Below are 56,344 nucleotides of genomic sequence, written 5' to 3'. Positions count from 1 at the left end.
CGACCTCCTCGTACTCCCGGTCCAGTTCCTCGACGAGGTTCAGGCCGATCCGGTGCAGTTCCTCCGGTGTGTGGCCGGTCGTGGTGTACATGCGGACCAGGTCGGTGTAGATCAGGTCGCCGTCGGGCAGCCAGCACAGGCCGGGCCGGTCCTCGCCGCGACCGCGGTCGATTACTTCGGCGCGCAGGAAGTCGCGGTAGCGGGCGATGGCGGGGCGCACGGTCTCGTCCAGCAGGCTCGCGCACACGGCGGCGTGCGGGGTGTCGTGCAACGGCGTGCCGAGCGGGTCCTGCTCGTCGGCCAGGTAGCGGTCGATGCGGTGGACGGCGGCTTCCACCAGGTGTCTGAGCGGGCGGCGGGTCGACTCGCGCTGTCTTCGGGTGAGCGCGTCGAGGTAGCCGGGCAGCGACGACAGCCGGGTCAGGTACGCCTGCCGCGCCTCGTCGTCGGTCGGGCGGATCAGCGGCAACGCGCCGAGCAGGACGGCGAGCGGCGCGGTGAGGCCTTCGGCGTGGGTGTGCTCGACCAGGTTCGCGTCGAGGCGGTGCACCAGGCCCCACGCCTGCTGCACGACCACCGCACGCGTCACCGGGTCGTCGTCCTCGGCACGCGCCCGCCGCGCGATGTCCTCGGCCCGGGCACGGCGCACGCGCCCGCCCTCGGCGCTCGGGTCCGGCAGGCGGTCGTCCCAGCCCGGGATGCCGAGCAGCGTCGCCATGACGGGATCGTCTTCCAGGACCAGGGTCAGCATCTCGTCGGCGAGTTCGCGCGCGGTCGTCACGTCGCCATTCTGTGGTGCTACGCCGGTGAAATGCGCGTGATCGCGACGGAAAGGGCTTGGCGCGCCTCGGCGACCAGCCTCGCCACCACCTCGGCCGCCGGGGCCGCTCGGACCAGCGCGTAGGTCTGCCCGGCCCACAACGACATCAGCTCCGGGTCGCCGGTCGCGCGCACCGGTCGGGTCAGGTGGTGCACCTCCGGGTACGCGGCGGGCGCCTGCTCCTGGTTCGCCACCAGGAACCGGTTCACCAGGCCGCGCGCCGGGCGTCCGCTGAACGCCCTGGTCAACGCGGTGCGGCGGGTGCCCTCGGCGAGGGCCTGGCGGTGTGCGGCGGACGTGCCCGCTTCGGGGGTCGGCAGGAACGCGGTGCCCAGCTGCGCCGCGACCGCGCCCGCGGTGATCACGGCCGCCACGTCCGCGCCGTGCACCAGGCCGCCGGCCGCGATCAGCGGCAGGTCCACCTTGGCGCGGACCAGCCGCAACGCGGCCAGCACGCCGAACAGCTCGCCGCCACCGGGCGAGACGCCGTCGTCGGCGAACGTGCCGCGGTGCCCGCCCGCTTCACTGCCCTGCACGCACAGCACGTCGGCGCCGATCTGCGCCGCCTGGGCGGCTTCCTGCGGTGTGGTGACCGTGACGACGACCGTGGAGCCCGCGGCGTGCAGCCGGTGCACGTCCTCGGGGTTCGGCAAGCCGAACGTGAACGAGACCACCGGAACGCGCAACGCCATCACGAGTTCGAGCTTGGCGGCGTAGGCGTCGTCGTCCCACCGCGGTTCACCCGGCTCGGTCGGCGACTGGGCCTTGACGCGGTCGCGGTAGCCGGACAGGTCGGTGGTGGACCGGGGGCCGGGCACGAACAGGTTCACCCCGTACGGCCGGTCGGTCAGCGCGGTGGTCGCGGTGATCTGCTCGGCGAGCGCCTCGACGGAGAGGTAGCCGGCGGCCAGGAACCCGAGGCCGCCCGCCCGGCCGACCTCGGCCACGAGCGCCGGTGTGGACGCCCCACCGGCCATCGGCGCGGCGATGACGGGCACTTCGAGTCGGTCCAACATGGAACCGACCCTAACCCGCGCCACCGCTGTGGTCACGTATTGCCAGGTCTACGGCGTTCGGCCGCAAAACGCCGCGTTCCGCGCGTTCGACTCGGGGTTCCTGAACGCAGGACACGCGCGGCGTGGACGCAGGGCTCTCGCGAGAGTCCTGCGTCCACGCGCGGTGAGGTCAGGGCAGCGTGTCCAGGTGCGGCGCGACCGTGTTGGCGAACTGCCAATTGTTGGAGGCGTCCCAGTTGATCGACCACGTCATCGCGCCGCGGATGCCGGGCCAGGTCTGCGAAGGCTTGAACGAACCGCAGTTCGTGCCCTTGGCCAGGCAGTCGAGCGCCCTGTTCACGTTGGCGGGCGACTGGTAGCCGCCGCCCGCGCCGGACGGCGAGGCGGGCAGGCCGAGGCCGACCTGGTCGGGGCGCAGGCCGTTCTGCAGCTGGATGCACGCCAGGGCGACCAGGAAGTCCACCGTGCCCTGGGAGTAGACCTTCTGGTCGCAGCCGAGCATCGAACCGGAGTTGTAGTACTGCATGTTGACAACGGTGAGGATGTCCTTCACCGCCAGCGCCAGCTTGAAGTACTCCGCGCCGGTGGACTGCATGTCGATGGTCTGCGGCGCCATCGCGATGACCTTGCCGCCGCCCGCGTGGATGGCGCGCAACGCCTGCGCCATGTACGTGGCGTTGACGCCGTTCTCCAGGTCGATGTCCACGCCGTCGAACCCGTAGTTCGCGATCAGGGCCTTGACGCTGTTGGCGAAGTTGGTCGCCGCGGTGGAGTTGCCGACGCTGATCGTGCCCTTCTCGCCGCCGACGGAGATGATCACCTTCTGCCCGCGCGCCTTCAGCGTGCGGACGTCGGCCTTGAACTGCGCGTCGGTGTAGCCGCCGAGCTTGCTCGACAACGTCGGGTCCAGGTTGAACGCGACCGCGCCCGGCGTGGTGGTGGCGTCGGCGAACGCGACGGCCACGATGTCGTACGTGGTGGGCACGTCGGCGAGCTTGAGCAGGCGCGAGCCGTTGTCGAAGTTGTGCCAGTAGCCGGTGAGCGCGTGCTTGGGCAGCGACGGGTCCGGGTTGCCGGGCGTCGTGGTCGTCGTCGTGGTCGTGGTCGTCGTCGTGGTGGTAGTGGTCGTGGTGCTCGTCGGCGGGGTGCCCGGGCCGTCGAGGCTCACGTCGTCGGCGTAGAAGGTCGGCTGGCCGTACCAACCGTGCACGTAGATCGTGACGCTGCTGCTGGCGCCGGTGGTGAAGTCGATCGAGAGCCGGCTGAAGCCCGCCGAGCCCGGCGTCCACGTGCTCTTGTCGCCGCTGCCGGTGCCGGTCACGCCCAGGTACACGTAGCTGCCCTGGACCCACGCGGACAGCTTGTAGGCGGTGTTGGCCTGCACGGAGATCGTCTGCGAGCAGCGGGCGTTGTCCTGGCCCGCCGGCGTGCCCGCCATGGCGTGCGTGCCGCTGCGCTTGGTCGTGGTGGCCGCCGTCGCCGCGGCGCTGCACGTCCACCCGCCCGTGCCGCCCTCGAACCCGGGGTTGGCGACCAGGTTGGCGGCCGACGCGCTGCCCACCACGACCAGGGTCAGGCCGGCGATGGCCAGCACACCCGCCAGCACCGCGCCCAGTGCGCGTCTCGTCCTCGAAACCACGTCGACCTCCACGTCCTCGTCGGCGGCCAAAGCCCAGCACAGGTGAGGTGGGCCACTCGAAAAATGGACTAGACCACTGTGGCTTGTCAAGGTGTGAACAATGATCCGATGACGTTCACCGTTGATGACGCGATCCGGATCGCGCGGGCGGCCCACGAGGGACAGGTCGACAAGTCCGGGCAGCCCTACATCGGCCACCCGCTGCGGGTGATGGGCCGGGTGTCCGGCGAGCACGCGCGCATGGCGGCCGTGCTGCACGACGTCGTCGAGGACACCGCCGTCACCGCCGACGACCTGCTGGCCGCCGGGTGCCCGCCGGAGGTGGTGGCGACCGTGCTCGCGTTGAGCCACCGTGACGGTGAGTCACAGGAGGACTACCTGGCCCGGGTGCTGACCGACCCGGTCGCGGTGGAGGTGAAGCGGGCCGACATCGCCGACAACACGTCGCCGCCGCGACTGGCCCTGCTCGACACCCCCACCCAGGACCGGCTGCGGGCGAAGTACTCGAAGGCCCTCGACATCCTGGGCCGGTGACGTGGTCTTCACGGCGCCGTGACACTTGCGGCGGAGATCACGTCGAATCTGGTCGCGCAAGCCTCTGACGTGCGGCACCATAGTAGGTGAACCGATACAGAAGGACGACCGAAAGGCGATATGACCACCGTTCTGGAGACCGTTCGCACGTACTTCGCCACCCGGCGGCAGATCCGCAAGCGGGAAGCGGACCTGAACCGCGAGTTGGCCGCCTACGACACCCCGAGCGCCCGGATGGACATGGAAGCCATCCTCGCCCGGCACTCCGGCCACGAGGCGCGTGAGATCGAAGCGATCCTCCGCCGCCAGGCGCTCAGCACCACGCTGCGCAACCACGGCTGAGCCGCCGCACCCCTTCGAGGGCCTTCAGGACAGGGGCGTCCTGAGGGCCCTTCCGTCATTCCGCCCCGTCTTCCCACAGCCGGCCGAGCAGCTCGGCGGGCACGATCCGCACCGGGAACGGCAGGGTCGCGTCGAACGGCTTCTCCCCCTGCACCTCGGCCACCTGCTGATAACGGCCCTCGGGGTCGAGTTCGAACACCGCCAGCACGGGTTCCTGGGGATCGATCACCCAGTAGCTGACCACGCCCATGCGCTCGTAGGCGTTCTTCTTGATCGTGAGATCGCGAATACCCGTGCTCGGTGAGAGCACCTCCACCGCGAGCAACGGTGCCACGGGCAGCAGCTTGTCGGTGAAGTCGGCACGACGGCCGACAAGGACATCAGGCTGCACCTCGGTCCTCGCGGACACCTGAACGGCGAATGGAGCCGGTAGGGCGGTCATGTCGTCCGGGCACTCCGCGCGCAAGCGCCCGCAGAGCTCCGCGACGATTTCCTGATGCCGGTACCCCGGCGCCGGGCTCACGAGCAGCTGCCCGTCGACGAGCTCGTAACGGCGTCCGTCATCAGGCATGCCCTCCAGGTCCTCGACCGTGTAGGAGCTGCCTTCGTGTCCGACCATGACGGCCATGGTCCCCTCCTTCCGGTTGGTGCGCCAACCATGGCAGAGGAAATCCGGGAAAACGGCTTCCGCGCCGACGAGCCACCCGAAGATGTGGCTGTCGGCGCGGAATTGGCCGGTGGTACTACTTCTTGCCCTTGTCCTTGCCGGAGTCGTCGGTGGACAAGGCGGCGACGAAGGCTTCCTGGGGGACCTCGACGCGGCCCACCATCTTCATCCGCTTCTTGCCTTCCTTCTGCTTCTCCAGCAGCTTGCGCTTACGCGTGATATCACCGCCGTAGCACTTCGCGAGCACGTCCTTGCGAATGGCGCGGATCGTCTCGCGGGCAATCACGCGAGCGCCGACGGCGGCCTGGATCGGCACCTCGAACTGCTGGCGCGGGATCAGCTCGCGCAGCTTGCTCGCCATCTTCGTGCCGTAGCCGTACGCGTGGTCCTTGTGCACGATCGCGCTGAACGCGTCCACCGGCTCGCCCTGCAGCAGGATGTCGACCTTCACCAGCTCGGCGTCCTGCTCGCCCGACTCCTCGTAGTCCAACGACGCGTAACCGCGCGTGCGCGACTTCAGGGCGTCGAAGAAGTCGAAGATGATCTCACCCAGCGGCATGGTGTAGCGCAGCTCGACGCGGTCCTCGGACAGGTAGTCCATGCCGCCGAGCTGACCGCGCTTGGCCTGGCACAGCTCCATGATCGCGCCGATGTACTCGCTCGGCGCGATGATGGTGCACTTGGTGATCGGCTCGTAGACCTCGGCGCGCTTGCCGTCCGGCCAGTCGGACGGGTTGGTGACCACGTGCTCGGTGCCGTCGTCCATGACCACGCGGTAGACCACGTTGGGCGCGGTGGAGATCAGGTCCAGGCCGAACTCGCGTTCCAGCCGGTCGCGGGTGATCTCCAGGTGCAGCAGGCCGAGGAAGCCGCAGCGGAAGCCGAAGCCCAGGGCCGCCGACGTCTCCGGCTCGAACGTCAGCGCGGCGTCGTTGAGCTGGAGCTTCTCCAACGCCTCGCGCAGGATCGGGTAGTCCGAGCCGTCCACCGGGTACAGGCCGGAGTAGACCATCGGCCGCGGCTCGCGGTAGCCGGCCAGCGGCTGCGTGGCGCCGTGCTTCTCCGCCGTCACGGTGTCGCCGACCTTCGACTGGCGCACGTCCTTCACGCCGGTGATGAGGTAGCCCACCTCGCCGACGCCCAGGCCGGCGCTCGGCTTCGGCTCGGGCGAGATGATGCCCACTTCCAGCAGCTCGTGGGTCGCGTTGGTGGACATCATCCGGATCCGCTGGCGCGGGGTGATCTTGCCGTCGACCACGCGGATGTAGGTGACCACGCCGCGGTAGGTGTCGTACACCGAGTCGAAGATCATCGCGCGGGGCGGCGCGTCGGCGTCGCCGACCGGCGCGGGCACGCGCTTGACGACCTCGTTCAGCAGCGCGTCGACGCCCAGGCCCGTCTTGGCCGAGACGCGCAGCACCTCCTCGGGCTCGCAGCCGACGATGTGCGCGAGCTCCTTGGCGTACTTGTCCGGGTCCGCCGCGGGCAGGTCGATCTTGTTCAGCACCGGGATGATGGTGAGGTCGTTCTCCATCGCCAGGTACAGGTTGGCCAGCGTCTGCGCCTCGATGCCCTGCGCGGCGTCGACCAGCAGCACGGTGCCCTCGCACGCCTCCAGGGCGCGCGACACCTCGTAGGTGAAGTCGACGTGACCCGGGGTGTCGATCATGTGCAGCACGTGGTCCTGGCCGTCGACCTGCCACGGCAGCCGGACGTTCTGCGCCTTGATCGTGATGCCGCGCTCGCGTTCGATGTCCATGCGGTCGAGGTACTGCGCGCGCATCGCCCGCGCGTCGACGACGCCGGTGAGCTGCAACATGCGATCGGCCAGGGTCGACTTGCCGTGGTCGATGTGCGCGATGATGCAGAAGTTCCGGATCAGGTCCGGAGGCGTGAACGTCTGGTCGGCGAACGTGGTCACTCAGGTTCCTCGCACACGAAGGACGGGATCTGCCCATTTCAACTACGCACAGCATCTCATGTCACGCCGTCGTGGCGTTCCACGCGTGCGTGACGGAGGCCATAAGCTGCCCGCCGTGCGTGCGAACGGTGAAGACCCCCGCCCGTCGAGGGGCGCGGTGCGCGAGGTCCACACGGCCGCGGTGGCGGCGACCCTGGAGTACTCCCCCGACCTGGACGGCCTGGCCGACCCGGGCGAGGTGGTGTGGGCCTGGGTGCCCTTCGAGGAGGACCCGGCCCGCGGCAAGGACCGGCCGCTGCTGGTCGTCGGCCGCCACCGCCGGGCGCTGCTCGGCCTGATGCTGACCAGCAAGACCCCCGACCGGCACGAGGTGGACGACTGCCTCGACCTCGGCTCGGGCCGCTGGGACCGCGACGGCAGGCGCTCCTACCTGCGGTTGGACCGGGTGTTCGAGCTGGACGAGGACGACATCCGCCGGGAGGGCTCGGTGCTGGAGCCGGAGCGGTTCTCGCTGGTCGTGGACGCGCTGCGGCGGCTGGGCTGGCGGTGAGACCTGTCCCGGAACGGCTACCTCCCGGTAGCGGTTCCGGGGTGTCTCCGGGCCGCTCTCAGGGCGGTCCCCGATGCGGTCGGAGGGCGCCGCGGCGACCCTGGGGACATGGCGAACAACCTGATGAAGGCGTTGGACGCGGCGTTCGGGCACCCCCGCGGCAAGGTGGGTGAGCTGGGCGGCCGGGTCATGGCCGTGCTGAACGCGAAGGTCGAGGAGCACGTCACCGAGGTGGCCGCGCCGACGCCCGAGGAGGTCGTGCTGGTGCTCGGCCCTGGTCCGGGGGTGGGGCTCAAGCTGGCCGGCGAACGCGCGCTCAAGGCGATCGGCGTCGACCCCTCGCAGGTCATGCTGGACGAGGCGCGCGAGCGGTGCGCGGAGCTGATCGTGGCCGGTCGCGTGGAGCTGCGCGAGGGCGCGGCGACGCGGACGGGCCAGCCCGAGGACTCGGTCGACGTGGTGGTCTCGGTGAACAACCTCCAGCTGTGGGGCAACCGGCCGGCGGCGTTCCACGAGCTGTTCCGCGTGCTGCGGCCCGGCGGCAGGCTGGTCGTCTCGGTGCACCGGCGGGTGCTGGACACCTCCGAGTACGACCTGATCCAGGAGGCCGAGGCGGCCGGGTTCACCGGGGTGCGCACGTCGTTGCACCAGTACGGCGGCGTGGTCGGGCCCGCGGTGCAGCTACTGGCGACCGTCCCGGCGTAGCGGGTGGTCGGCGGGCACCTCGACCAGCACGATCCGCCTGCCGTCCGGGTCGGCGATCCACAGCTCGTCCAGGCCCCACGGCTCGCGCCGGGCGGGCCGCACGACGTGCTCGGCGAGTTCTCCGGCGACCCGTCCCAGGTCGCGCACCTGCAACCACAGCTGCGTGGCGTCCGTAGGGTCCTCGGCCGAGGTGCCCGAGACCTCCAGGAACCCCTGGCCGAGGAAGAACACGGTGCCGCCGGGGAACTCCCGGTACACGGCCAGGCCCAGCACGTCCCGGTAGAACGCGCGGGCGCGCTCCGGCTCGCGGGAGCGGACGAGGACGCGGCTGCTCAGGATCTCCACGCCGTCCAGGCGATCACAGGTCCAGGTCGAGCGCCATTCGCACGTGGTCGCCGTCGCGGCCGTCCTCGCGCCAGCCGTGCGCGGTGTAGAAGCGCTGCGCGCGGCGGTTCTCCGCGAACACGTCGAGGCGCGCGGTGGTGACGCCGAGGTCGCGCAGCGCGCGCGTCGCCGCCTCGTGCAGCGCGTGGCCGACGCCGTTGCCCCAGCACGCCGGGTCGACCTGGAGCTGCAACAGCTCGCCACCGGGCGTGACCAGCGCGAATCCGGCGAGCACGTGGTCCAGCTCGGCGCACAGCCACACCCGGTCGGGCTTGGCGAGGTCGTAGCCCCTGGCCCGCACCGCCCGCTCCCACTCGGCCAGCTCCGCCTCGGGCAGGTGGCCTTCGTAGTAGCTGCGCCGGGCCTTGACGTGGACCTCGACGAGCGGAGCCAGGTCCTCGGCGCGCGGTGGGCGCACGGTGATCGTCCCCATGCGTTCAGAGACGTGCCGCCGCCGGCGAGGTTGTCCGGACCTCGTGCCGCGGCACGTCCGCCGCGAGGAACGCCAGCAGCCGCTCGCCCTCGCGTTCGACCTCGTCCATCGCGGGCACGCGGTGGAACGGCCGCAGCTCCAGCGTGGCGACCTCCTTGGTGCGGTGCAGCCTCCAGTCGCCCGCCGTGACGCCGTCGACCAGGAAGAACTGCGGCACGGGACCGTGCGGGTCGTACTTCTGCGCGCGCACGTCGTCGGTGACGACCCGGCGCCGGTCGGCGTGCGAGAGCAGCACGTTGTCGAAGTCGTAGAGGAACCTCGGCGGCGCGGGCACGTCCTCGTCAGGCCGGGGCGCGTCGGGCAGGTCGAACAGCTCCTGGCCGTCCTCGTCGCGCAGCCGCAGCAGCGGCAGCCCCTCGACCACCTCGCGCAGCCTGGTGAGACCGGACCAGGTCTGCACGTCCTTCACCGTCGCGGGCCCGAACGCGCCCAGGTAGCGCAGCACCAGGTCGTCCACCGAGGGCCGGTCCACCGAGGCCTTGACCGCTGGGGAAGCGCCCAGCCACGTCTCCGCGCACGTGTGCGCGATCGCGCCGCTGCGACCCCACACCCCGCGCGGCGGCACCTGTACGAGCGGCACCAGGCACCGGATCGCGTAGGCGAGCGAGGCGGGCGCGCGGTCCGGCCACTGCTCGTGCAGCAGCGCGCCCAGCTCCTTGTTGGTGCGCGGCTTCTCGGCCAGCAACGCGCGACCGGCGGCCACCACGGCGTCCACGTCCAGCCCGCGCATGTCCCGGCCGTGGGTGAAGTTGCCGAACAGGTCCCGGTCGAGCGCGGGCTGCACCGCGGGGCGCAGCGCGAGGGCGTCCGCGGCGGTCACCAGGTGGATCGTCGACCGCATCACGGCGATGCGCACGAGTTCCCGGTCCACGAGCAGGTCCGCGGCCCGGTCGGGGGTGAAGCCGGCGATCCGCGACCACAGACCGGTGTACCAGGTGTGCGGCGTCTGGGCCTGCAACCCGACCAGGTGCGCGACGACCTCGGGCACGGTCGCCTCGGTGCGGGCCAGCAGGAACTGGCGGGCCAGGGTGGCTCGACCGAGGGCGCGACGGCTCAGTACCGGGGTCATGCGGCCACCGTAGGACCGATTGCGGTCAACTTCCGTCCTCATCGCGTACCCGGCTTGCCCGGCGTCCGAGAAAAGTGATATCACTTTGCTAAGCACGCGATATGCGAACGAGGGGTGGAACATGGACGCGATGACGGACTTGGCGGTGCAGATGCCGACTCCGGTGGTCCGGGAGCGGGAGGCGCGCGCGGTCTCGGGGTGGGGCGTCTTCGGCGGCGCGGTGGTCGCGATGCTGCTGGGCGCGGCGGTGCTCGTCCTCAGCTTGATCCCGGGCGACGACGGGCCGAGCGGCCCCGGGATCGTGGGGGGCGCGCTGTTGATGGCGGGCAGCGGCCTCGCGGGTGCCGGGCTGTTCACCGTCGCGCCCGGCGAGTCGCGCGTGCTGCAGTTCGCGGGCCGCTACACCGGCACCGTCCGCCAGGACGGCCTGCGCTGGGCGAACCCGTTCACCACGAAGGTGAAGGTGTCGACCCGGATCCGCAACCACGAGACCGCGACGCTGAAGGTCAACGACGCGGACGGCAACCCGATCGAGATCGCCGCCGTGGTGGTGTGGCAGGTCGAGGACACCGCGCGGGCGAAGTTCGAGGTGGACGACTTCGTGCGGTTCGTCGGCATCCAGACCGAGACCGCGGTGCGGCACATCGCGACCAGCTACCCGTACGACAACCACGAGGAGCTCGGGCTGTCGCTGCGGGAGAACGCGGACGAGATCACCGAGACGCTGTCGGTGGAGATCGCGGCACGCGTGCAGTCCGCGGGCGTGAAGGTGATCGAGTCCCGGCTCACGCACCTGGCCTACGCTCCGGAGATCGCGCAGGCGATGCTGCAGCGCCAGCAGGCGGGCGCGGTGGTGGCGGCGCGGTCGCGGATCGTGGAGGGGGCGGTCGGCATGGTCCAGCTCGCGCTGGCCAAGCTCGCCGAGGAGGACGTGGTGGAACTGGACGAGGAGCGCAAGGCGGCGATGGTGTCGAACCTGCTGGTCGTGCTCTGCGGCGACCGATCCACCCAGCCAGTGGTCAACGCCGGGTCGCTGTACACCTGACGTGGCCGAGCGCAAGAGCGTCCTGCTGCGCCTCGACCCGGCGGTGCACGACGCGCTGACGAGGTGGGCGAACGACGAGCTGCGCAGCACCAACGCGCAGATCGAGTTCCTGCTGCGCCGAGCGCTCGCCGAAGCCGGCCGCCTGCCCACCGGCGCGGCCGACCAACCCAGGCGCGGCAGGCCCCGCAAGAGCGACGGGGACGGCTCGACCGGATGACCGACGCCGTCGGTGCGGACCCAGCGCACCGACGGCGTTCGCGCGCCACCCGGTCGGGCAGTGATCAACTCGCGGAGCGTGACGGCTGGTGCGACTGTTGACCAGGTGAGCGAGATGGACGCCCCGTACCCGCCAGGAACACCCGCGTGGGTGGACATGATGACCACCGACCGTGAAGCCACCATGGAGTTCTACGGCGGGCTGTTCGGCTGGGACTTCGAGATCGGCGGCCCGGAGACCGGGCACTACACGATGGCCCTGGTGCGCGGCCTGCCCGTGGCGGGCTTCGGCGAGATGCCGTCGGACGTGATGTTCCCCGTGGTGTGGACGACCTACCTGGCCACCGACGACCTGGACGAGTCGGTGGAGAAGCTGAACGCCAACGGCGGCAAGGTGCTCGTGCCGGAGTTCGACACCGGCGGACCGGGGCGCGGCGCGATCGCGGTGGACCCGTACGGCGCGGCGTTCGGGCTCTGGGAGGCGGGCACGCACATCGGCGCGTACGTGGTGAACGAACCCGGCTCGGTGGTGTGGAACGAGCTGGCCACCCGCGACCCGTTCGGCGCGGCGGAGTTCTACCAGCAGGTGTTCGACGTGGGCTGGACCCGCTGCCGGACTTCCCGTACACGCAGCTGCGGGTCGAGGGCCGCGCGGTCGCGGGCGTGTTCGGGATGGCCAACGAGATCCCCGCCGAGATCCCGCCGCACTGGATGACCTACTTCGCGGTGGCCGACGCCGACGCGGCGGCACGCCGGGTGGACGAGCTGGGCGGCGTCACGGTCGGCGACGTGGTCGAGTCGCGGTTCGGCCGGTTCACCACGGTGGGCGACCCGATGGGCGCGACGTTCCGGGTCATCCAACCGCCGCCTTCCACCCCAGACTGACCACGAGCGCCACCACGACGGTGAGGAACACCCGGCGCACGAACGCCGAGCCGCGCCGCACCGCCAGGCGCGCGCCGAACACCGCCCCGGTCACGTTGCACAGCGCGAGCACCAGACCCAAGCCCCACAACACTTTTCCGGCCGGGATGAAGTACAGCAGCGCGCCCAGGTTCGTGGCCACGTTCACGACCTTGGCCGTGGCCGACGCGCGCAGGAACGCGAACCCGACCAGGCCCACGAGCAGGAACACCAGGAACGCGCCCGTGCCCGGACCCGCGAGGCCGTCGTAGAAGCCGATCAACGCCCCGCCCGCGGCCATCACGGCGATCTGCGCGAAGCGGGTGAACCTCGGCGCCTCGGCCACGCCCAGCTCCGGCTTGCGCCACGTGTAAAGGCCGACGCCGACCAGCGCGACGAGCACCACGCCGTTGAGCACGCCGGGCGCCAGCGCCCCGGCGAACGCCGCACCGGCCACCGCGCCCGCGAACGCGGCCGACGCCATCGGCAACGCCGAGGACCAGTCGATCGTGGTCTGCCGGGAGTAGGTCCGCACCGCCGCCGCCGTGCCGACCACGGAGGCGATCTTGTTGGTGGCCAGCGCGTAGAGCGGCTGGCCGCCGGGCGCGATCAGCAGCAGCGCGGGCAGCTGGACCAGCCCGCCGCCGCCAACCACCGCGTCGACCGCGCCCGCGACGAGGGCGGCCAGGCAGAGGAACAGCAGGGCGGCGAGCGAGATGTGCCCGAAGCCGGGCCAGTCGAGTGCGGCGGTCACACGGCACATGAAACAAGACGGGCGTACTGCATTTCACCCCTTACCGCGATGGGAGCGCTCCCAGAATGGGCCGTTCAGCCCTGTTGTGGGCCGATTCACACAGGGAGGGTGTTCGCGGGTGTTCCCCGATCGACCTGGAGGTTCTCGGTGTTGAGATCCCGCAAGCGGACCGCGGTCGCCGCGCTGGTCACGCTGGCCCTGTTGGTCACCGGCGCGCAAGCCAGCGGCGTGATGGAGCCCGCCGGGCAGGGCTACCAGGACGCCCGGGCGCCGGTCGACCGGCGCGTCGACGACCTCCTCAAGCGCATGACGCTCGAGGAGAAGGTCGGCCAGATGACCCAGATCCGGCTGGGCAAGCTGCGCGGCAACTGCGAGTGGAACCCCGGTCCGCTGCGCGAGGACTGCATGAAGGCGGTGCTGGAGGACGCGAAGGTCGGCTCGATCCTCTCCGGCGGCGGCGACGCGCCCAACCCGAACACGCCCCGCGCGTGGGCGGAGATGACCAACGCCATCCAGAAGTACTCGCTGGACCACAGCAGGCTGCGGATCCCGCTGATCTACGGCGCGGACGGCGTGCACGGCCACTCGAACGTGCTCAGCGCCACGATGTTCCCGCACCAGATCGGCCTCGGCGCGACGTGGAACCCGGAGCTGCAGGAGCAGCTCGGCAAGTCCACCGGTCGGGCGATGCGGGCCACCGGTGTGTTCTGGAACTTCGCGCCGGTGTCCGACATCGCGCGTGACACCCGCTGGGGGCGGTACTACGAGACCTACAGCGAGGACCCGGTGCTGGCCGGCGCGCTGGCCGCGGCGAACGTGCGCGGGCAGCAGGCCGACCCGACCGACGGCACGGCGAAGCTGACCGCGACCGCCAAGCACTTCGCGGGCTACTCGGAGCCGTTCAACGGCCACGACCGCGCGCCCGCCCAGCTGCCGATCCGGTACCTCCAGGACACCGTGCTGCCCGCGTTCCAGCCGCAGTTCGACGCGGGCGTCGGCACCGTGATGATCAACTCCGGTGCGGTGAACGGCGTGCCCGCGCACGCGTCGAAGTACCTGCTGACCACGCAGTTGCGCGACCGGATGGGGTTCCGGGGCGTGGCGATCACCGACTGGGAGGACATCCGGTTCCTGGTGGACCGCTACCACGTGGCGGCGGACTACGAGGAGGCCATCGCGATGGCCGTGAACGCGGGCGTCGACATGGCGATGGAGCCGTCGGACGCGGCCGGGTTCACCGCCGGGCTGCTGGCGGGCGTGCGGAGCGGCGCGATCCCCGGCAAGCGGATCGACCAGGCCGTGCGGCGGATCCTGAAGCTCAAGTTCGAGCTGGGGCTGTTCGAGAAGCCGTTCGTCGACGTGGAGAAGGCCGACGCGATCGTGAACGGCGCGGACCGGGCGCTGGCCCGCCAGGCGGCGGCGGAGAGCGCGGTGCTGCTGCGCAACGACGGCGTGCTGCCCCTGTCGACCGGCGTGGGCAAGCTCGTGGTGACCGGTGACACGGCGGACTCCGCGGCCAGGCAGCTCGGTGGCTGGTCGGTCGGCTGGCAGGGCGTGCCGAACGGGTCGCCGATGCCGCCGACGGTGACCGTGCTGCAGGGCATCAAGGCCGCCGTGCCGTCGGCGAACGTGGTCGGCGCGGCCACGCAGGCCGACGCGGTGGCGCAGGCGGGTGACGCCGACGCGGTGGTCGTCGTGCTCGGTGAGGACCCGGGCGCGGAGGGTGAGGCGGACACCGAGGAGCCCGCGCTGACCGCTGCGCAGCAGGGCCTGGTGGACGCGGTGCGGGCGACCGGCAAGCCGGTGGTCGTCGTGCTGCTGACCGGCCGGCCGCAGGTGCTCGGCACGGTGGCCGACGCCCCGGCGCTGGTCGCGGGCTGGCTGCCCGGCTCCGAGGGCGGCGGCGCGATCGCCGACGTGCTGTTCGGCGCGGTGAACCCCAGCGGCAGGCTGCCGGTGTCGTGGCCGAAGTCGGTCGGCGACCAGCCGTTCTCCTACGACCAGGTGCGCGGCGCGAACACCGCGCCCAGCTCCGGGTACGACCCGGCGTTCGCGTTCGGGCACGGCCTGTCGTACACGACGTTCACCACGTCCGCACCGACGCTGAAGTCGACGGAGGTGCGGCGGGACGGCCAGGTGAAGGTGTCGGTGACCGTGGCCAACACCGGTGGGCGTGACGGCACGCTCGTCGTGCCGGTGTACGTGCACCAGCCCGTGAGCAAGGTGCTCACGCCGCCGCAGCGCCTGGTCGGCTTCACGCGGGTGGCGTTGAAGGCCGGTGAGCAGCGGGCGGTCGAGGTGACGTTCGACGTGCAGCGGCTCGCGGTGACGGCGGGCGACATGGACGCGTCGGGCAAGCCCGAGGTCGCCAGGGGCGGCTACGAGGTCGTGGTCGGCGACGGGAGGGCTCGATTCACGGTGCGGTGAGCTGCCCTGATAACCTTCTCGGTCGTACCCGCGCGGCATTCCGCTGTGGAGGAAGACCGCCCCTTCGCGGGGGCGGAGCCGGTGACAAGCGCGGTGCGACTCCGAGACCGAGGAAAAGGTGGCTTTCGCGTGGCGAACATCAAGTCCCAGATGAAGCGGATCAAGACGAACGAGAAGGCGCGCCTGCGCAACAAGGCCGTCAAGTCGTCCCTCAAGACCGCCATCCGCAAGTTCCGTGAGGCCGCCGAGGCCGGTGACAAGGAGAAGGCCGTCGCGCTGGCGCAGGACGCGTCCCGCAAGCTCGACAAGGCCGTCTCCAAGGGCGTGATCCACGCCAACCAGGCCGCCAACAAGAAGTCGGCGCTGGCGCGGCGCGCCAACCAGATCTGATCTGGTCTTCACGCCAAAGCGCCGCCCACCCCCGCGCGGGGTGGGCGGCGCTTTCGTGTGCGGCCGACCACTGACCACCGCCCCAGCCACCACCGCCCCGACCAGCACCGGCCCTCGGCCAGCCAGCCACCAGGCCACCGGCCGCTCAGCCGCTGACTTCCCGGCCCTCAGCCAGTACCGCCCACCCCGCCGCGAACCACTTGGCCGCCAGCCGTCAGCCACCTGGCCGCCAGGGTCCAGCGCCGGCCACCAACCACCCAGCCGCCCGATCCCCCAGCCTCCGGATCCCCAGCCTCCGGATCCCCGACCGCCCGACCGTGCGATCCCCCAGGCCTCTGTCAGCGGCGGCCGTGGGCGGCGACGATCTTCAGCACGGCGCGTTCCAGGGCGTAGCCCGAGTCGGCGGCGGCGCCCTTGACGTCGGCGTTCAGGTCCGCGACCACCGTCATCGCGGCTGCCAGCCCTCGGTCTTCCCAGCCACGCGACTGGCCTTGGGCCTTCTTCACCTTCCACGGCGGCATGCCGAGCTCGCCCGCCAGCTTGAACGGGTCGCCCCGGCCCACCGCGGACACCCGCGCGATCGTGCGCACCGCGTCGGCCAGGGCATCGGCGACCAAGACGTGCGGCACGCCGAGCTGGATCGCCCACCGCAACGCCTCCAGCGCACCGGCCCGATCACCCATCACGGCCTTCTCCGCGACCGCGAACCCGGTCACCTCGGCCCGCCCGCGGTGGTAGCGGCGGACCGCCTCGGCGTCCACCTTGCCGCCCGTGTCGGCGACGAGCTGCGACGCCGCCGCCGCCAACTCGCGCAGGTCCGACCCCACCGCCTCGATCAGCGCCGCCACGGCCTCCGGGTCGGCCTTGCCGCCGCCCGCCGCGCGGATCTCGTTGCGCACGAACGCTTCCCGGTCCGCCGCCTTGGTGATCTTGGGGCACTCGGTCACCCGGGCGCCTGCCTTGCGCAGCGCCGCGGGCAGGTCCTTGGCCGCCTTGCTGCGCCCGCCGCCACTGTGGACGACCACCACCGTCACCCCGTCCGCCGGGGCCTTGGCGTAGCCGATGACCGCGTCGGCGATCTCCTTGCCGCACTCCTGCGCGGCCTCCAGCGCGACCACCCGTCCCTCGGCGAACAGCGACGGGCTCACCAGTTCCGCCAGCTCAGGCGGGGTGAGATCGGTCACGCGGACGCGGGTCAGGTCGGCCTGCGGATCGGCTTTCCGCGCCGCGGCCAGCGCACCGCGCACCGCGCGCTCGACCAGCAACTCCTCCTCGCCGAGGATCAGGTGCACGGCGTCGGGCATGTCAGCGGGCGCACTCACGGGCGCGATCCTCCCACGGGTGGCAGACGTCCGGATGGTGGACGTCGCTGGCTGAGGGTCGGGATCGTGACGTAAGTTGAAGCCCACAACTGAATACCGCTCATCCAGAGGGGCAGAGGGATCGGCCCGAAGAAGCCCCGGCAACCCGTCGCACAGCGTCCGCTGGCGACCACGGTGCCAATTCCGACCCGCGGTGCGCGGGAAAGATGAGGAGATACCTCGCGATGACTGCTGTCAGTGTGCCCTCGGCCACCACCTCCTTCGACCTCGGTCCCGCCCGCGCGCTGTCGTGTCGCGAATGCGGCCACGAGACGCCGCTCGCCGCCGAATACGCCTGTCTGGAGTGTTTCGGGCCGCTGGAAGTGGCCTACGACTTCGGTCGGATCCGTCGCGAGGACATCGAGGCGGGCCCCCGGTCGATCTGGCGCTACCGCGGCCTGCTCCCCGTGCCGACCACCGTCGAGTCGCACCCCAACACCAACCCCGGCGGCACCCGCCTGATCGAGGCCGACCGCCTCGCCAAGGCCCTCGGCGTGCGCAAGGTGTGGGTGAAGGACGACACCGGCAACCCGACCCACTCGTTCAAGGACCGCGTGGTCGGCGTCGCCCTCGCCGCCGCCCGCGAACTGGGCTTCAAGGTCCTGGCCTGCCCGTCCACCGGCAACCTGGCCAACGCCGTCGCCGCCGCCGCGGCCCGCGCGGGCTGGGAGTCCGTGGTCCTGGTGCCCTCCACGCTGGAGCGGGCGAAGATCCTCATGACCGCCGTCTACGGCGGCAACCTGATCACCGTCGACGGCAACTACGACGACGTGAACCGGCTGGCGCAGGAACTGGCCGCCGAGCACGAGGACTGGGCGTTCGTCAACGTCAACGTCCGCCCCTACTACGCCGAGGGCTCCAAGACGCTCGGGTACGAGGTCGCCGAACAGCTCGGCTGGCGGCTGCCCGACCAGATCGTGGTGCCCATCGCGTCCGGCTCGCAGTTGACGAAGGTCGACAAGTCCTTCCGCGAACTGGGCGACCTCGACCTGGTCGAGCAGACCCCGTACCGCGTGTTCGGCGCGCAGGCCACCGGCTGCTCCCCCGTCTCGGCCGCCTTCAAGGCGGGCCACGACGTGGTCAGCCCGGTCCGCCCGGACACCATCGCCAGGTCGCTGGCGATCGGCGCCCCCGCCGACGGCCCCTACGTGCTGGACGCCGTCCGCCGCACCAACGGCGCGATCGAGGACGTCACCGACGAGGAGGTCGTCGAGGGCATCCGCCTCCTGGCCCGGACCGAAGGCATCTTCGCCGAGACGGCCGGCGGCGTCACCGTCGCCACCGCGAAGAAGCTCATCGAGACCGGCCAGCTGGACCCGGACGGCGAGACCGTGCTCCTGATCACCGGCGACGGCCTCAAGACCCTGGACGCCCTCGGCGACCGCGTCGGCCCCCGCGCCAACGTCCCGCCGTCGGCCGAGGCCGTCCTGAAGGCCCTTCAGGACTGACCCGCATCGCCCGTTCCCGCCTGGGGTCGGACCGCGGTTTCCGGTCCCAGGCGGTACGGCGACGGTCGGTCCGGGCGGTCGGTCCGGGGCGCGGTAGCTACGGCGGCGGTCGGCTCAGTGCCGGGCGGCTTCTCCGCTTCACCGACGCCTTCCCGTCCGCGGTCGTGGTCACAAGGCGATCCTGGAGGAGCGCAGCCACCCGGTCCGGGGGAAGGCGGTCAGCTCCGGCAGGACGTGCGGGCCGACCGGTTCGGTGACCACGCGCCAGGCGGTGAGCATCTGCGGCCAGGGCCGTGTCGCCTTCTCCTGGTTGTAGCGCTCGGCGTGCCACTCCTCCTGCGGTATGGCGAGGTCGGCGTCGAACAGGCCGTCGGCGATCAGCCGGTAGGCGGTGTCCGCCGAGGGGACCTGCGCCAAGCGGATCACGCCGGTGGCCGTTGCCCTGGCGACGATTCCGCGTTCACCGCTGGGCAGCTCCTCGCACACGTAATACGTGAACGCGGGCCGGAGCTCGTCGCTCGGCCAGGGTTGGGCGGTGTAGCCGGGCTGCCACAGCGCCCACGCCAGCGCCCGGTTGCCGCCTTGCGGCGACCAGCCGGAGTGCAGTCGGATCCAGACGTCGTTCCTCATCGTTCTCCCCTTGTCCGTTGTCGGGTTGGCCGCCGCTCCTGCGGGCGACCTGCGGCCCGTCCGGGCCGGCCAGGACGGCGGTGTCGCCGTCCCGGTCCGTGCGCAGCACCAGCGCGCCTCGGCTCGTCAACGCGTCGACCACCACCCCGCTGGGGTGGCCGTAGCGGTTGCCCGCGCCGACGCTCACCAACGCGATCCGCGGCCGGACCGCCGCGAGGAACGCCGGTGACGAGTACCGCGACCCGTGGTGCGGCACCTTGAGCACGTCGGCCCGCAGGTCCACGTGCCCACCGAGCAGGTCCGCCTGCCCGGCCAGCTCGATGTCTCCGGTCAGCAACACCCGCCCGGCCGCGGTGGAGGCCCGCAGCACCAGCGACGCGTCGTTGACCGCCGTGTTCGTGTCCGTCCCGCGCACGGGGTCCGCGCGCGGGCCGAGCACGTCGAGCTCCAGACCCGGCCAGCTCAGCCGCTGCCCGGCGCCCAGCTCGACCAGGCGGACCCCGGCCGTCCGCGCCCGTTCCCTCACCTCCTCCCACGCCCACTCCGGTTCCCGCGACGGCCCCACCGCCACCGCGCCCACAACCCGCTCAGCCAGCACCGCGGCCAACCCGCCGACGTGGTCGGCGTGCAGGTGGCTGAGCACCACCAGCGGTATGCGCCGCACCCCGAGCCGACGCAGGCACGACAGCACCGGCACCGGGTCCGGCCCCGCGTCGACCAGCACCGCCCGATCGCGCTCGGCGGTGGCGAGGACCACCGCGTCGCCCTGACCGACGTCACAGGCCACGACCGACCAGCCGGGCACCGGCCACCCCGGCGCGACCACGTTCAGCGGCACGACCACCACCACCGCGCCGACGACGGCCGCCACGACCAACGTCCGCACCCGGCGCAGCCTGGCGATCGCGTAGCCGAGCACCAGCACCCCGGCCAGCAGCAGCCCGCCGACCCAGCCGCCGGGCCACCCGACCGCCGCGCCGGGCACGGCCGCCGCGTGCCGGCCGACCGTGATCAGCCAGCTCACCGCCGGACCGGCCACCTCGACGACCAGCCGTGCCGTCGGCTCGTGCACCTGCGCCAGCACGGCGGCCAGCACCCCGAGCACGGTGGCCGGGGCCACGACCGGCGCGGCCAGGAGGTTCGCCACCACCGCGACCAGGCTCACCTGGCCGGAGAGCCCGGCGACCAGCGGCGCGGTGGCCAGGTTCGCCGCCACCGGCACCGCCAACGCCTCGGCGAAACCCACCGGGACGCCGCGCTCCTTCATCGCGGCGGCCCACCTCGGCGCGAGCAGCACCAGCGCCGCCGTCGCCACCACCGACAGCCCGAACCCCGGCTCGGTGGCCAACTCCGGGTCGTAGAGCACCAGGACCACCACCGAGGCCGCGAGCGCCGGCAACGCCGACCGCTCCCGACCCAGCACCAGCGCGAGCAACGCCACCGCGCCCATCACGGCGGCCCGCAACACGCTCGGCTCCGGCCCGGCCAGCACCACGAACCCGACCAGCGCCGCCATCGCACCCGCCGCGCAACCACGCGGACCTACCCGCAGCAGCCTCAGCAGCAACAGGACCGCGCCGCAGAGGATCGCCAAGTTCGCACCGCTGACCGCGAGGACGTGGGCGAGACCCGCCGTGCGGAACTCCTCGATCACCCTGGGTGGGAGGCCGGAGGTGTCGCCGACGACGAGCGCGGGCAGCAACCCGGCCGGTTCGGGGTCGAGCGCGGTGCTCGCGTTCCGCAGTCCGGCCCGCAGGTCCTCGGCGACCCGCTGCCACACCGGCGCTTCGGTCACGTCCTGCGGCGGCCCGCGAACCCGCAGCACCGCGACCGTCAGCTCCCCTTCGCGAGGAAGCGCGAGGGTGCCGCGCGCGGTGACCCGTTGGCCGGGCAGGAGGTCCCGCCACCGCGCCGCCGGGGCCAGCACGGCGATCCGGCCGCCGCCGTCGAGCGATCCGCGCACCAGCACCAGGTCGACCCCGCTCGCACGCGAGCCGAAACCACTGGTGCGCAAGCCGTGCGGCCGGTTGTCCAGTTCGAAGTGGACAGTGGTGGGCGTGCCCCGCTCCGCCGCGACCCGCAAGGGATGGTGGGCCGCCCCGTGAACCTGGGCACCGATCCAGCACGCCGCCACCGGACCCGCGACAGCCACCGCCACCGCTGCCGGTCGCCACCGGCGCAAGGCCAAGCCGCCGATCACGGCAGCGACCAGACCGACCACGAGCGCGGCCCACCACGCCCACAACAGGCCGGCCAAGGCCGTCGCCCACACCGCCAGCGCGGCAGGGACCAGATACGCACGAGGACTCACGACCTCACCCCCGAAGTAGGGCACGGAGAAGGAAGGGAAACTACGGAGAAAGACGGCAGTCAGGCCGGCACCCGCGCCACCCGCCACGCCAAGCGCAGCCCGATGAGCGCCCTAGCCCAGGCCGTTTGTGCGGTTAGGACCAGGTGCCACACAGGACCTGCGCCCGTGCCCGGGAACCCACGGCTGAGTTCAGAGAGGGCTGGCAGCGGCAGGTCCACCGCGAGTCCGCCCGCCTCCGGAGTGGCCCGACGAAGGGCGGTGCCACACCACCTGTGCCGCGCGGCCGAGTGCCAGCGCGACCGAGCGCACGCGGTGGTCATGGCCACGAGAGCGTTCGGAATGGCGGCGGCCCGACGGACAACCTGCCCTCACCCGTCCGGAGCGCGTGTGGGCGGAGCTGCACGCGCCCTCGAACCGAAGGCCCAGGGTTGGCAGAGGCCGGGACCAGGTGCGGATGAGCCGCCCTACGGGCCAGAGCCGAGCCGCAAGGGACCGCGGTGGCCGAGCTGAAGGTGGAGGTCAGCAGTGGCCTGAGGGCGGTGGTCTGCCGAGGACGCCACGGCCCAGGGTATGTGGGCTCATAGGTCCGTGCCTTGGTTAAGGGCAGGCCGCCGAGAGTCGAGGTAAGTGCGGCACGTCCTGGTCGGAGAAAGGAGTCGGCGGGTGGGTTGTGGTGCGGTGGGGGTCGGGTGAGCGGGTCACGAGGTCACCCACCGGAACCTGGACAAGGTGGTGAGGCGGGAACCGGTGGTGCGAAGGGTGCGGCGGACGCGGTTCAGGAGTTGGTGGGTGCGGTGGTGGTTGGAGTGGTTGCGGTGCGGCGGATTGGGCGGTGGGTGGTGGTTCGTTGTGTGGGGATTCACGGCGTTGGGACGCATGGCGGTCTCCGAGTGGTGTCGAGGTGACGGCGGGGGTGCGGGGGTGCGGGGTGTCAGGCGGTCAAAGGCGGACGAGGTCGCGGAGTTTGGCCAGCTTCGCGTCGCCGATGCCCTCGATCTCGCCCAGTTGGTCCAGGGACGTGAACGGGCCGCGTTTCTGCCTTCGGTCGACGATGCGCTGTGCGGTCACCGGGCCCACGCCGGGCAGGGTGTCCAGCTGGTCCTTGGTCGCGGTGTTCAGGTTCAGCGGCTCGGTGGTCGTGCCGGCCTGTTGCGGGACGGCGATGCCCACGGCGATCTGCTCGCCGTCGGCGACCTTGCGGGCGAGGTTCAGCGGGGTCAGGTCGGCGCCCGGGTTGGCGCCGCCCGCCGCTTGCAGCGCGTCGGCCACCCTGGCGCCGTTCGGCACGGTCACCAGGCCGGGGGTGGGCACCAGGCCGACCACGTTGACGACCAGTTGCTCCTCGGTGCGGGTGACGACGGCGGCCTCCGCCACCGGGAGGTCCGGTGGGCTCTCCGGCACGGGGCGCTCCCACCACAGGGCCAGGGCGACCACCAGCGCCACGCCGGCCATCACGCCCGCGAGCAGGATCCTGCGGCGGTGCGGGACGGCTGGTTCGGGCAGCCATCGGTGCAAGAGGCGGCGCAGAGGGGTGGGCGGGCCGGCGCGGCCGTCGGACGAGACGAAGACCAAGGTCTCGGCGTCCGACGCGCGGTGTCTGCCCCGCTCCTGGGAGATGAGGGCTTTCAGGCGGGCGGTCGTGGTTTCCGGGTTCTTGTCGAACATGGGCTCGACGTTAGGCCGGGTGGAGCAGGGGGTGGGGAGGGAGTTCTCGATCTGTGGATAACTGGCTGAATGATGGATAAGGAGAGCTAGGACACCCCTCCGGGCAGCACCACCACACCCAGCACACCGGGGCCCGTGTGCGCGCCGATCACGGCTCCGACCTCGGAAATCAGGCAGCCGGTCGAACCGGGCACGCGTTCGTCCAGCAACGTCGCCAGCTCCGCCGCGCGTTCCGGCGCGGCGAGGTGGTGGACAGCCAGGCCGACCGGCCCGGAACCCGCCGCCGACGCGGCCAGGTCGACCAGCCGGCCGATCGCCCGCCCCATCGTGCGCACCTTCTCCAGCGGCACGATCCGACCGTCGTCCACGTGCAACAACGGCTTCACCGCCAGCGCGGTGCCCACCAACGCGGCCGCGGCGCCGATCCGCCCACCTCGCCGCAGGTGGTCGAGCGTTTCCACGCAGAAGAACATCCTGACCCGGGCCGCAGCGGCCACCGCGGCTGCCTCCGCGCACTCCGCATCACCACCCGCGGCGCACGCGGCCAGCGCGGCGAACCCCAACCCCATGCCCGTGGCCCGCGAGTCGACCACCCTGATCCGGCTCGGGTCGACCTCCTCTGCGGCCAACCGCGCGGCCTCCCACGTGCCCGAAAGGTCACGGGACAGGTGCACGGAGACGATCTCCTCCGCGCCCTCCGCCAACGCGGACCGGTACACCTCGGCCAGCTCGCCCGGCGTCGGCCGGGACGTGGTCACCCGGCGGTGCTCGCCCAACGCGGCGGCCAGCTCGGCCGGCCCGAAGTCCACCCCGTCCAGCCTGCTGCGACCGTCCACGGCCACGTGCAGCGGCACGACCCGGACGCCGTGCCGCTCGGCGAACCCCTCGGGCAGGTACGCCGTGGAGTCGGTGACGATCGTGGTGGACACGAGTGCCGAGACTACGGCTCCGCCGCACCCGAGTGGCCGACCGCCACGGACCTGATCAGTTCCGCCATGGCCCGCCCGACCAGCTCGTGCCCCTCCCAGCCCCAGTGCATGCCGTCCGGGTTGCCGAGCCGTGACCGAAGGTGCTCGCCCACCAGCGGCGGCACGTCCAGCAGCGGCACGCCCGCGCCACCCGCCCACTCACGCAGCGCGCGCTCCCCCGCCGCACGCCCGCTGTGCACACCGGCGTACGCAGCCGAACAGTGCACCGAGGGCGTCATCCCGACCACCCTGATACCGGGCTGCAGCGCACGCACCGCGCACACCGAGTCGTTCAGGTACCGCACGGTCAAGCGAGGCGGCAGCGCCACCGGGTACCCGCAGAACGCCCGCGACAGCACCGGCTGCAACGTCCGGTACCCCGCCCGCGCCCGCCGCCGCAGCCCGTCCGGCCGCAGGTAGCGCAGGCCCTGCCGCAGGTAGGTCGGCAACGGCGACGGCAGCGTGTCCATGTGCCCCACTGCCAGCACCAACACGTCCGTGCGGGGCAGGAGCGACCACACCCGCGGGTCACCCGTCAACGACCACCAGGCGTCACGCGCCGTCCAGCCGAACCCCGCCGCCAGCTCCGCGTGCCCGCCCAACGCCGACGCCGCGACGTTCGGCCACAACCGGGGGTGATCGGCGGGCAACGGCCCCTGCGGACCGTGGAACGAGAGCGAATCGCCGAGGACGAGCAGTCTCACCGGGTGATTCCGGCGTTGTACGACGACAGCCGCCACCTGCCGTCGCCGTGCGGCCGGCGGGTGAACACGGTCCAGTGGCAGTTGCCGATACCGCCCAGCAGCGCCCAGCGGTCGACCGGCAGCTCCAGCAACCTCCCGGTCAACGCGCTGATCAGGCCGCCGTGCGCGCACAGCATGACCGTGCCGGAGAACTCCGCGTCCACGTCGGCCACCACGGCGAGCGCGCGCTCGGCGACCTCCACGCGCGTCTCGCCGTCCGGCGGCGACAGGGTGCCGTCGGCACGCCACAGGTCCAGCGCGCCCGGCCACTCCACCTCGATCTCGGTCGAGGTCAGCCCCTGCCACTTGCCCAGGTGCGTCTCGCGCAACCGTTCGTCGACGCGCAGGTCGACGCCGGTCGCGTCGGTGAACACCGTGGCGGTGTCCCGGGCGCGGCGCAGGTCGGACGCGACCACCAGCTCGGGCTCGAACCCGGCGAGCACCGGCACCGCGAACCGCGCCTGGTTCCACCCGGTCTCGGTCAGCGACGAGTCCAGGTGGCCCTGCATGCGGCCGGTCGCGTTGTAGTCGGTCTCACCGTGCCGCCACAGCACGAGCCGGTTCAGGGTCATGCCTCGGCGACCTCGTCGGCCGGCGGCCCGGCGTCGAACTCGATGCGCGGGCAGTCCTTCCACAGCCGCTCCAGGCCGTAGAAGGTGCGCTCCTCCGCGTGCTGGACGTGCACGACCACGTCCACGAAGTCCAGCAGGACCCAACGACCTTCGCGCGCGCCCTCACGGCGGACCGGCTTGCGGCCGGCCTCGCGCAACTTCTCCTCGACGCCGTCCACGATCGCGCCGACCTGCCGCTCGTTCGCGGCGGAGGCGATCACGAAGCAGTCCGTGATCACCAGTTGGTCGGACACGTCGAGCACGATCACGTCGTGCGCTTTCTTGTCGGCCGCCGCGTTAGCGGCGACCAGCGCCAACCGTCGTGCCTCGTCGGTGGCTGCCACGTCACTCCTCATCACACCGGCGGACGCCGTTACGCCCGCACGAGTCAATGAGGGTACCGGCGTCCCGGCTCAGTCCGGCATCGAGTAAAGCCGACGCTTGCTTATGTATTGGACGACACCATCCGGCACGAGGTACCAGACGGGCAGCCCGGAGGCGGTCCGGGCCCGGACGGCGGTCGACGAGATGGCCATCGCGGGCACCTCCACCAGCGACACCGCGCCCGGCGGCAGGTGCGTGTCGACCAGCTCATACCCCGGTCGGGTGACGCCGATGAAGTGGGCGAGGTCGAACACGTCGTCCGCACGCCGCCACGACAGGATCTGCTCCAACGCGTCCGCGCCGGTGATGAAGAACAGGTCCGAGTCCGGGTGCCTGGCCTTGAGGTCGGTGAGGGTGTCGACGGTGTACGTCGGCCCGGGCCGGTCGATGTCCACCCGGCTGACCGAGAACCGCGGGTTGGACGCGGTGGCGATGACCGTCATCAGGTACCGGTCCTCGGCGGCGCTGACCTCGCGCTCGCTCTTCTGCCAGGGCTGGCCCGTCGGCACGAAGACGACTTCGTCGAGGTCGAAGCGGGCCTGGACCTCGCTGGCCGCGACCAGGTGGCCGTGGTGCACCGGGTCGAAGGTGCCACCCATGACGCCGATCCGCCGGTTCGACATGGGAGGTGAGCCTAGTTCGGGTGGTGCGCGGGCGGCCGGTCGCTCCCCGAAAGGCCGCCCGCGCACTCGTCCCCCGGTCGCGGCCCTGGGGGAGTGGGCCGCATCCGCGGATCGCGCGGCCCACCCCGAATCAGGGCCGCACGACAGAGGAACGCGCACGTCAGGCGGCTATGACGCGATTGGCGGAACTTTTTTCCTAGACCTGGGGCGCGAGCACCGTGCCGTCGGACGAACGCACCAGGATGGCCTCCATCGGGCACGACTCCGCCGCGTCCACGACCGCGTCGTCCGGCTCGACCTCGGGCTTCACCGGCGTGGCGGTGCCGCCGTCCAACCGGAAGTGGTCCGGCGCGATCGACGTGCACATGCCCGTCCCCATGCACGTGGCCCGGTCGACTTCGATCGTCCACTCGCTCATCGGTCTACCACCTCACCAGTAGTCGTTCGGGGCCTCGCACCAGTCTGCCCTTCTTGAACACCACGTCGTCGGCCAACTCCAGGTGCGGGAACCTATTGAGCAAGGTCGAAATGCAGACCTGCAACTCCATCCTTGCCAAGGGCGCGCCGATGCAGTGGTGCACGCCGTGACCGAACGCGAAGTGCGGGTTGTGCTCGCGGTGGAAGTCCAGCTCATGGGGGTTGCGGAACACCGCGGGGTCGCGGTTGGCCACGAGCCCGTCCACGAACACCGCCTCGCCGGCGCGGACCGTCACGCCCGACAGCTCCACGTCGGCGGTGGCGATCCGGGGGAAGCCGGGCGCGCCGGACAGCTTCGTGATCCGCAGCAGCTCCTCCACGGCGGCCGGCACCAGCGACGGGTCGGCGCGCAGCTCCGCCAGCCGCTCCGGGTGGGTGAGCAGCTGGTAGACGAAGTTGCCGATCTCGCTGCCGGTCGTCTCGTGACCTGCGATGAGCAGCGTGACGCCGAACGAGACCAGCTCCTCCTCGGTGAGCCGGTCGTCGTTGTCGTGCGCGTGCACCAGCACGGTGAGCATGTCGTCGGCCGGGTTCTCGCGCTTGTCCTCGACCAGCTCGCGGATGTAGGCGCGCAGCGACGCCGCCGCGGCCTCGATCTCGGGCACGGTGAACGCGGTGATCGCCACCGCCGCGTCCGACCACTCGCGGAACTTGGCCCGGTCCAGCGCCGGCACGCCCAGCATCTCGCTGATGAGCGTGATGGCCACCGGCATGGCCAGGGCGTCGACCAGGTCGGCGGGCGGTCCCTGCGCCTCCATGTCGTCCAGCAGGCCGTCCACGATCTGCTGAGCGCGCTCACGCAGCTGACCGGTGCGACGGGCGGTGAACGCCTTGGCCAGGATCCGGCGCAGCCTCGTGTGCTCCGGCGGGTCCATGCTCAGGATGGTGGTGATGCCCGGCACCTCGGGCATGGTCCGCGGCGGGTCGTAGTCGGCGTCCATCACCGGCGCGCGGCTGAACCTCGGGTCGGCCAGCACGACCTTGGCATCGGCGTAGCGGGTGACCAGCCAGGCTTCACGGCCGTACGGCAGGCGCACGCGGGCCACCGGCTCGTCCCGCTGCAGTTCCAGGTAGGTCTCGTTGACGACGAGGTCGTCGGGTTCGGGGAACGGGTAGGGCCGGGCCGCCATCGCAAACCCCCACTGCCAGTGATCACTTGCACCCGACAGTAGGTACCTCGCCCGGCACGCGGGACGTGCTCCGCAACGCCGCTACGGCTTTCACCGGCGGCGCTGCGGAGCACCGTCCGCTAGGGCTGGGGCGCGAGGACCGCGCCGTCCGCCGAACGCACCAGGATCGCCTCCATCGGGCACGACTCGGCGGCGTCCACGACCGCGTCGTCCGGCTCGACCTCGGACTTCACCGGCGTGGCCGTGCCGCCGTCCAGCCGGAAGTGGTCCGGCGCGATCGACGTGCACATACCCGTCCCCATGCACGCACTCCGGTCGACCTCGACCGTCCACTGGGTCACCGGTGTCACCAGGCCACGGGCAGGGCCTGCGGGCCGCGGATGAGCCGGCCCTTCTTGAACGTCACGTCACCGTCCAGCCGGAGCAGCGGGAACCGCTTGAGCAGGGTGCCGATGGCGACCTGCAGCTCCATCCGGGCCAGGGGCGCGCCGATGCAGTGGTGCGCGCCGTGGCCGAACATGATGTGCGGGTTGTGCTCGCGGTGGAAGTCCAGCTCGTGCGGGTTGGAGAACACCGACGGGTCGCGGTTGGCCGTGACGTTGTTGACGAACACCGCCTCGCCCGGCTTGATCGTCACGCCGGACAGCTCGACCTCGGCGGTCGCGATCCGGGGGAAGCCCGCGGAGCCGCCGAGCGCGGTGAACCGCAGCAGCTCCTCGATCGCGGCGGGCACCAGCGACGGGTCGGCCCTCAGCTCGCCGAGCCGCTCCGGCCGGCGCAGCAGCAGGAAGACGAAGTTGCCGATCTGGTTCGCGGTGGTCTCGTGCCCCGCCACCAGCAACGTCACCCCGAACGAGATCAGCTCCTCCTCGCTGAGCCGGTCCTCGTTGTCGCGTGCGGCGATCAGCACGGAGAGCATGTCGTCGGCGGGCTCGGCGCGCTTGCGCTCGATCAGCCCGGAGATGTAGCTCCGCAGCGCCTGGGTGGCCGCCATGATCTCTTCATGGGTGAACGCGGTGATCGCCACCGCACCCTCCGACCAGGCGCGGAACTGGCTCCGGTCCTCGAACGGCACGCCGAGCATCTCGCAGATGATCGTGATGGGCAGCGGCATGGCCAGCGACTCGACCAGGTTCGCGGGCGGACCCTGCGCCTCCATGTCGTCCAGCAGGCCGTCCACGATCTCCTGGGCGCGCTCGCGCAACTGCTCGGTGCGCCGCGCCGTGAACGCCTTCGCGACCAGCTTGCGCAGCCGGGTGTGGTCCGGCGGGTCCATGCTCAGGATGTTCGTGTCGGTCGGCATCGTCGGCAGGGTGCGGGGGACGTCGGCGCCCGGCTCCATCACCGCCGCTCGGCTGAACCTCGGGTCCGCCAGCACGGTCTTGACGTCCTCGTAGCGGGTCGCGAGCCAGCCCTCGCCGCCGTAGGGCAGCCGCACCCTGGCCACCGGCTCGTCCCGTTGCAGCTCGAAGTAGGTCGGATTGATCTCGAGGTGGTCGAGTTCGGCGAACGGATAGGCCCTGGTCTCCATCATCTACCCCCATGTAAGCACTCGCTTACATCCGACAGTAGGGAGGCCGTCACGGACCGTCAACCGGGTTCGGTGTGTTCCAGCAGGACGGACGCGGCTCGCGTCACCAGGGCCGTGACCGTGGCGGCGTCGGCGTCCGCGAGGGGCTGTTTGCCGAACACGCTGCGCAGCACGCCGATGCCCACCACCCACGCCAGGACGAGGTCCGCGCGCAGCTCCGCGTCCTCCGCGTCCGTAAGGGACGACAGAGCGCGCGCGTACTCCTCCCCCAACTGCCGCCGCACGACCTCCGCCGCCGAGTCGTGGTGCGAGGACCGCAGCACCGCGTACAACGGGTGGTCCTCGCGCCTCGGCTTCTCCTCCATCATCCGCAGCAGCACGTTGCGCAACAGGTGCTCGACGGGCGAGTCCTCCAGCAGCGCACGGCTCTGCGTGGCCAGCACGGTCGCGAACAAGGCGTCCTTGCTGCCGTAGTAGCGGAACAGCAGGGCCTGGTTCACGCCCGCGAGGCTCGCGATGTCACGCACCGTGGTGCGGTCGAACCCGCGCTCGCCGAACAGCTTCGTGGCGGCGTCCAGCAACGCCGCCTTGGTCGCGGCGGCGTCCCGGGGCCTGCTCACGACCTCGGCCGGACGTGCCCCTCGCCCCAGACCACCCACTTGGAGGAGGTCAGCTCGGCCAACCCCATCGGGCCGCGGGCGTGCAGCTTCTGGGTGGAGATGCCGATCTCCGCGCCCATGCCGAACTCGCCGCCGTCGGTGAACGCGGTGGACGCGTTGACCATGACCGCCGCCGCGTCGACCCTGGTGGTGAACCGGCGGGCCGCGGCGAGGTCGCTGGTCACGATCGCCTCGGTGTGGCCGGAACCGTGCGCGGCGATGTGCTCGATGGCCTCGTCGATCGAGCCGACCACGCGGGCGGCGATGTCCAGCGACAGGTACTCGGTGTCCCAGTCCTCGTCGGTGGCGGGCTGGACGCGGGGGTCGGCGGCGAACCGCTCGTCGCCGTGGATGGTGACGTTCTCGGCCTTGAGGGCGTCGGTGATGCGGGGCACGAACTCGTCCGCGATCGCGGCGTGCACCAGCAGCGACTCGGCCGCGTTGCACACGCTCGTGCGCCGGGTCTTGGAGTTGAGCACGATGCGCTGCGCCATGTCGAGGTCGGCGCTCGCGTCCACGTACACGTGCACGTTGCCGACGCCGGTCTCGATGGCCGGCACGGTGGCCTGCTGCACGACGGCGTTGATCAGGCCCGCGCCACCGCGCGGGATGACCAGGTCGACCAGGCCGCGCGCGGTGATCAGGTGGGTGACCGAGGCGCGGTCGTGGCACGGCAGCAGCTGCACGGCGTCCGCGGGCAGGCCCGCGGTCTCCAGCGCGTCGCGCAGGATCGCGACCAGCGCGGTGTTCGAGTGCTCGGCGGTGGACGAGCCGCGCAGCAGGGCCGCGTTGCCGGACTTCAGCGCCAGGCCGGCCGCGTCCACGGTGACGTTCGGGCGGGCTTCGTAGACCATGCCGACCACGCCCATCGGGACGCGGACCTGCTTGAGCTCGAGGCCGTTCGGCAGGATCGAGCCGCGCAGCACCTCGCCGATCGGGTCCGGGAGGCCGGCCACCGTCTCCAGGCCCTGGGCCACGCCGTCGATGCGGGCCTCGGTGAGCGTGAGGCGGTCGAGCAGGCCCTGGTTCAGCCCCGCGGCCCTGCCCGCTTCGAGGTCCTTGGCGTTGGCCTCCAGCACCTCGGTGGCGCGGGTGCGCAGCGCGGTGGCCATCTCGTGCAGTGCGGCGTCCTTGCTCTCACGGGTGGCGAGGACGAGCTCGTTGGCGGCGACACGGGCGCGCCGGGCCGCGGCGTGCACCTGTTCGCGCAGGTCATCAGTCACGCCGTCCAGCCTACGGTCACCCGGTCGTGGCTGTCTTCGAGGTTCCCGAGGATCGGACGGCCGTCCACGATCGAGTGAAGCTGCGGCCGGGACCGTCGCACAGGTGTCCGTCTTGTCGGGGCCGTCTGCCACTGTGTCGGCATGGACGACAGCGCGTTGCGGGAACTGGCCGAGGAGCGGCTGAGGGCTTTGGCGGGCCCTCAGGCCGTGCTGCGTGACGACCAGTGGACGGCCATCCACGCGCTGGTGTCCGAACGGCGGCGGGCGCTGGTGGTGCAGCGCACGGGGTGGGGCAAGTCCGCCGTGTACTTCATCGCCACGGCGTTGCTGCGGTCCCTGGGCGAGGGGCCGACGGTGATCGTGTCACCGTTGCTGGCGTTGATGCGCAACCAGGTCGACGCGGCCGCGCGGGCGGGCGTGCACGCGGCGACGATCAACTCGGCCAACACCGACGAGTGGCAGGACGTGCAGGACCGGGTGGCGTCCGGTGACGTGGACGTGCTGCTGGTGTCGCCGGAGCGGCTGAACAACCCGGACTTCCGGGACACGGTGCTGCCGTCGCTGACCGCGTCGGCGGGGCTGCTGGTGGTGGACGAGGCGCACTGCATCTCCGACTGGGGTCACGACTTCCGGCCGGACTACCGGCGGCTGCGGACGTTGCTGACCGAACTGCCGGCGGGCGTGCCCGTGCTCGCCACCACGGCCACGGCCAACGACCGGGTGGTGCGGGACGTGGCCGACCAGCTCGGGCTGGGCGCGGGCACGGACACGCTGGTGCTGCGCGGGCCGCTGGACCGGGAGAGCCTGCGGCTGTCCGCCGTCCGGCTGCCCACCGCCGAGGCGAGGCTGGGGTGGCTGGCCGAGCGGCTGGCGCAGCTGCCCGGCTCGGGGATCATCTACACGCTCACGGTGGCGGCGGCGGACGACGTGGCGGCGTTCCTGCGCGAACGCGGCTACGAGGTGACGTCGTACTCGGGCCGCACCGACCCGGCCGAGCGCCAGCGGGCCGAGGAGGACCTGCTGGCGAACCGCGTCAAGGCGCTGGTGGCGACGTCCGCGCTGGGCATGGGGTTCGACAAGCCGGACCTGGGGTTCGTGGTGCACCTCGGCGCGCCGCCCTCCCCCATCGCCTACTACCAGCAGATCGGCCGCGCGGGACGTGGGGTGGAGCGGGCCGAGGTGCTGCTGCTGCCCGGTCCGGAGGACAAGGACATCTGGGCGTACTTCGCGTCGCTGGCGTTCCCGCCGGAGCACGTGGTGCGGCAGGTGCTCGACGTGCTGCCGGCGGAGCGGGCGATGTCGACGGCGGCGCTGGAGCCGATGGTCGAGCTGTCGCGCACCCGGCTGGAAGTGGTGCTGAAGGTGCTCGACGTGGACGGCGCCGTGCGGCGGGTGCGCGGCGGGTGGGTGTCGACGGGGCAGCCGTGGTCCTACGACGCCGAGCGGTACGAGCGGATCGAGGCGGCGCGGCGGGTGGAGCGGCAGGCGGTGCTGGACTACCTGGCCACCGACGGCTGCCGCATGGAGTTCCTGTTGCGGCAGTTGGACGACCCGCACGCGGCGCCGTGCGGTCGGTGCGACAACTGCACGGGGCAGCGGCCGTCGGAGGAGGTGTCGGACGTGGCGGCGTCGGCGGCGCGGGAACGGCTGCTGCGGCCCGGCGTCGAGGTGGAGCCGCGCAAGATGTGGCCGACCGGGATGGCGGCGGCCGGGGTGTCGTTGTCCGGGAAGATCCCGGCGGGCGAGCTCGCGGCGACGGGGCGGGCGTTGGGGCGGTTGACCGACATCGGCTGGGGCAACCGGTTGCGGTCGTTGTTCGCCGAGGCCGACCAGGAGATCCCCGAGGACGTGTTCGCCGCGTGCGTGAAGGTGTTGTCCGCGTGGAAGTGGGCGGAACGGCCGGTGGGCGTCGTGACGGTCGGGTCGCGGAGCAGGCCCGCGCTCGTGGGCAGCTTCGGGCAGCGGATCTCGACGGTGGGGCGGCTGCCGCTGCTCGGGCAGGTGTGGCTGGGCGAGGCGGCGCGCCGGGCCAACAGCGCGCAGCGGCTGGCGGGGCTGGTGCGCGAGACCGACGTGCCGGAGCTGTCCGGTGTGGACGGTCCGGTGCTGCTGGTCGACGACCAGGTCGACACGGGGTGGACCATGACGGTCGCCGCCCGGCTGCTGCGGCGGGCGGGTGCGTCGGCGGTGCTGCCGTTCGCGTTGGCGGTGACGGCGTGACGGAGGAGGTGGGGACGACGGGGTGAGACTCACGACGGAACGGTTGGTGCTGCGGCCTTTCACGGCGGCCGACGCGCCCGCGTTCGCCGCGTACCGGTCCGATCCGGACGTGGCCAGGTACCAGGGTTGGGAGACGCCGTTCTCCTTGGCGCAGGCCGAGGAGTTCGTGCGGGAGGTCGCCGCGGCCGACCCGACCGCACCGGGCTGGTACCAGTTCGCGGTCGAGGCGGACGGGGTGCTCGTCGGCGATGTCGGCGTGGGTCTGCACGAGAACCGGATGCAGGCCGACATCGGGTACACGCTGGCGCCCGCGCACCAGGGGCGCGGGTACGCGTCGGAGGCCGTGCGACGGGTGTTGGCCTACTTGTTCGAGGTACGAGGGCTGCACCGGGTGGCCGCCGAGTGCGACGCCCGCAACGTGAGGTCGGCGCGGTTGCTGGCCAGGCTCGGTTTCCGCCAGGAGGGACACCGGGTGCAGAGCACGTGGGCGAAGGGAGAGTGGACGGACGACCTGCTGTTCGGCCTCTTGGCCACCGAATGGCGGGCGGCACGGTGACGCGGACCAGCGGTGTCGGGTCGGCGCAGGTCCTGGTGTCGGCGAAATCTTCGGGGTTCGACCCGCGATCCTCGGGGGCGGGCTCGTAACCCTCGGGGGTGGATCGGCAACCCATGGGGGTGTGCCGGCGATCCTCGGAGGTGGACTGGCGATCCTCGGGGGTGGTGGGCCTGACCCCCGATCAAAAGTTCGCGGTGTCGAGGGCTGGCGCATCGGGGGGTGGTTCGCGGCACATTGTGCCCATGCTGGAAATGCTCATCGTCGGAACGGCGCCGGTGACGATCCCGATCGTGGCCATCACCGCCTGGCTACTGATCGCCTTGCGCGGCACCACACCCGCGCAGCGCCCCAAGATCATTCGGGCGCTGGCCCACTTCGTCATGGCGTTGGTCTCGGCCTTCCGCACCGCGCGGGGCGGTGCAGTGGGACCGAGAGGCGGGCCGCGGCGAGGTGGGGACGGAATTCGGTGAAGGATCTACCGACTTCAGCGGCTTTGTGGTTGTGTCCAACCCATGGCTGCCCTGGAGACCGAGCCCCAGCACCGCCTGCCCGTCCGCAAGCTCGTCGCGGCGAGTATCGGGAACGCCATCGAATGGTACGACTGGACCATCTACGCGACCTTCTCGATCTACTTCGCCACCCAGGTCTTCCCCAAGGACAACCCGCAGCTCGCGCTGGTCAACACGCTCGCGGCGTACGCGCTCGCGTTCTTCTTCCGCCCCCTGGGCGGGTACCTGCTCGGGCGGTTCGCCGACCTGCGCGGACGGCGGACGGCGATGTTGCTGACCATCGTCCTGATGGCCGGCGGCTCGGTCGCCATCGGTCTGCTGCCGACCTACGCGCAAGTGGGGTGGCTGGCGCCGATCCTCCTGCTGCTGGCCCGCATCGCGCAGGGCCTGTCGCTGGGCGGTGAGGTCTCCAACGCCTCCGCGTACCTGGCGGAGATCGCGCCGCCGCACCGGCGGGGGCGGTACTCGGCGTTCTTCTACATCTCCACCGGCGCCGCGGTGCTGACCGCGTCACTGCTCGGGTACGGGTTGGCCCGCACGCTCGACAAGGCCGAGTTGGCGTCGTACGGCTGGCGCATCCCGTTCCTGGTCGGCGGCGTGCTCGGCCTGGTCGGCCTGTGGATGCGGCGCAGCCTGGAGGAGACCGAGCAGTTCGAGCACAACAAGGCCAAGGCCCAGCAGCTCAAGCGCCCGCTGCTGACGACCCTGCGCGAGCACCCCAAGGCGGTCGGGCGGCTCGTCGGCTTCACCATGCTGTCGACGCTGTGCTACTACACGTTCTTCAGCGCGCTGACGCCGTTCGCGGTGACCAAGCGGGGCGCGGACGACGGGGACGTGTTCCTCGCCCTGTCCATCGCGACGGTCCTGTTCATCGCCCTGCAGTACCCGATGGGCGCGCTGTCGGACCGGGTCGGCCGCAAACCGCAGCTGCTGGTCTGGTCGGCCGCGACGGCGGTGCTGGTGGTGCCGCTGTCCACGCTGATCGGGCCGGGTGTCGGCAACCTGCTGCTCGTCTTCTGCGTCGGCCTCGGCCTCTACACGGCCATGACGTCGATCGCGCCCGCCGTGATGAGCGAGTTGTTCCCGACCGAGCTGCGCGCCCTCGGCATCGGCTCCTGGTACAACCTGACCGTGGCGCTGTTCGGCGGCACCGCACCGCTGGTGATCCAGTGGTTGCCGGGCAGCACGTTCTTCGTCTACGTCGCGGCCGGGGCCGCCATCGCGTTCGTCGTGATCCTCACGATGCCCGAGACGAAGGGCAGCGAACTGCGCTAGTCCTCGGCGGTCAGACGGGCCAGCGGCTCGCCGGACAGGTCGCGCAGGGCGGCCAGCACCGTCGCGCGGCGGGCCGGGGTGAGCTCGGCCAGGAAGGCGTCCTCCATGCGTCGGACCGCGGCACGGGCGCCGCGCAACCGCTTGCGCCCCTCCGCGGTCGGCTCGATGATCCGCGCCCGCCGGTCGTCCGGATCGGGCCGCCGGGACACCAGCCCTTCGGCCTCCATCCCGTCGATGATCGCGACCATCTTCGTCTTGTCCACGTCGACCGCCCTGGCCAGCGCCAACTGGGTCGGCGCGGCGCCCTGGGACAGCTCGGTGAGCACGACGTAGGCCCACATGCCCAGCCCGTGCCGCTCCAGCAGCGGCAATTCCGCGGCGACGAGCGCCTTGGCCAGCCGGTGCAGCAGCGCGGCGAGGTCCTGCCGCTCCTCCTCGACCATGCCGGTGATGGTAGTCACCACAAATCGTCTCAGTTTCCAACTATCTTGAGTTGAGACGATCTGTCGGGCGGAACACCGTGGAGTCGACGTGCTCAGGAGCAAGTGGATCACCGGCCCGGAGGCGGCCTTCGCGGGACCGGTGCTCGTCAGCGTCACCGAGTTCACGCTCGCCGACCTCCGCCGCACGCCGGGCGCCTACCGGGCGGGCTTCACGCTCAGCCGCGAGTGGCCTCGCTTGAGGGGCGCGGTCGGCCTGTGGCTGTGGGCCGAACCGCTGCGCAAGCGCCTCGGCTCGGTGTCGGTGTGGCGCGATCGCGCGGGCATGCGCGGCTTCGTCGGCCTGCCCGCCCACGTCGCGATCATGCGGAAGTACCGGGATCTCGGCGTCACCCGCGGCACCACCTGGCACACCGACGACGTCGACCCGCACGTGATCTGGCGGGCGGCCGGCCGGTGGCTGGGTGACGGCGGCTAGGCCCGCAACGGCACCAGGTCGTCGGCGTGCACGACCTCGCGGCGCTGCTCGGCCGGGAGGTCGCTGGTCTTGCGGCCGATCAACGAGGGCAGCTCGGTGGCGTCGAACCCGACCACCCCGCGTGCCACCACGTGCCCGGACAGGTCGACCAGCTCGACCACGTCACCGGCCTCGAACGCACCTTCCACGCCGGTGATGCCCGCCGCCAGCAGCGAACGCCGGCGGCCGACGACCGCGGCCACCGCGCCGTCGTCCAGCACCAGCCTGCCGGTCGCGTCGGCCGCGTGCCCGAGCCAGAAGCGGCGGGCGGACAGCCTCGGGCCGGTCACCGCGAACGCCGTGCCGACGTCCGCCGTGCTCAACGCCCGGTACGCGTCCGCCGCACCCGCCAGCAGCACGGGGATGCCCGCCGACGCCGCCAGCCTGGCCGCCGCCAGCTTCGACGCCATGCCGCCGGTGCCCAGCCCCGACGCGCCGACCGAACCCGCCCGCACACCGTCCACGTCGGACGCGCCGGCCACCTCGGTGACGCGTCGCGCGCCCGGCTGCCGGGGATCGCCGTCGTAGAGCGCGTCGACGTCGGAGAGCAGGAACAACGCGTCCGCGCCGACCAGGTGCGCCACCAGGGCGGCCAACCGGTCGTTGTCGCCGAACCGGATCTCCTCGGTGGCCACCGTGTCGTTCTCGTTCACGACCGGCACCGCGCCCAAGGCCAGCAGCCGGGAGAACGTGCGCTGCGCGTTGCGGTAGTGCGACCGCCGCACGACGTCGTCCGCGGTGAGCAGCACCTGCCCGACGGTCAACGAGAACCGCCCGAACGAGTTCGCGTACGCGTGCGCCAACGCCAACTGGCCGACGCTCGCCGCCGCCTGCTGCGTGGCCAGGTCACGGGGCCGCCGCGTCACGCCCAACGGCGCGAGGCCGGCCGCGATCGCGCCCGACGACACCAGCACCACCTGGCTGCCCGCCGCGCACCGCGCCGCGACCGCGTCCACCACAGCGTCCAACCGCGCCCGGTCGAGCCCGCCCGCGGCGGTGGTCAACGACGACGACCCGACCTTCACCACGACCCGGGACGCCGCGGACACCGCCTGCCGGGCCTGCGACGCCGCCACCGATCCGATCACTCGTCGTCGTCCTCGTCGAACTCGTCGTACTCGCCGGGGATGCGACGGGCCTTCTTCGCCGCCAACCGCTCGGACGCGCCGACGCGGTTGCTGGCCTCCAGCCGCGCGTCCGTGCCGCGGCCGCTCATGGTCATGGCGATGCCCGACGGCGTCGTCGGCTCCCAGTCGAACACCAGGTCGCCGATGGTGACCTGGCAGCCCGGCTCGGCGCCCTTCTTGACCAGCGCGTCCTCGACGCCGAGGCGCGCGAGCCGGTCGGCGAGGTAGCCGACGGCCTCGTCGTTGTTGAAGTCGGTCTGCCGGATCCACCGCTCGGGCCGCTCGCCGCGCACGATGAAGCCGCCCTCGGTCAGCGGGTCCTCCACCACGGTGAAGCCCTGGTCGTCCACGGCCCTGGGCCGCAGCACGATCCGCGTCGACTCCTGCTTCGGCTTCGCCGACCGGTACTCCTCGACCACGCGCGCCAACGCGAACGTCAGCTCGCGCAGGCCCTCGCGGCTCGCCGTGGACACCTCGAACACGGGCAGGCCGCGTGCCTCGATGTCCGGGCGCACCAGCTCGGCCAGCTCGCGGGCCTCGGGGACGTCGATCTTGTTCAGCACCACGACGCGCGGCCGTTCGGCCAGGTCGTCGGCCAGGGAGGGGGTGTACTTCGCCAGCTCCTCCTCCAGCGCGTCGATGTCCGACAGCGGGTCGCGGTCCGCCTCGTAGGTCGCGCAGTCCACGACGTGCACCAGCACCGCGCAGCGCTCGATGTGCCGGAGGAAGTCCAGGCCGAGGCCCTTGCCCTCGGACGCGCCGGGGATCAGGCCGGGCACGTCCGCCATGGTGAAGATGGTCTCGCCGCCGGTGATCACGCCCAGGTTCGGCACCAGCGTGGTGAACGGGTAGTCGGCGATCTTCGGCTTGGCCGCGGACAGCACCGAGATCAGCGAGGACTTGCCCGCCGACGGGAAGCCGAGCAGGCCGACGTCCGCGACGGACTTCAGCTCGAGCACGAGGTCGTGCTGCTCCCCCGGCTCGCCCAGCAGGGCGAACCCGGGCGCCTTGCGGGCCTTGGACGCCAGCGAGGCGTTGCCGAGGCCGCCGCGGCCGCCCTGGGCCGCGATCAGCCGGGTGCCTTCGCCGACGAGGTCCGCGACCACCTCGCCGTCGGGCGTCATGACGACCGTGCCATCGGGCACGCGCAGTTCGAGGTCCGCGCCGTGCGCGCCGTCGCGGTTGCCGCCCTGGCCGCCCTTGCCGCTGCCGGCGGCGGCGTTGGGGCGGAAGTGGAAGTCGAGGAGCGTGTGGACCTGCGAGTCCACGACCAGCACGACGTCGCCGCCCTTGCCGCCGTTGCCGCCGTCGGGGCCACCGAGCGGCTTGAACTTCTCGCGGTGCACGGACGCGACCCCGTTGCCCCCGTCACCTGCGGCGACGTGGATGACGACCCGGTCGACGAAGCGGGACACGGGGGACTTCCTTTCCTAAAGAAGCAACGAGGGGCGGGAGCCGGAATGCACCGGTCCCGCCCCTCGTCGGAGGTCGTTCCGTCGTCGCCCGAGGCGCTTAAGCAGCAGCCTCGACCGGGACGATGTTCACGGTCTTGCGACCGCGCTTGGTGCCGAACTCGACCGCACCGGCCGACAGCGCGAACAGCGTGTCGTCCTTGCCGCGGCCGACGTTGACGCCGGGGTGGAACTTGGTGCCGCGCTGGCGGATCAGGATCTCACCGGCCTTGACGACCTGACCACCGAACCGCTTGACGCCGAGGTACTGGGCGTTGGAGTCACGGCCGTTGCGGGAGCTGGAGGCGCCCTTCTTGTGTGCCATGGCTAGTCAGATCCTCACTTACCGGTGATGCCGGTGACCTCGACGCGGGTCAGCTTCTGGCGGTGACCCTGGCGCTTGTGGTAGCCGGTCTTGTTCTTGAACTTGTGGATGCGGATCTTGGGGCCCTTGGTCTGCTCGACGACCTTGCCGGTCACCGAGAACTTCGCCAGGGCGTCCGCCGCGGAGGTGACGTCATCGCCGTCCACAACGAGGAGCGGCGCCGCGAAGGTGATCTCGGTGTCCGGCTCGCCTTCGAGCTTCTCGACCTCGATGACGTCGCCGACAGCCACCTTGTACTGCTTGCCGCCGGTCTTGACGATCGCGTACATCGGGACGGAAGTCTCCTGCTACTCGACGGGACGGGATCGCGCGCGCCTCGGCTGCACTGATAACGAGCGAGCTGGGCTTCACGCGACAGGGCCCACCGGACGGCGGGCCGCGTATCAGGTTACGTGGCGGTGGACGGCGTGGTCAAACCGGGGTGGGCGTACCGACCTGGAAACGCCGGAACCGCTGCTCAGACGGGCTGCGCAGCGGTTCCGGCGAGGCGTCGGGTCAGCTCTCCTTGACCCCGTCCAGCGGCGGCCCGGCGGGCCGGGAGGCGGCACGGCGGGCCGTGCGGCGACGCGTGGTCACCGCGGGCGCGTTCGGCTCGACGTGGCCGTTGACCGCCTGCTCGGCGACCGGGGCCGGAGTCGAGTCGCTCGGCCGGGTGACCGGCGGGACCTCCACCGGCGCCACCGCGACGGGCGGGGTGACGGGCTCGGGCACCATGGCGGGCTTGGTCACCCGCCGGCGGGTCCGCCCCGTCTTGACGGGCGCCTCGACCGGCGCCGACGGGGTCTCGACCGCGGCGACCGGCGCCGACGGCGTCTCGACGTCCAGCTCCGGCTCGGGCTCGGCAGCGGCCTCGGCGGGCTCGGCGACCGGCTCCTCGACGGGCACCTCGGCCACCGCCTCGACCGGGGGCTCCACCGGGGCGGGCTCGGCGGGCGGGGCCGCCTGGGCGGGCTCGGAGACCGGCTCCGCGACCGCCGTGTCCGCGCCCGCGGCAGGGCTCGTCGGCGTGGCGGCGAACTCGTCGCCGTGCTTGACGACCGCACCGGCCTCGCGGCGGGCCCGGCGGCGTTGGCGGCGGTCGCGCTTCGGGGTTTCCGGCGCGGCCTCCTCCTCCACCACGGCGGACACGGGCTCGACCGACGCCGGCTGCTCCGCGATCGCCTCGGGCTCCTCGGTCGGCTCCACGGTCTGCTCGGCCACGGGCTCCGGGGTCTCCGCGTGCTTGGCGCGGCGCGACTTGCGGCCACCGCCCTGCTGCTGCGACGGCTGCTGCTGCTGCTGTTGCTGCTGGCCACCGCCGCCGTTGCCGTGCGCGTGCATCGACTCGGTCGTCACGACCAGGCCGCGCCCGCGGCAGTGCTCGCAGGTCGTCGAGAACGCCTCCAGCAGGCCGGTGCCGACCCGCTTGCGCGTCATCTGCACCAGGCCCAGCGACGTCACCTCCGCCACCTGGTGGCGGGTGCGGTCACGGCCGAGGCACTCGGTCAGCCGGCGCAGCACCAGGTCGCGGTTCGACTCCAGCACCATGTCGATGAAGTCGATCACGATGATGCCGCCGATGTCGCGCAACCTGAGCTGGCGGACGATCTCCTCGGCCGCCTCCAGGTTGTTCCGGGTCACCGTCTCCTCGAGGTTTCCACCCGATCCGGTGAACTTGCCGGTGTTGACGTCGATGACCGTCATCGCCTCGGTGCGGTCGATGACCAGGTAGCCGCCCGAGGGCAGCCAGACCTTGCGGTCCAGCGCCTTGAGCAGCTGCTCGTCGATGCGGTACTCGGTGAACGCGTCGCTGGTGCCCACGTGCTTGCGCAGCCGTTCCTGGAGGTCGGGCGCGACGTGCCGCACGTAGCCGTCGATGGTCTCCCACGCGTCCGAGCCCTGGACGACGAGCGCGGCGAAGTCCTCGGTGAACAGGTCGCGCACGACCTTCACCAGCAGGTCCGGCTCTTCGTACAGCAGCTGCGGGGCCTGGGCCTTGGGCGTGTCGGCCTTGTCCTTGATGACCTGCCACTGCGCCTGCAGGCGGGTGACGTCGCGGGCCAGCTCCTCCTCGGCGATGCCCTCCGAGGCGGTGCGGATGATGACGCCCGCGTCCTCGGGGACGACGCGCTTGAGGATGTCCTTGAGGCGCTTGCGCTCGTTGTCGGGCAGCTTGCGGCTGATGCCGGTCGCGCCACCGCCGGGCACGTACACCAGGAAGCGGCCGGGCAGGCTGATCTGGGTGGTCAGCCGGGCGCCCTTGTGGCCGACCGGGTCCTTGGTGACCTGCACCAGCACGCTGTCGCCGGTCGAGAGGGCCTGCTCGATCTTGCGGGCCTTGCCCTCGAGGCCGGCCGCGTCCCAGTCGACCTCGCCCGCGTACAGCACCGCGTTGCGGCCGCGGCCGATGTCGATGAACGCCGCCTCCATCGAGGGCAGCACGTTCTGCACCCGGCCGAGGTAGACGTTGCCGACCAGCGAGCCGGTGCCCGACGAGGTCACGAAGTGCTCGACCAGGACGCCGTCCTCCAGCACGCCGATCTGCGTGCGGTCGCCGCGCTCGCGCACCACCATCGTGCGCTCCACGGCCTCGCGGCGAGCCAGGAACTCGGCCTCGGACAGCACGGGGGCACGGCGGCGACCGGCCTCGCGGCCGTCACGGCGGCGCTGGCGCTTGGCCTCGAGCCGGGTCGACCCGCGGACGCTGCGCACCTCGTTCTGCGCGGCCTCGGAGTCGGCCTTGTCGTCACGGGCGTCGCGGCTGGGCTCGCGGACGTGGACGACCGTGTTCGGCGGGTCGTCCTCGCTCGGCGCGGCCTCTTCGTCGGCGCCGGTCTTGCGGCGACGGCGACGCCGACGGCGGCGGCTGCCGGGGCCCTCGTCCTCGGCCGACGCCTCGTCGGCGGTCTCGGCCTCGGCTTCGACCGCCTCGGCCTGCTCCTCGCCGTTCTCGTCGTCGCCGTTCTCGTCGCCGACGCCCTTGCCGCGACCGCGGCCACGGCGGCCACGACGGCGGCGGCGGCGGCCTTCGCCCTCGTCGCCGGCGTCGTCGGCGGCTGCGTGCTCGTCGGTGTCTTCCTCGGTCTCGTCGAGGTCCTCGTCCCGACTGACCGGGGCTTCCTTGACCACCGGGGTCGGCGGCAGGAACACCGCGGACGGCGGCGCGAACAGCGGCACCAGCGGCGCGACCTCGCGGGCCACCCGCACCGGTTCCTCGGTCTGCTCGTCCACCTCCCCGGTGACGATGTCGTCCCAGTTCAGGAGGCTCTCGGCGACCTTGAGCGCGAGATCGCGGCTCACGCTGGACTGCGCGCCCTTCACCGTCTCACCGAGGTCGGCGAGGGCGGCCACCACGTCCTTGCTGCTCGCGCCGAGCAGCTTGGCCAGCGCGTGCACCCGCAGCTTGGCGGGCAGGTCCGCCAGATCCGGGTGTCCGGGTGTGGCGTTACCCCCGCCGGCGGCGCCGGCAGGCTTTTCCGTGTTCGACAATGCAGCTCCTCCGCCCCCGGGCGCGTCCCAACCGACGCGGCCGCGCAGGGGCCTCTCTTGTCCACTCACCGCCGCGGCTGGCGGCGGGAATCCTTGCCTCGCGCTGTGGCGCGCACCCGTGGGGCACGCGGCACAGCAGGTCCTATAACACTTTCGACGACGCCGTCAGCGCCGCTCCGACACCACCCGGTCAGACCTCCGCCGCCCTGTCCAGGGCAAGCGGGTCGACCAGGCCGCCTTCATCGTCCAGCCGCCCCTGCGCCATCCGGGTCGCCTTCGCGGGGACCGGCGGAACCAGGTCGGCGACGACTCGGAGCGCACTCAGCACGTCGTCGGGCCTCACGGTAGGGGTTGTCTGCCGTACGACCGTCATGAGTATCCCACACGGCTGTGACAAATCTCGTGCATCGTGTCCGGCGTCGCTCGAATGCGCCTCGACCTCGGCCGACACGATCGCCGGCCGCACGTCCACGATCTTCTTCCCGTCCTTGGTCAGCCGCTCGACCTCGACGGATGCCGAGCCCATCAGCGCGGTCACGGCTTCGGTCAGCTCTTCGGGCGACACGCCGGGCAGCTCGACCCGCCACGCGCTGGCCTCGATCCGCTCGGGCAGCGTGCCGCCGGCGGACTGGACGACCTCCAGCACGTCCAACCCGGGCGGCAGCACGGCGTCCAAGGCGGTCCGCAGCGCCTCCGGGTCGACCTGGTCGACGACGGACACCTCGACGTACTCGGCCTCGCTCGCCACGCCCGTGGGCGCCGCGCCGACCCATGACACCTTCGGGTGAGGGCTGAAGCCCTGGGAATAGGCCATGGGGACGCCTGCCCGACGCAGCGCGCGCTCGAACGTGCGCGCGATGTCACGGTGTGACGTGAACCGCAGCCGACCGCGTTTGGCGTAGCGCAGTCGGAGCTTCTGCACAGGTGCGGCCGACGGGTTGGGCTGCTGCTGGCGGCTCAGTGCTACTCCCCTTGGGTGCCGGGTGGCCCGCGACGGGGTGAGCACCCCGACGGTCCACGCTCCTACTCCACGAGGACGGTACCTTGGACCTGTTCGGCACCGTTGCGCTTGTCTGCTCCGCCCGGTCTGGCTACGGTCCGGCACCAGCACTCCGATCGACGGTTCGCCCTGACGTCGGCTCGACGGCTCCCCCGTCACCGGTCCAGCCTGGAGGTCCCCCGTGCCTCTGCACCGCCGCGCCCAAGCGGTCGCGGTCAGCGCGGCGCTGCTCGCGTCCGGCTGCTTCTCGGTGACCGCGGCCGCGGCCGAGCCCGAGACGCGGGCCGCCGCGGTCGACTGCGTCCAGCCCGGTCCGACGCTGCGCTACCTGGTCGTGTTCGCCCCCGGCACCAGCGCGCCGCTGGCCGACGCCCAGATCACCGCCGCGTGCGGCACGACCGCCCACTACTACCCGCAGATCGCGGTGGCCGTGGCCGTCTCGCCGGACCCCCGGTTCGGGCGGCACATCGGCCCCGACCGGGCGTACAGCGCGCAGGCCGACGGCCTGTCGAAGCGCAACGGCGCACCCGCCAGGCAGAAGAAGAAGGACGACGAGACGGCCGGAGCGCGCGCCGCGGGCGGCACGGCGGACCGCACGGCCGAGCAGTGGGACATGGACCTGATCCGGGCGGCCGAGGCGCACGCGGTGAGCACGGGCAGCCGGGACGTGGTGGTGGGCGTGCTCGACTCGGGCATCGACCCGACGCACCCCGACCTGGTCGGCGCGCTGGACCCGGCGCTGTCCGCCGGCTGCACGACCGGCGTGGCGGACCCGTCACCCGCCGCGTGGGCGCCGACGACGTCCGGGCACGGCACGCACGTCGCGGGCACGGTCGCGGCGGCCGACGACGGCCTCGGCACGACGGGGGTGGCGCCGGGCGTGCGGATCGCATCGGTGAAGGTCGTGGACGACGCCGGGTTCATCTACCCCGAGTACGCGGTGTGCGGGTTCATGTGGGCCGCCGAACGGGGCATGACCATCACCAACAACAGCTACTTCATCGACCCGTGGGTGTTCACCTGCCAGGACGAGCAGGGCCAGTCCGTGGTCTACGAGGCGGTGCGGCGGGCGGTGGACCACGCGTCCGGCCGCGGCGTGCTGACGGTGGCGGCGGCGGGCAACGCGGCGGCCGACCTGACCAAGCCGGGCCGGGACGTCCTGAGCCCGACCAACGCCGCGCCGGAGGACGTCAAGCCGCGGCCGGTGGACAACACGTGCCTGGTGCTGCCGGCGCAGCTGCGCAACGTGGTGGCGGTGTCGTCGGTGGGCGCGGACAAGGTGAAGGCCGGGTACAGCTCCTACGGGCTCGGCGCGGTGGACGTGACCGCGCCCGGCGGCGACCGCAGGCAGGCGCCGGACGACGGGCAGGGCGGGTGCGTGCTGTCGACCGTGCCGGCCGCCGGGTACGACTACTCGTGCGGCACGTCGATGGCCGCGCCGCACGTGTCCGGGGTGGCGGCGCTCCTCGCGTCCTCGCACCCCGGCGCCACCCCGCTGGACCTGTCGAAGATGCTCAACGCGCAGGCGGAGACGGTGCCGTGCCCGCCGGACTACGACCTCAACGGCACGGGCGTGCAGGACGCGTTCTGCACGGGCCACTCGGAGTACAACGGCTTCTACGGCCACGGCATGGTCGACGCGCTCGCCGCCGTGCGGGAGTAGGTCAGGCGGAGTACTGGTCCTGGTGGCGGCGCAACGCGCCGGCCAGGTCCGCGCGACCGGCGATGCCGAGCTTGCGGTAGGCGCCGGACAGGTGCAGCTCGACCGTCCGACGGGTGAGGAACAGGGCTTCGGCGATCTGCCGGTTGGTCAGGCCCTGCGCGGCCATGCCGGCGACGCGGGTCTCCTGCTTCGTCAGCCCGTGCGCGGTGCCGTGCGCGGTGGCCGGCTCGCACGCGCGCAGCTCCGCCGCGGCACGGCGGATCAGCGGCTTGGACTCGCACCGGGCGCTGAGCTCGACGGCCAGCCGCAGGTGCGGGATGGCGCGTTCGGCCTGGCCGCGGCGGCGCAGTCGGGCGCCCAGTTCGAGCAACGCCTCGGCGTGCAGCAGCCGGGCGACCGATCCTGTCAGGTAGTCCACCGCCTTGAGCAACGCCCGGGTGGCGGCTTCGTCGTCGGTGGTGAGCCCGACCGAGACCAGCGCGGCGCCCATGGCCCGGGGCGTGCCCCAGCGCTTGGCGCGGGCGAGGTCCTCGGCGGCCAGCCGGGCGGCGGCCTCACGTCGTCCCAGCGCCAGGTGCGCCCGCACGGCCGAGGACCGCCACGGCAGGACCGCCGGACTGTCTACTTTGGACGCGGTGAGCCTCCGGCCGCACTCGAGCAGGTCCGCGAGCGCCCCGGCCGGGTCGTCGGTGGCGAGCTTGAGCCTGCCCCGCGCGAACAGCGTCACGTTGTGCTGGAACAGCTCGGGCAGCTCGTCGGCGAAACCGTGGCGCGCCAGCAGGTCCCGGGCCTCGTCGAACCGGCCGAGGTCGACCAGCACCTCCGCCAGCCTGGCCGCGCACAGGATCGCCATGGGGCACACCGCGACCGCGCCCAGCTCGTCGAACAGCCGCAGCTGCCACTTGAGGAACGTCTTGGCGCGCACCAGGTCACCGCGGGCGAGGAAGTCCATGCCGTGCGCCATCGACACGACGGTGCCCTTGCGCAGGTGGTAGTCGTGCGGCTCGGCCTCGCTGCCGATCATGCGGCGGAACCGCTCGGACAGGTCGGGCGCGTCGGCCATGAAGCACGTGCTGACGGTGAACACGAACGGCTGGACGAACACGTCGACCCGGTCGCCTGCCAACGCCTCGGCCGCGTGCCGGACGGCGTCCTCGGCCGACTCGCCGCGCAACGCGTGCCCGAGCGACAGCAACGCGGAGTGGACCTGCCGCAGCCTCGGCGAGCGCGGCACCTCCGATTCCAGCTCGTCGGTGAACGTGCTGGCGCGCAACGCGAGGCCGACGTTGTTGCCCGCGCTGGCCAGGTAGGCGAGGACCCGCAGCTCCCACGACTCGTCGTGCTCCTGCGACGTGAGGCGGGACACCAGTTGCAGGCCGATGGACACCGCCAGCCGGGCTTCCGGTCCGCTGCACAGCCGCAGCAGCATGGTGACGGCCTGCCCGGCGGCGGAGCGGGCGTCGTCGGCGTGCGCCAGCGCGTCCCGGAGCCGGTCCATGCCCGCGGCCGGGTCGACCAGGAACGTGATGTGCACGAGTTCGAGCTGCACGGCGAGCCGTTCGTCGGAGGACAGGCGTTCCTCCAGCGCTCGCTCCAGGTAGTCCTGCGCGGCGTCCAGGCGGTCGTCGTAGGTCGCCTCCCGTGCCGCGCGGCGCAGGATCTCCACACCCCACGGGAGCGGCACAGCGCGCGCTCCGCGCAGGTGTTCGGCGATCCGCCGATCGGGCGCGCCCTCGTCCCTCAGCAGCACGGCGGCGCGCGCGTGGTCGGCGGCCCTGGTGGCGACCGGCAGATCGGCCAGCACGGCGTTGCGCAGGTACGCGTGGGCGAAGCCGAGGACGTGGTCGTCGCGGAACACGCACAGCCGCACCAGGCCGTCGATGAGCCGCAGCGCGCGCCGGGGTTCGACGTCCGCCATCGCGGCCAGCCGGCCCACGGTCGCGTCCTCCCCCAGCACGGCCGCCGCGCGCACCACCTCCGACGCGCCCTCGTAACGACCCAGCCGCACCCGCAGCGCCGCGCCGATCTTCGCCGAGCCGAGCGCGTGCACGTCGGCCGCCGTGGCGCCGGGCCGCAACTGCCCGGCCAACGCCCGCAGCAGCTTGGGGTTGCCCCTGGTCACCTCGCGGCAGGCCGCCGCGGGCGCGTCACCGACCAGCGCGGCGACCGCCGGCACGTCCAGGCCGGTCAGCTCGACGTGCTCGTGGTGCGCGGCCACCAGTTCGGGCAGCGTCACCTCGCCGACCGGCGACTGGCCCGTGGTGGCGGCCAGCAGGACCGCCAACGGCCGGTCGGCGACCCGGCGCAGCACGAACGCCAGGCAGCGCAGGGACCAGCTGTCGGACAGGTCGACGTCGTCCACGGCCAGCAGCAGCGGCCCGCGGCCGAGCGCGGCCAGGACCACGCGGTGGAACCAGTCCAGCGGCTCGGCCGGGCCGTCGTGCAGGCCCTGCGCCAGCCTGGTGATCACGCCGCCGCGCAGGTCGCTCTCCAGCCGTGCCCCGGTCGCGGTCGCCACCGTGAAGCCGAGGTCGCGCGCGTCGTCGGCGATGGCGCGCAGCAGGGCCGACTTGCCGATGCCGATCTCACCGGTGACCAGCAGGCTCGTGGTCCGGCCGGCGAGCACGTCCCGCAGCGCCGAGCGGGCGGCGCGCAGTTCGCGGTCCCGGCCGGGCACGGTCGGGTTCGATGCCGTCACCGGAGAGCTCCGATCTGCTGCGGCGCAGCCGGGGCGGTGGATCGCCGACCACCACGGTAGGACGCCTGTCCAGTCCCTTCGGTACCGAAGGATCGCGATGGCGGTCGCGGAATTTCCTTCGGTGCCCTCCGTAGAGACGCGACGCCGGACGTCGAGAAGAATCGAGTCCCAACTTCCCGCGAGCCGATTCGGCGGCCTCGCGAAGAATGCGCGCGCCGTGCTCGTCGAATTTCTTCCGGTCGACCGGTGACGACCTTTCTCAGTGCCACTCCCGCAACGCCCGGCGGAGGATCTTCATCGCGGTGTAGACCCGCGACTTCACGGTGCCCTCCGGTATGCCGAGCACCACCGCCGCCTCACGCACCGTGCGACCGCGCACGTAGGTCTCGTAGATCGCGGCGCGGTGCTCCTCGCCCAGCCTGCCGATCACGTCGTTGAGCACCATGACGGACAGCCGCTGCTCGGTCTGATCCGGCACCTCGACGGTGTCCGGGCTGGTCAGCTCCACCTCGCGGGGTCTGGCCCGCCTCGTGCGCCACCCGTCGATGACGATCCTCCCGGCCACGGTGAGCAGCCAGCCGCGCAGCATCCGCGGGTCGCGGACCAGCGTCTCGGCGTTCTGCCACGCACGGATCAACGTCTCCTGGACCACGTCCTCGGCCCACTGCCGATCACGGTTGGTCAGGCCGAGCACGTGGGCGTACAACCCACCTTTGAACTGCTCGTACAGCGTGGTGACGAGTTCTTCACCGGACCGCTCGCCACCCATTCCGACACTGCCCGCTGAATTCATGGGCAATCGACCTCCCGGAGTTCACGCGCGGCGGGGCGAATGAGACTTCCGCGAAGGTACTACAACTCGGGATCACCGCCGGAGTCACCGGAGATCTATCATGTGATGTAGATCACATGTCTTGATTGAACCTTCAGTGAACCGTCGCACCCGACGTTCGTAGTTCCTCTTCAGAGGGTGTACCACGCCATTAACAGGGGGTGTGCACGTGGTGCTCGCGGTCTCGGGACACGACGTCGGGGTGTGGGAGGTCGCCGCGCTGTCCGGTCGGCTGGCGTACGTGGCGATGTGCCTGGCCGCGTGCTGGGGCGTGCTCACCGCCACCGGCTGGGTCCGCCGGATCACCGGCCGGGCCGCGTTGCGCGCCACGCACCAGGTGCTGGCGACGTTCGCGGTGGTCCTGGCCGTGTCGCACGCGGTGTCGTTCCTGTTGCTGGACAACGGCTCCCTGGCGGCCTACCAGCTGCTCGTGCCGCTCGTCGGCGGCGGCGAGGTGCGGCACGCGCTCGGCGTGGTCGGGCTGGAGCTCATGCTGGCCGCGTCGGTGACGGCCGCGTTGCAGCGCACGGTGTTCTACCGCGACTGGCTGCGCGTGCACCGGCTCGCGTACGTGGGCGTGTGGCTCGGCGCGATGCACGCGTGGCTGGGAGCTTCGGCGAGCGGGCACGTCGCCGTGGTGTGGCTGGGTGGCATAACCGTGCTGATGCCCGCGGTCACGCTGACCGTGCTGCGGTTCCTGCCGCCGCGGGTGCTGGTGCGGATCGGTGTGGTCGAGGCCGATCCGCCGCCACCGCCACCGCCACCGGTCCGGGACGAGCCCGCCGGTGTCCGGGTCGCGGTCGACCACGGGCGGTGCCGGCACTACGCGTTGTGCCAGGCGCAGGCGCCGGGCGTGTTCCGGGTGCTGGACGACGGGCGGCTGCGCTACGCGCGCAACCCGGACGCCGACCAGGCGCCGCAGGTGCGTGCGGCGGCGCGCGTGTGCCCGATGCGCGCGATCCGGGTCGACGCAGCCGAAGCCCACCCGTGAACTGCCTGCCCGTGAGCCGTCGACCCCAGGCCGTCAGCTCCGGGCCGTCAGCTCCGGGTTGCGCACCGGGGAGCCCTTGCCCACCGGCGAGATCGGCAGGAGCGTCCGCCCCGTCGGCCCGACCTCGATGTCGGTGCCCATCGCCGGGCACACGCCGCAGTCGAAGCACGGCGTCCAGCGGCAGTCGTCCTGCTCGCGCTCGTCCAGCGCGTCCTGCCAGTCCGCCCAGAGCCATTCCTTGTCCAGGCCCGAGTCCAGGTGGTCCCAGGGCAGGACTTCCAGCTCCTCGCGCTCACGCGTGGTGAACCAGGCCAGGTCCACGCCCAACGGCGGCAGCTCGGCCTCGGCCGCCGCGACCCAGCGGTCGTAGGAGAAGTGCTCGGACCAGCCGTCAAACCGGCCGCCCTCGCGCCACACCCGTTCGATCACCAGGCCGATGCGCCGGTCGCCGCGCGAGAGCAGCCCTTCGATCAGCGACGGCTTGCCGTCGTGGTAGCGCATGCCGATGTTGCGGCCGAGCGAGCGGTCGGAGTTCACCGCCTCGCGCAGCAGGCGCAGCCTGTTGTCCACGGTCTCCGGGTCGCACTGCGCGGCCCACTGGAACGGCGTGTGCGGCTTGGGCACGAACCCGCCAATGGAGATCGTGCAGCGGACGTCCTTGCGGCCGGACACCTCACGGCCCGCGCGGATGACGTTCTTGGCCATCTCGGCGATCTGGACCACGTCGTCGTCGGTCTCGGTGGGCAGACCGCACATGAAGTACAGCTTCACCTGCCGCCAGCCCGCGCCGAACGCCGCGCTGACCGTGCGGATCAGGTCCTCCTCCGACACCATCTTGTTGATCACGCGGCGGAGGCGTTCGCTGCCGCCCTCGGGCGCGAACGTCAGGCCCGAGCGGCGGCCGTTGCGGGACAGCTCGTTGGCCAGGTCGATGTTGAACGCGTCCACCCGGGTCGACGGCAGCGACAGGCTGGTGTTCGTGCCCTCGTAGCGGTCGGCGAGGCCCTTGGTGATCTCGGCGATCTCCGAGTGGTCCGCGCTGGACAGCGACAGCAGGCCGACCTCCTCGAACCCGGTCGCCTCCAGGCCGCGCTGCACCATCGCGCCGATGCCCTCGATCGACCGCTCGCGCACCGGGCGGGTGATCATGCCCGCCTGGCAGAACCGGCAGCCGCGCGTGCAGCCGCGGAAGATCTCCACGCTCATCCGCTCGTGCACGCTCTCCGCGAGCGGCACCAGCGGCTGCTTCGGGTACGGCCACGCGTCGAGGTCCATCGTGGTCCGCTTGAACACCCGGTACGGCACGCGTTCGCGGTTGGGCACCACGCGCTGGATGCGGCCGTCGGGCAGGTACTCGACGTCGTAGAACCGGGGCACGTACACGCCGCCGGTCTCGGCGAGCCTGGTCAGGATCTCGTCCCGACCGCCGGGACGGCCCTCGGCCTTCCACGCGCGGACGATGTCGGTGATCTCCAGGACGGCTTCCTCGCCGTCGCCGAGCACCGCCGCGTCGACGAACGGCGAGATCGGCTCCGGGTTGAACGCCGCGTGCCCGCCCGCCACCACGATGGGGTGGTCCTCGGTGCGGTCGGCGGCGTGGATCGGGATGCCGGCCAGGTCGAGCGCGTTGAGCAGGTTCGTGTAGCCCAGCTCGGTCGCGAAGCTCACCCCGAGCAGGTCGAACGCGCCGACCGGCCGGTGCCCGTCGACGGTGAACTGCGGCACGCCGTGCTCGCGCATCAGCTTCTCGAGGTCGGGCCACACCGCGTAGGTCCGCTCGGCCAGCACGTCCGGCTGCTCGTTGAGGACCTCGTACAGGATCATGACGCCCTGGTTGGGCAGCCCCACCTCGTAGGCGTCCGGGTACATCAACGCCCACCGCACCGCGGCGGCGTCCCAGTCCTTCACGGTGGCGTTGAGTTCCCCGCCGACGTACTGCACCGGCTTGGACACCCTCGGCAGCAGGGGTTCCAGGGCGGGGAAGACCGACTCGACACTCACGCCGACCAGGGTAACGGCAGTGCCCGCACGCGTCAGAACAGCGGTCCGGTGATGGTGAGGCCCAGCTCGGACCCCGGGCCCGCGTACAGGCCGAAGAACATCAACGCGCCGCCCGCGAGGGCCACGTCCTTGTTGAACTGGATCATCTCGACCTGCTTGGTCTGCGGGTCGGTCTCCTTCCAGAAGTTGTGCATGAGGAACGCCGTCGGCAGCAGGAACAGCACCAGCAGCAGCGCGCCGAGATCCGCCCACACGCCCAGGAGCAGCATCAACCCGGCGACGACCATGAGCACGCCGCTGCCGAACGTGGCGGCTTTCGCCGACGGGACGCCCTTGGACGCGGCGTAGCCGGCCATGGCTTCGGTCTGCGTGAGGTGGCCCATCGCGGAGCCGAAGAACAGGAAGACGAACAGGATCCGGCCGATGAGTGCGATGACGTCCATGACGACCTCCGGTACTCGGGGTTCGTCCAGTGTTCAACCAGGTCAGGTCAGCAGCAACTTGCCGAGCCTGCGTGCGGCGACGACCACCCCCACGACCACCATCACCGCGAAGTACGCGACGTGCGTCAACGCGCCCCAGCCGACATAACCCGTGGTCAGGGCCCTCATCAGCTCGATCGCGTGGTAGAGCGGTGTCCACTGGACCACGGTCTGCAACCACCCCGGGTAGACCGACAGCGGGTAGAACGTGGTCGAGAACAGGAACAGCGGCATCACGGCCAGCTGCACGAGGTCGAAGTCCTGCCACGAGCGCAGGTAGGTCGCCGCCGCCATGCCGACCGCCGCGAACGCCAGCGCGACCAGCAGGCACGCGGGCAGCGCCAGCAGCGCCCACGGCGAGCCGATGAGCCCGAACCCGAGCATGACCACGATGAAGCCGGCCGAGTACAGGCCGCCGCGGATGAGGCACCAGGCCGCCTCGCCGAGGGCGATGTCGACCGGGCCGAGCGGGGTGGCCAGCACGGCGTCGTAGGTCTTGGCGTACTTGAACTTGAAGAACAGGTTGAACGTCGCCTCGAACACCGCGCCGTTCATCGCCGAGGCGGCCAGCAGGGCGGGCGCGACGAACACGGCGTACGGCATCGGCCCGCCGGGGCCGTCGACCGTGGTGACCAGCTGGCCCAGGCCGTAGCCGAGGGAGAACAGGAAGAACAGCGGCTCGAAGAAGCCGGAGATCACCGACATCCAGCCACGCCTGCTGACCAGGTACGAGCGTTCGACCAGGACGTGCGCGCGGCCCGCGTACAGGCCGGGCGGCACGACCCGCAGCAGCAGGCCCGCGCCGGTGCGCGGCGTGACCGGCCGGCTGGGCTCGACCAGGTCGGTCGTGGAGGTCTCGTTGGTCATACGGCCAGCCTCCGGTGGAAGTAGCGGCGGCCCAGGACGACGCCGAGCGCGAGCAGGGCCGACAGGTAGGCGACGTGGCCCAGGGCGGGCAGCAGGCGCAGGGTGCCGAACGTCGCGCCGCGGGCCAGCTCGATGCCGTGCCAGACCGGGGTGAGCCAGGCCAGCGGGTGCACCCAGCCGGGCAGTTGGGCCAGTGGGAAGAACGCGCCGGTGAACAGGGTCATCGGCAGCAGCAGGAAGCGGAAGATCGCGTTGAACGAGTCCGGTTTCTCCCTGGTGGCGGAGTAGGCGACCACGGGCGCGCTGAACGCCATGCCCGCCAGCGTGGCGAACGGCACGGCCAGCACCGCCGACGGGCTGGTGATCGCGCCCAGGGCCACGGCGATGCCCAGGAACACGGCGGTGCCCGCCGCCAGGCGCAGCGCGATCCACAGCAGCTGGCCGTTGAGCACCTGCGCGGGCGTGACCGGGGTGGACACCGTCGCCAGGTACGTGCGCTGCCACTTGAACGCCGAGAAGACCACCCAGGTGGACTCGAACATGGCGTTCTGCACGGCGGTGACGACCAGCAGGGCGGGCGCGAGGAACACCAGGTACGGGTAGCCGCCGGTGGCCGCGCCCTCCCGCACCTGCGAGCCGAAACCGATGCCCATGGCCAGCAGGAACAGCACGGGCTGCAAGAAGTTCGAGATCACCGTGGCCCGCCAGTTGCGGCGGTACCAGGTCCAGTGGTGCTCCACCGCGATCAGCGCGGCGCGCCACGAGCCGACGACGTGCGCGCTCATCTCAGTCCACCAACGTCCGGCCGGTCAGGCGCAGGAACACGTCCTCCAACGTGCTGCGGCGCACCAGGCTGGACACCGGCCGCACGCCCCGCGCGTGGACCGCGGCCAGCGCCGCGTCGCCGTCGGGGGTGTAGAGCAGGACCCGGTCGGGCAGCACCTCGACCCGTTCGGCCAGGTCACGCACCTCGTCGGCGCTCTGCTCGCCCGGCGGGAAGCGCAGCTCGAGCACCTCCTTGGTCGAGTAGCGGCGGATCAGCTCGGACGGCGAGCCCTCGGCCGCGATCCGACCGCCGTCCATCACCACCAGCCGGTCGCACAGCTGCTCGGCCTCGTCCATGTAGTGCGTGGTGATGATCAGCGTGACGCCGGACTGCTTGAGCCGGAACAGCCGGTCCCACAGCAGGTGGCGCGCCTGCGGGTCCAGGCCCGTGGTCGGCTCGTCGAGCAGCAGCAGGTCGGGGTCGTTGACCAGGGAGCGGGCGATGGTGAGCCGCCGCTTCATGCCGCCCGACAGCGGCTCCACCTCGGCGTCGGCGCGGTCGGTGAGCTGGGCGAAGTCCATCAGCTCGACGGCGCGCTCGCGCACCGCGGCCCGGGACAGGCCGAAGTAGCGGCCGTAGACCTGGAGGTTCTGCCGGACGGTGAGCTCGGTGTCGAGGTTGTCCTGCTGCGGCACGACGCCGATGCGGGCGCGGATCCTCGGGCCGTCGGTGTCCGGGTCCAGGCCCAGCACCCGCAGGTCGCCACCGGTGCGGGGTGACACGCACGACACCATCCGCATGGTCGAGGACTTGCCCGCGCCGTTGGGGCCGAGGAAGCCGAACGCCTCGCCCTTGCTCACCTCGACGTCGATGCCCCGGACGGCTTCGAAGGAGCCGAAGTGCTTGGTCAGGCCGTTGGCGTGGACGAGGGTGGGGGTCACGTTCGTCACGTTAGCGGCGGGGTCCGACATTCTCGGAACCGTTTTAGGGTGGCGCCGTGGACATCGAGCTGAGTTGGCCGGTGGCGGCCGACGAACGACTTCGGTCCGAGGTGCACGAGGTGCTGCACGCCGTGGTGGCCGCCGGTGGCGCCATCGGCTGGCGCGAACCGCCGGGGCGCGCGGAGACCGACGCGTGGCTGGACAGCGTGCTCGCGTCGCCTTCCGACGGTGCGCTCGTCGTGGCGCGGGTGGACGGCGTGCTGCGCGGCACGGCGACGTGGCGGCGGTCCGAGAGCGAGGTGTTCGAGCACATGGCCGAGGTGCGGCGGGTCACCGCGCACCCGGCGGCACGTGGGCTCGGGCTGGGCGCGCGGCTCCTGGGCGCGGTCGTCGAGCACGCGCGTGCGGCGGGGTTGGAGATGCTGACGCTCGGCGTGCGCGGGAACAACCACGGCGCGATCCAGCTGTACGAGAGCCTGGGCTTCCGCGAGTGGGGCCGCCTGCCGAACGTGATCG

57 protein-coding genes and 1 riboswitch (2 of these 58 only partly in view) are annotated in these 56,344 nt (G+C 72.0%); of the genes, 19 read left to right on the top strand and 38 right to left on the bottom strand.

Annotated features, from left to right (window positions below; genetic code table 11):
• The 3 genes from ABTZ99_RS12660 to ABTZ99_RS12650 form a co-directional block, all read right to left on the bottom strand.
• Window positions 1–781, bottom strand: partial view of a DUF885 domain-containing protein gene (locus ABTZ99_RS12660; protein ID WP_499610980.1) — the beginning only. Its footprint begins 875 nt before the window's first position; the window shows 781 of its 1,656 coding nt (coding positions 1–781); it begins with the start codon at window positions 779–781; its stop codon lies beyond the left edge, outside the window.
• 17 nt (window positions 782–798) lie between these two features.
• Window positions 799–1,836, bottom strand: a complete 1,038-nt coding sequence (locus tag ABTZ99_RS12655; protein WP_498778397.1) for an NAD(P)H-dependent flavin oxidoreductase — start codon at window positions 1,834–1,836, stop codon at window positions 799–801.
• A 169-nt stretch (window positions 1,837–2,005) separates the two neighbouring features.
• Window positions 2,006–3,475, bottom strand: coding sequence for a chitinase (locus ABTZ99_RS12650; protein WP_499610977.1), 1,470 nt, complete (start codon window positions 3,473–3,475; stop codon window positions 2,006–2,008).
• Window positions 3,476–3,583: 108 nt separating this feature from the next.
• Here ABTZ99_RS12650 and ABTZ99_RS12645 point away from each other — a divergent pair, with 108 nt between their 5' ends.
• Together ABTZ99_RS12645 and ABTZ99_RS12640 are read left to right on the top strand one after the other, a co-directional pair.
• Window positions 3,584–4,009: an HD domain-containing protein gene (locus ABTZ99_RS12645; protein ID WP_498778395.1), complete on the top strand. Its 426-nt coding sequence runs from the start codon at window positions 3,584–3,586 to the stop codon at window positions 4,007–4,009.
• Window positions 4,010–4,129: 120 nt separating this feature from the next.
• The gene (locus tag ABTZ99_RS12640; protein ID WP_498778394.1) at window positions 4,130–4,351 is read left to right on the top strand and encodes a hypothetical protein; all 222 of its coding nucleotides are present in this window, start codon (window positions 4,130–4,132) and stop codon (window positions 4,349–4,351) included.
• Window positions 4,352–4,406: 55 nt separating this feature from the next.
• Here the strand turns inward: ABTZ99_RS12640 and ABTZ99_RS12635 are convergent, their stop codons facing one another.
• On the bottom strand, window positions 4,407–4,979 hold the full coding sequence (locus ABTZ99_RS12635) for a Uma2 family endonuclease (RefSeq protein WP_499610974.1): 573 nt from the start codon (window positions 4,977–4,979) through the stop codon (window positions 4,407–4,409).
• Window positions 4,980–5,094: 115 nt separating this feature from the next.
• Window positions 5,095–6,939 (bottom strand): translation elongation factor 4, encoded by a 1,845-nt coding sequence (gene lepA / locus ABTZ99_RS12630; RefSeq protein ID WP_498778392.1) that lies wholly within the window; start codon window positions 6,937–6,939, stop codon window positions 5,095–5,097.
• A gap of 115 nt (window positions 6,940–7,054) precedes the next feature.
• On the opposite strand from lepA, the gene ABTZ99_RS12625 reads away from it, so the two are divergent.
• Both ABTZ99_RS12625 and ABTZ99_RS12620 read left to right on the top strand, forming a co-directional pair.
• Window positions 7,055–7,489: a type II toxin-antitoxin system PemK/MazF family toxin gene (locus ABTZ99_RS12625; RefSeq protein WP_498778391.1), complete on the top strand. Its 435-nt coding sequence runs from the start codon at window positions 7,055–7,057 to the stop codon at window positions 7,487–7,489.
• Between the two features lie 108 nt (window positions 7,490–7,597).
• Entirely contained in the window at window positions 7,598–8,194 is a 597-nt protein-coding gene (locus ABTZ99_RS12620; RefSeq protein WP_499610970.1) for a class I SAM-dependent methyltransferase, read from the top strand.
• Here ABTZ99_RS12620 and ABTZ99_RS12615 read toward each other — a convergent pair.
• From ABTZ99_RS12615 to ABTZ99_RS12605, 3 genes are read right to left on the bottom strand one after another with little or no spacing between them, the layout of a single operon-like run.
• Window positions 8,171–8,539 (bottom strand): VOC family protein, encoded by a 369-nt coding sequence (locus ABTZ99_RS12615; protein ID WP_498778389.1) that lies wholly within the window; start codon window positions 8,537–8,539, stop codon window positions 8,171–8,173. The two genes, ABTZ99_RS12620 and ABTZ99_RS12615, sit on opposite strands and share 24 nt — an antisense overlap.
• A gap of 13 nt (window positions 8,540–8,552) precedes the next feature.
• On the bottom strand, window positions 8,553–9,011 hold the full coding sequence (locus ABTZ99_RS12610) for a GNAT family N-acetyltransferase (RefSeq protein ID WP_499610967.1): 459 nt from the start codon (window positions 9,009–9,011) through the stop codon (window positions 8,553–8,555).
• Between the two features lie 4 nt (window positions 9,012–9,015).
• The gene (locus ABTZ99_RS12605; RefSeq protein ID WP_498778387.1) at window positions 9,016–10,140 is read right to left on the bottom strand and encodes a winged helix DNA-binding domain-containing protein; all 1,125 of its coding nucleotides are present in this window, start codon (window positions 10,138–10,140) and stop codon (window positions 9,016–9,018) included.
• Window positions 10,141–10,261: 121 nt separating this feature from the next.
• Here ABTZ99_RS12605 and ABTZ99_RS12600 point away from each other — a divergent pair, with 121 nt between their 5' ends.
• From ABTZ99_RS12600 to ABTZ99_RS12585, 4 genes are all read left to right on the top strand, one after another.
• Window positions 10,262–11,185 carry an SPFH domain-containing protein gene (locus ABTZ99_RS12600; RefSeq protein ID WP_498778386.1) on the top strand — a complete coding sequence of 308 codons (924 nt, stop codon included), beginning with the start codon at window positions 10,262–10,264 and terminating at the stop codon, window positions 11,183–11,185.
• Window position 11,186: 1 nt separating this feature from the next.
• The gene (locus tag ABTZ99_RS12595) at window positions 11,187–11,402 is read left to right on the top strand and encodes a type II toxin-antitoxin system antitoxin (protein WP_230572950.1); all 216 of its coding nucleotides are present in this window, start codon (window positions 11,187–11,189) and stop codon (window positions 11,400–11,402) included.
• Window positions 11,403–11,516: 114 nt separating this feature from the next.
• Complete coding sequence (locus ABTZ99_RS12590) at window positions 11,517–12,116, top strand: VOC family protein (RefSeq protein ID WP_499611063.1); 600 nt, start codon at window positions 11,517–11,519, stop codon at window positions 12,114–12,116.
• Window positions 12,074–12,286, top strand: a complete 213-nt coding sequence (locus ABTZ99_RS12585) for a hypothetical protein (protein ID WP_499610962.1) — start codon at window positions 12,074–12,076, stop codon at window positions 12,284–12,286. The genes ABTZ99_RS12590 and ABTZ99_RS12585 overlap by 43 nt, the downstream gene beginning before the upstream one ends.
• Here ABTZ99_RS12585 and ABTZ99_RS12580 read toward each other — a convergent pair.
• The gene (locus tag ABTZ99_RS12580) at window positions 12,255–13,067 is read right to left on the bottom strand and encodes a TSUP family transporter (protein WP_498778385.1); all 813 of its coding nucleotides are present in this window, start codon (window positions 13,065–13,067) and stop codon (window positions 12,255–12,257) included. The two genes, ABTZ99_RS12585 and ABTZ99_RS12580, sit on opposite strands and share 32 nt — an antisense overlap.
• Before the next feature lie 138 nt (window positions 13,068–13,205).
• On the opposite strand from ABTZ99_RS12580, the gene ABTZ99_RS12575 reads away from it, so the two are divergent.
• A complete protein-coding gene (locus ABTZ99_RS12575) occupies window positions 13,206–15,485 on the top strand; it encodes a glycoside hydrolase family 3 N-terminal domain-containing protein (protein WP_499610959.1) in 2,280 nt (759 codons plus the stop codon).
• A 129-nt stretch (window positions 15,486–15,614) separates the two neighbouring features.
• Window positions 15,615–15,875, top strand: coding sequence for a 30S ribosomal protein S20 (gene rpsT / locus ABTZ99_RS12570; RefSeq protein ID WP_230572953.1), 261 nt, complete (start codon window positions 15,615–15,617; stop codon window positions 15,873–15,875).
• A gap of 338 nt (window positions 15,876–16,213) precedes the next feature.
• On the opposite strand, the gene holA is transcribed toward rpsT, so the two are convergent.
• Window positions 16,214–17,197 (bottom strand): DNA polymerase III subunit delta, encoded by a 984-nt coding sequence (gene holA, locus ABTZ99_RS12565; protein ID WP_498778383.1) that lies wholly within the window; start codon window positions 17,195–17,197, stop codon window positions 16,214–16,216.
• A 97-nt stretch (window positions 17,198–17,294) separates the two neighbouring features.
• A riboswitch (SAM riboswitch) is annotated at window positions 17,295–17,410 on the top strand.
• An 11-nt stretch (window positions 17,411–17,421) separates the two neighbouring features.
• Here holA and thrC point away from each other — a divergent pair.
• Entirely contained in the window at window positions 17,422–18,684 is a 1,263-nt protein-coding gene (thrC, locus tag ABTZ99_RS12560; RefSeq protein ID WP_498778382.1) for a threonine synthase, read from the top strand.
• A gap of 168 nt (window positions 18,685–18,852) precedes the next feature.
• On the opposite strand, the gene ABTZ99_RS12555 is transcribed toward thrC, so the two are convergent.
• The 14 genes from ABTZ99_RS12555 to ABTZ99_RS12490 form a co-directional block, all read right to left on the bottom strand.
• Complete coding sequence (locus tag ABTZ99_RS12555; RefSeq protein ID WP_499610954.1) at window positions 18,853–19,110, bottom strand: hypothetical protein; 258 nt, start codon at window positions 19,108–19,110, stop codon at window positions 18,853–18,855.
• Window positions 19,111–19,144: 34 nt separating this feature from the next.
• Window positions 19,145–21,625: a DNA internalization-related competence protein ComEC/Rec2 gene (locus ABTZ99_RS12550; RefSeq protein WP_499610952.1), complete on the bottom strand. Its 2,481-nt coding sequence runs from the start codon at window positions 21,623–21,625 to the stop codon at window positions 19,145–19,147.
• 939 nt (window positions 21,626–22,564) lie between these two features.
• Window positions 22,565–23,290, bottom strand: coding sequence for a ComEA family DNA-binding protein (locus tag ABTZ99_RS12545; RefSeq protein ID WP_498778353.1), 726 nt, complete (start codon window positions 23,288–23,290; stop codon window positions 22,565–22,567).
• 86 nt (window positions 23,291–23,376) lie between these two features.
• Window positions 23,377–24,219 (bottom strand): DegV family protein, encoded by an 843-nt coding sequence (locus tag ABTZ99_RS12540; RefSeq protein WP_499610949.1) that lies wholly within the window; start codon window positions 24,217–24,219, stop codon window positions 23,377–23,379.
• Window positions 24,220–24,230: 11 nt separating this feature from the next.
• On the bottom strand, window positions 24,231–24,962 hold the full coding sequence (octT, locus tag ABTZ99_RS12535; RefSeq protein WP_498778351.1) for a diglucosylglycerate octanoyltransferase: 732 nt from the start codon (window positions 24,960–24,962) through the stop codon (window positions 24,231–24,233).
• Window positions 24,959–25,573, bottom strand: coding sequence for a histidine phosphatase family protein (locus ABTZ99_RS12530; protein ID WP_498778350.1), 615 nt, complete (start codon window positions 25,571–25,573; stop codon window positions 24,959–24,961). Before ABTZ99_RS12530 ends, octT begins: the two co-directional genes overlap by 4 nt.
• The gene (gene rsfS / locus ABTZ99_RS12525; protein ID WP_498778349.1) at window positions 25,570–25,956 is read right to left on the bottom strand and encodes a ribosome silencing factor; all 387 of its coding nucleotides are present in this window, start codon (window positions 25,954–25,956) and stop codon (window positions 25,570–25,572) included. Before rsfS ends, ABTZ99_RS12530 begins: the two co-directional genes overlap by 4 nt.
• A gap of 69 nt (window positions 25,957–26,025) precedes the next feature.
• Complete coding sequence (nadD, locus tag ABTZ99_RS12520; protein WP_498778348.1) at window positions 26,026–26,619, bottom strand: nicotinate-nucleotide adenylyltransferase; 594 nt, start codon at window positions 26,617–26,619, stop codon at window positions 26,026–26,028.
• Window positions 26,620–26,815: 196 nt separating this feature from the next.
• Entirely contained in the window at window positions 26,816–27,037 is a 222-nt protein-coding gene (locus ABTZ99_RS12515) for a ferredoxin (RefSeq protein WP_498778347.1), read from the bottom strand.
• Between the two features lie 4 nt (window positions 27,038–27,041).
• Window positions 27,042–28,226, bottom strand: coding sequence for a cytochrome P450 (locus ABTZ99_RS12510; RefSeq protein ID WP_498778346.1), 1,185 nt, complete (start codon window positions 28,224–28,226; stop codon window positions 27,042–27,044).
• 119 nt (window positions 28,227–28,345) lie between these two features.
• Window positions 28,346–28,567, bottom strand: a complete 222-nt coding sequence (locus tag ABTZ99_RS12505) for a ferredoxin (RefSeq protein ID WP_499610943.1) — start codon at window positions 28,565–28,567, stop codon at window positions 28,346–28,348.
• Window positions 28,568–28,572: 5 nt separating this feature from the next.
• Window positions 28,573–29,760, bottom strand: coding sequence for a cytochrome P450 (locus tag ABTZ99_RS12500; RefSeq protein ID WP_498778344.1), 1,188 nt, complete (start codon window positions 29,758–29,760; stop codon window positions 28,573–28,575).
• A gap of 56 nt (window positions 29,761–29,816) precedes the next feature.
• On the bottom strand, window positions 29,817–30,377 hold the full coding sequence (locus ABTZ99_RS12495) for a TetR/AcrR family transcriptional regulator (RefSeq protein ID WP_498778343.1): 561 nt from the start codon (window positions 30,375–30,377) through the stop codon (window positions 29,817–29,819).
• Window positions 30,374–31,639, bottom strand: coding sequence for a glutamate-5-semialdehyde dehydrogenase (locus ABTZ99_RS12490; protein ID WP_499610940.1), 1,266 nt, complete (start codon window positions 31,637–31,639; stop codon window positions 30,374–30,376). Before ABTZ99_RS12490 ends, ABTZ99_RS12495 begins: the two co-directional genes overlap by 4 nt.
• Before the next feature lie 141 nt (window positions 31,640–31,780).
• On the opposite strand from ABTZ99_RS12490, the gene ABTZ99_RS12485 reads away from it, so the two are divergent.
• The 4 genes from ABTZ99_RS12485 (at window position 31,781) to ABTZ99_RS12470 (ending at window position 36,199) form a co-directional block, all read left to right on the top strand.
• Window positions 31,781–33,859: a RecQ family ATP-dependent DNA helicase gene (locus tag ABTZ99_RS12485; RefSeq protein ID WP_499610937.1), complete on the top strand. Its 2,079-nt coding sequence runs from the start codon at window positions 31,781–31,783 to the stop codon at window positions 33,857–33,859.
• Between the two features lie 22 nt (window positions 33,860–33,881).
• Window positions 33,882–34,415 (top strand): GNAT family N-acetyltransferase, encoded by a 534-nt coding sequence (locus ABTZ99_RS12480; RefSeq protein ID WP_499610935.1) that lies wholly within the window; start codon window positions 33,882–33,884, stop codon window positions 34,413–34,415.
• Between the two features lie 242 nt (window positions 34,416–34,657).
• Complete coding sequence (locus ABTZ99_RS12475) at window positions 34,658–34,885, top strand: hypothetical protein (protein ID WP_499610933.1); 228 nt, start codon at window positions 34,658–34,660, stop codon at window positions 34,883–34,885.
• Between the two features lie 42 nt (window positions 34,886–34,927).
• Window positions 34,928–36,199 carry an MFS transporter gene (locus ABTZ99_RS12470; RefSeq protein ID WP_499610931.1) on the top strand — a complete coding sequence of 424 codons (1,272 nt, stop codon included), beginning with the start codon at window positions 34,928–34,930 and terminating at the stop codon, window positions 36,197–36,199.
• Here the strand turns inward: ABTZ99_RS12470 and ABTZ99_RS12465 are convergent.
• Window positions 36,196–36,660 carry a MarR family winged helix-turn-helix transcriptional regulator gene (locus ABTZ99_RS12465; protein WP_499610928.1) on the bottom strand — a complete coding sequence of 155 codons (465 nt, stop codon included), beginning with the start codon at window positions 36,658–36,660 and terminating at the stop codon, window positions 36,196–36,198. The genes ABTZ99_RS12470 and ABTZ99_RS12465 overlap by 4 nt on opposite strands.
• A 70-nt stretch (window positions 36,661–36,730) precedes the next feature.
• On the opposite strand from ABTZ99_RS12465, the gene ABTZ99_RS12460 reads away from it, so the two are divergent.
• The gene (locus ABTZ99_RS12460; RefSeq protein WP_499610925.1) at window positions 36,731–37,117 is read left to right on the top strand and encodes a hypothetical protein; all 387 of its coding nucleotides are present in this window, start codon (window positions 36,731–36,733) and stop codon (window positions 37,115–37,117) included.
• Here ABTZ99_RS12460 and proB read toward each other — a convergent pair.
• From proB to ABTZ99_RS12430, 6 genes are all read right to left on the bottom strand, one after another.
• Window positions 37,114–38,244 (bottom strand): glutamate 5-kinase, encoded by a 1,131-nt coding sequence (gene proB / locus ABTZ99_RS12455; protein ID WP_498778335.1) that lies wholly within the window; start codon window positions 38,242–38,244, stop codon window positions 37,114–37,116. The genes ABTZ99_RS12460 and proB overlap by 4 nt on opposite strands.
• Window positions 38,241–39,698: a GTPase ObgE gene (gene obgE / locus ABTZ99_RS12450; RefSeq protein WP_499610922.1), complete on the bottom strand. Its 1,458-nt coding sequence runs from the start codon at window positions 39,696–39,698 to the stop codon at window positions 38,241–38,243. The genes proB and obgE overlap by 4 nt, the downstream gene beginning before the upstream one ends.
• A 97-nt stretch (window positions 39,699–39,795) precedes the next feature.
• The gene (gene rpmA / locus ABTZ99_RS12445) at window positions 39,796–40,059 is read right to left on the bottom strand and encodes a 50S ribosomal protein L27 (protein WP_498778333.1); all 264 of its coding nucleotides are present in this window, start codon (window positions 40,057–40,059) and stop codon (window positions 39,796–39,798) included.
• A gap of 14 nt (window positions 40,060–40,073) precedes the next feature.
• Entirely contained in the window at window positions 40,074–40,388 is a 315-nt protein-coding gene (gene rplU / locus ABTZ99_RS12440) for a 50S ribosomal protein L21 (protein WP_053722830.1), read from the bottom strand.
• Between the two features lie 226 nt (window positions 40,389–40,614).
• Window positions 40,615–43,587 (bottom strand): translation initiation factor IF-2 N-terminal domain-containing protein, encoded by a 2,973-nt coding sequence (locus tag ABTZ99_RS12435; RefSeq protein ID WP_499610918.1) that lies wholly within the window; start codon window positions 43,585–43,587, stop codon window positions 40,615–40,617.
• A 190-nt stretch (window positions 43,588–43,777) separates the two neighbouring features.
• Window positions 43,778–44,509, bottom strand: coding sequence for a TIGR03936 family radical SAM-associated protein (locus ABTZ99_RS12430; protein ID WP_498778331.1), 732 nt, complete (start codon window positions 44,507–44,509; stop codon window positions 43,778–43,780).
• 259 nt (window positions 44,510–44,768) lie between these two features.
• Here ABTZ99_RS12430 and ABTZ99_RS12425 point away from each other — a divergent pair, with 259 nt between their 5' ends.
• Window positions 44,769–46,250 (top strand): S8 family peptidase, encoded by a 1,482-nt coding sequence (locus ABTZ99_RS12425; RefSeq protein ID WP_498778330.1) that lies wholly within the window; start codon window positions 44,769–44,771, stop codon window positions 46,248–46,250.
• A 1-nt stretch (window position 46,251) separates the two neighbouring features.
• On the opposite strand, the gene ABTZ99_RS12420 is transcribed toward ABTZ99_RS12425, so the two are convergent.
• A complete protein-coding gene (locus tag ABTZ99_RS12420) occupies window positions 46,252–48,948 on the bottom strand; it encodes a LuxR C-terminal-related transcriptional regulator (protein WP_499610915.1) in 2,697 nt (898 codons plus the stop codon).
• A 259-nt stretch (window positions 48,949–49,207) separates the two neighbouring features.
• A complete protein-coding gene (locus ABTZ99_RS12415) occupies window positions 49,208–49,717 on the bottom strand; it encodes a sigma-70 family RNA polymerase sigma factor (protein ID WP_498778328.1) in 510 nt (169 codons plus the stop codon).
• 232 nt (window positions 49,718–49,949) lie between these two features.
• On the opposite strand from ABTZ99_RS12415, the gene ABTZ99_RS12410 reads away from it, so the two are divergent.
• A complete protein-coding gene (locus ABTZ99_RS12410) occupies window positions 49,950–50,771 on the top strand; it encodes a ferredoxin (protein ID WP_499610912.1) in 822 nt (273 codons plus the stop codon).
• A 33-nt stretch (window positions 50,772–50,804) separates the two neighbouring features.
• Here the strand turns inward: ABTZ99_RS12410 and ABTZ99_RS12405 are convergent, their stop codons facing one another.
• Genes ABTZ99_RS12405 through ABTZ99_RS12385 form a run of 5 tightly spaced genes read right to left on the bottom strand, consistent with a single transcriptional unit; the run spans window position 50,805 to window position 55,858 of the window.
• Window positions 50,805–52,772 (bottom strand): TIGR03960 family B12-binding radical SAM protein, encoded by a 1,968-nt coding sequence (locus tag ABTZ99_RS12405; RefSeq protein ID WP_498778326.1) that lies wholly within the window; start codon window positions 52,770–52,772, stop codon window positions 50,805–50,807.
• A gap of 32 nt (window positions 52,773–52,804) precedes the next feature.
• Window positions 52,805–53,215 (bottom strand): DoxX family protein, encoded by a 411-nt coding sequence (locus ABTZ99_RS12400; RefSeq protein WP_498778325.1) that lies wholly within the window; start codon window positions 53,213–53,215, stop codon window positions 52,805–52,807.
• A gap of 42 nt (window positions 53,216–53,257) precedes the next feature.
• Complete coding sequence (locus tag ABTZ99_RS12395; RefSeq protein WP_498778324.1) at window positions 53,258–54,121, bottom strand: ABC transporter permease; 864 nt, start codon at window positions 54,119–54,121, stop codon at window positions 53,258–53,260.
• A complete protein-coding gene (locus tag ABTZ99_RS12390; RefSeq protein ID WP_498778323.1) occupies window positions 54,118–54,906 on the bottom strand; it encodes an ABC transporter permease in 789 nt (262 codons plus the stop codon). Before ABTZ99_RS12390 ends, ABTZ99_RS12395 begins: the two co-directional genes overlap by 4 nt.
• A gap of 1 nt (window position 54,907) precedes the next feature.
• Window positions 54,908–55,858 carry an ABC transporter ATP-binding protein gene (locus ABTZ99_RS12385; protein WP_498778322.1) on the bottom strand — a complete coding sequence of 317 codons (951 nt, stop codon included), beginning with the start codon at window positions 55,856–55,858 and terminating at the stop codon, window positions 54,908–54,910.
• 26 nt (window positions 55,859–55,884) lie between these two features.
• Between ABTZ99_RS12385 and ABTZ99_RS12380 the strand changes: the two genes are divergently transcribed.
• On the top strand, window positions 55,885–56,344 hold the 5' portion of the coding sequence (locus ABTZ99_RS12380) for a GNAT family N-acetyltransferase (protein ID WP_498778321.1). Its footprint extends 131 nt past the window's final position; the window shows 460 of its 591 coding nt (coding positions 1–460); its start codon is at window positions 55,885–55,887; its stop codon lies off the right edge, out of view.

The sequence above is a fragment of the Actinosynnema sp. NPDC002837 genome (genome assembly GCF_040295345.1).
GTDB lineage: Bacteria > Actinomycetota > Actinomycetes > Mycobacteriales > Pseudonocardiaceae > Actinosynnema.
The sequence above is the reverse complement of the archived record's forward strand: the minus strand, read 5'-3'. Positions and strand labels throughout refer to the sequence as shown.

Bases quoted from the DNA above. Each gene is read 5' to 3' on its own strand.
- ABTZ99_RS12655 (WP_498778397.1), bottom strand. From the start codon at position 1,836: ATGTTGGACCGACTCGAAGTGCCCGTCATCGCCGCGCCGATGGCCGGT.
- ABTZ99_RS12645 (WP_498778395.1), top strand. From the start codon at position 3,584: ATGACGTTCACCGTTGATGACGCGATCCGGATCGCGCGGGCGGCCCAC.
- ABTZ99_RS12640 (WP_498778394.1), top strand. From the start codon at position 4,130: ATGACCACCGTTCTGGAGACCGTTCGCACGTACTTCGCCACCCGGCGG.
- ABTZ99_RS12635 (WP_499610974.1), bottom strand. From the start codon at position 4,979: ATGGCCGTCATGGTCGGACACGAAGGCAGCTCCTACACGGTCGAGGAC.
- ABTZ99_RS12620 (WP_499610970.1), top strand. From the start codon at position 7,598: ATGGCGAACAACCTGATGAAGGCGTTGGACGCGGCGTTCGGGCACCCC.
- ABTZ99_RS12610 (WP_499610967.1), bottom strand. From the start codon at position 9,011: ATGGGGACGATCACCGTGCGCCCACCGCGCGCCGAGGACCTGGCTCCG.
- ABTZ99_RS12605 (WP_498778387.1), bottom strand. From the start codon at position 10,140: ATGACCCCGGTACTGAGCCGTCGCGCCCTCGGTCGAGCCACCCTGGCC.
- ABTZ99_RS12600 (WP_498778386.1), top strand. From the start codon at position 10,262: ATGGACGCGATGACGGACTTGGCGGTGCAGATGCCGACTCCGGTGGTC.
- ABTZ99_RS12590 (WP_499611063.1), top strand. From the start codon at position 11,517: ATGGACGCCCCGTACCCGCCAGGAACACCCGCGTGGGTGGACATGATG.
- ABTZ99_RS12585 (WP_499610962.1), top strand. From the start codon at position 12,074: ATGGCCAACGAGATCCCCGCCGAGATCCCGCCGCACTGGATGACCTAC.
- ABTZ99_RS12580 (WP_498778385.1), bottom strand. From the start codon at position 13,067: ATGTGCCGTGTGACCGCCGCACTCGACTGGCCCGGCTTCGGGCACATC.
- thrC (WP_498778382.1), top strand. From the start codon at position 17,422: ATGACTGCTGTCAGTGTGCCCTCGGCCACCACCTCCTTCGACCTCGGT.
- ABTZ99_RS12545 (WP_498778353.1), bottom strand. From the start codon at position 23,290: ATGTTCGACAAGAACCCGGAAACCACGACCGCCCGCCTGAAAGCCCTC.
- ABTZ99_RS12530 (WP_498778350.1), bottom strand. From the start codon at position 25,573: ATGACCCTGAACCGGCTCGTGCTGTGGCGGCACGGTGAGACCGACTAC.
- nadD (WP_498778348.1), bottom strand. From the start codon at position 26,619: ATGTCGAACCGGCGGATCGGCGTCATGGGTGGCACCTTCGACCCGGTG.
- ABTZ99_RS12515 (WP_498778347.1), bottom strand. From the start codon at position 27,037: ATGAGCGAGTGGACGATCGAAGTCGACCGGGCCACGTGCATGGGGACG.
- ABTZ99_RS12510 (WP_498778346.1), bottom strand. From the start codon at position 28,226: ATGGCGGCCCGGCCCTACCCGTTCCCCGAACCCGACGACCTCGTCGTC.
- ABTZ99_RS12500 (WP_498778344.1), bottom strand. From the start codon at position 29,760: ATGATGGAGACCAGGGCCTATCCGTTCGCCGAACTCGACCACCTCGAG.
- ABTZ99_RS12485 (WP_499610937.1), top strand. From the start codon at position 31,781: ATGGACGACAGCGCGTTGCGGGAACTGGCCGAGGAGCGGCTGAGGGCT.
- ABTZ99_RS12475 (WP_499610933.1), top strand. From the start codon at position 34,658: ATGCTGGAAATGCTCATCGTCGGAACGGCGCCGGTGACGATCCCGATC.
- ABTZ99_RS12470 (WP_499610931.1), top strand. From the start codon at position 34,928: ATGGCTGCCCTGGAGACCGAGCCCCAGCACCGCCTGCCCGTCCGCAAG.
- rpmA (WP_498778333.1), bottom strand. From the start codon at position 40,059: ATGGCACACAAGAAGGGCGCCTCCAGCTCCCGCAACGGCCGTGACTCC.
- rplU (WP_053722830.1), bottom strand. From the start codon at position 40,388: ATGTACGCGATCGTCAAGACCGGCGGCAAGCAGTACAAGGTGGCTGTC.
- ABTZ99_RS12415 (WP_498778328.1), bottom strand. From the start codon at position 49,717: ATGGGTGGCGAGCGGTCCGGTGAAGAACTCGTCACCACGCTGTACGAG.
- ABTZ99_RS12400 (WP_498778325.1), bottom strand. From the start codon at position 53,215: ATGGACGTCATCGCACTCATCGGCCGGATCCTGTTCGTCTTCCTGTTC.
- ABTZ99_RS12395 (WP_498778324.1), bottom strand. From the start codon at position 54,121: ATGACCAACGAGACCTCCACGACCGACCTGGTCGAGCCCAGCCGGCCG.
- ABTZ99_RS12390 (WP_498778323.1), bottom strand. From the start codon at position 54,906: ATGAGCGCGCACGTCGTCGGCTCGTGGCGCGCCGCGCTGATCGCGGTG.
- ABTZ99_RS12385 (WP_498778322.1), bottom strand. From the start codon at position 55,858: ATGTCGGACCCCGCCGCTAACGTGACGAACGTGACCCCCACCCTCGTC.